This window comes from Paenibacillus sp. CR_12 (genome assembly GCF_041953985.1).
GTDB lineage: Bacteria > Bacillota > Bacilli > Paenibacillales > Paenibacillaceae > Paenibacillus_AQ > Paenibacillus_AQ lautus_A.
This window is the reverse complement of sequence record NZ_JAVFHO010000001.1, coordinates 576290-633960: the sequence shown is the minus strand read 5'-3', so window position 1 is coordinate 633960 and position 57671 is coordinate 576290. Positions and strand designations below refer to the sequence as shown.

Here is a 57671-nt window from a genome sequence, read left to right as displayed (position 1 = left end):
ACGGCCGCGTAAGGCACAGGATGCCGATGGATATCGTTAATGACGACGCCATGAACGGAGGTTCGCAGCATATGCGACACGATCTCCATGAGCTGTTGTCCCTGAAAATGGTGGATGAACTGGGATCCGGTCACGATATCAGCCGACGCATCGGGCAGTTCCTTAACGTCCGCGCGGCGTACATGAACCCTCGGTTCATGACGAAACAGCCGTCTCGCCTCTTCGCAGGCTTCTTCCGTCACATCGACTAAGGTAATGCTCAGCTCCACGCCCATTTGATCCGACCATTGCAGCAGCTTCCGGTTCACATCGCCGGAACCCGCGCCAACATCCATGATGCTAAGGGTATACGGACAGCCGATCGATTTCCAGAGCTTCACCACGCCGTCCAAGGTCGGGCCCGGTGCCGCGAATATGCGATTCAACCGCCTTAAATGCCGGAGCGCTTCGCTCAGCTCTTCTCCGCCCATGGTGAAGTCATCCATAAGCTCATCTTCTTGTGCCCGGATCGACAGCATTCTAAAGAAGGACATGGTCCTGCTCCTTTACCAATGGCGCATAAGCCTTCACATAGGTAAAACGCATAAGCTCCGCCGTCAAGCCAGGTCCGAAAGCCATGGCTACTCCTTCCGTCGAAGCTTCATTCCGTTCTTTCATCTTCTGGCGCATCGAGTTCAGCACGAACATAATCGTCACGGAAGAGAGATTGCCTGCCGTTCTTAGAATCTCCCGGCTGTAGTGGGTTTGCTCGTCGGTCAAGCGCATTACTTCCTGCACCGAATCTACGATGCCCCGGCCGCCCGGATGGATCGCCCATAATTCCGGAAGCTTGTCGCCTCCCAGCAGAACACGAAGCTCTTCCTCCAGATGAGTACCGAGCAATTTGGGAATACGCGGCGACAGGAAAAGATCAAAGCCCGTATTGCCTACCTCCCACGTCATATCCTCCGTTGAATCCGGGAGCAGGACGGAATATCCCGTGCCGAGCTCCACATAATGCCGATGCTCTGCTTCCGGCTGACCGATGACACAGGACGAGGCACCATCGCCGAAGAATGAGGCCGCAAACAATGCTTCCCTCTCCCGAACCGGTTGGAAGTGAAGCGTGCAAAGCTCGACGCACACGACCAGCACCTGCGAACCCGGCGCCCCGCTCACAACATCCCGCGCCATTTGGATCGCTTTAAGACCAGCGGCACAGCCTTGGAAGATTAACGGCAAACGATTGACCCGCGGAGAAAGCCCCAGCTTCCGGATCAACAGAACATCCATCCCCGGCTGGTATTGACCCGTGCAGCTGACCGTAATGAGATGCGTAATTCGATCCGGAGACATGCCGGCATCTTTCAATGCCTTCTCGGCAGCTTCCACGCCAAGCGGAAGGGCCTCTCTCTTATATGTATCCATACGCTCTTCGGTTGTCGGAATGACGGACGCGTCATGGGAGTTCAAATATCGGCACTTCTCCAAGGGATCCAGATAGTTGGATTCGCAAGTATAACGAGTTTCGACACCGCAGGATCGAAATACTCTTCGGGCAAAGCGGGCCAGATCGGGTCTGTCCTGCAGCGTGGATGCGATTAATTCTGCGATATCCGACTGAGCTACGGAATGCACCGGCAATGCCGTGCCCATCCCGAGAATCGCGACATCGGATCTACCGTTTGTTTGCTTCATGCTCAAACCTCCTGCAGTCTTGGAATTATACATGATTACCCACCCGGGGGCTTTTTGAACTCGTTTAACTTCTATTTGAGGTTAGGATAACCCGAACATGGCAAATCATATCCAATTCAAACCAAATCACTTGTAAAATCGCATCCGCAAACAAAAAAAACCACGATCACGTGGTTTTTCAGACTCGACGATCCTTGTCATCAAAGGAAAAGCAATGGCTGTTGATCCTGAACGGATGAACGCAATGGATCTACGGTTATATTACTTGCCGGGTTCAGCTTCGTCATCCTGACTTCCCAGAACTTCCGCATGGGCAAGAAGAACCCATTGGTTGGATTGGTCGTAACCGGATACCTCGGCAACCACACGATATCGAGGGTACATCCATTCGGGAGGGGTACCGGCTTCCAGAGCGGAGGTGTCCGTCAAACCGACCGCATGCGGCTCTAGCAAATGAATCAAAGTGCCTTGCGGAAAAAAGGCCTCGATCCAGCCTTCTACTCGTGCGCCGATAGGAAACATGCGCTGGATCCGCTGCCAGTCCTCCATCCAGACCAGAAGCTGCTTCTGCCAGAGCTCTTCGAATGCAGCTTGACTGATTTCTTCATAATAGGGTTCTTTCGGATCAAGCGGATGCTCCGCCAGCAAAAAATGACGGGAGTCATGCTTTCTGTTCGACGTGATCCAGCTGCCGTCCTCATCATGAACCATCTGCCTGTAAGCCGTTCCGTCGTGATCCACTTCAAAATACCAGGTCCCCATTCCCGGTTCCTGAACATCTTTCAGATATTTCAAAAATCGTCCTCCTATCAGCTGAACAACCGTTCAAGAAATTCGGCCAAGTTCCGTTAGCGGCTCTTGGCCGGCTGGTCGTATGCCATCGATGATCATCCGTGTTTCGGAGTGCCTCTTCCATTCCAAGTTCAGGTTTATGCACCGTAGATTGTTTTTTGATATGGCACCCGGTTTATTTTACCATATCCAGGTGCTTGGGCGCGGCGTCTTTTCTTTACTATATCAAACAAGCCTGATTGCGACTGCAATCAGGCTTCAAGATCTAAACATTAATTTCCGGACATCGTTCTGATCGGCTCGCTGAACTGCTGCGCAAACTCCTTTAGCTCGATGATCTTTCCATCCACTCTCGACTGCTCAGCCGCGAATGCCATAAGGTGGCTTTGAACGGAACGGCTTGCCGATGTAAGTCCTTGATTGTTTCCTCCCGTTTGCACCAATCTCAGAAAATCCTTGATCAGACCCATATCTCCGCCGCCGTGGCCGACATGGCCGCCCCGGTCCGCAAAAGAAATTCGCTCGACCTTCCCGCTGCCAAAGTGAATGATCTCTATTTCGTTCTTCTCCATGGCTCCGCGGATTTCCCCGCGGGTTCCCATCAGCTTGATCGTGCGGCTGACATCTCGCGTAAACGCACTCATCGTGAAGGCGACCGTCACGCTGTTAGCAAACTCCATATTGACGACCTGATGATCCACCACGTCATTGTCGCAATGGTATACGCATCTGCCGTACGGCCCCTCCAGCAGCGCTTGATATCGGGCATCATAACTCATATCGTCGCTGATCGCCGAGGTCGGCCAATTCGTGTCCTCGGTCAAATAATGATCAGGTGCATAATAGAGGCACTCATCCGAGACCGGACATCCGTCCAGGCAGCGCTTCGGTGCGCCTTCCGGTGCCTGTGCATCCGTAAAATGGCTCAAGGAGCCGAAGGAGGACACCCGGACGCAATCCGAATCGGCAAGCCAGAGCAGCATATCAAGATCATGGCAGGACTTGGCCAGTATCATTGGGCTGGAATCTTCCGTCCGCCGCCAATTCCCCCGCACAAAGCTGTGCGCTTGATGCCAATAACCCACGTTCTCGTTATGCTGAATCGACATCAATCGGCCGATCGCCTCACGCTCCAGCAGCTCCTTGATGGTGGAAAAAAACGGCGTGTACCGAAGCACATGACAGATCGAAAATACCAAACCGGCCTGCGAAGCCATTTCACCCATCCGGATGCACTCTTCGGGATCCGGAGACATCGGCTTTTCCAAAAGCACATGGTAGCCGGCCGCAAGCGCCCGCATTGTCGGCTCGAAATGCTGCTTATCCTGGGTACATATGAACACGGCGTCCGCGACCTTGGGCGCTGTAAAAAAATCATTCCAATTCTCGAAGCATGCCGCGTCTTCAAGCCCATGCCTTTCTTGAAACTGTTCCCTCCGCTGCCGATTCGGTTCTGCGACGGCGACTACCTCCATCTCATGGGGATGCTGCAGGGCATATTCCATATAATTGATGCCCCGCAGTCCGGCTCCGATCAGGGCGACCTTCACTTTATTCATCCGTTTCCTCTCCCTCCGTAGGTCTTATTCTTTCACGCTTCCGACCGTCATCCCTTTGACAAAATACTTCTGCAGGAACGGATACACGACCATGATCGGCAGTGCGCCCATGAAGATTTGGGCCGTTCGAAGCGTTTTTTCGCTCAAATTCTCCATCGCCTTGATCTGTTCAATCGAAATCGAGGTCATTTGGGAATTGATCGACATAATGAGGGTGGACAAATAGGTTTGCAGCGGGTATTTTTCCGGCGAATTCAAATACAGAATACCGTCAAACCAAGCATTCCAGTGCCCCACGATGGTGAACAGACCGATTGTCGCAATGGACGGCAGCGAAACCGGCAGGTAAATTCGCCATAATATTCTCCAGTGTCCCGCACCGTCAATCGTTGCCGCTTCTTCCAGCTCCTTCGGGATCGTCCTGAAGAAGTTCAGCATCAGAACCATGTTCCATACGTTAAGCGCTCCAGGCAGAATCAAAGCCCACACGGAGTCGATGAGTCCGGTATTCTTCACGACCATATACGTGGGAATCAATCCCCCGCCGAAAAACATCGTTATGGCAAAAAACCACACATACGGCGTACGGAACTTAAATTGATGATTCGATTTCGATAATGGATACGCCGTTATGAATACGAGAAGCATATTCACCGCCGTCCCCAACACGACTCGGGTAAGCGAGACGCGGAACGAACGGAAAAACTCTACCTTTTCGCCCAAGTACCGGTAAGCGTCCAGATTAAAGCCCACGGGCCAGAGTCTCACTTCTCCCGCCATTGCGGCCGTATTCGAGCTTAGCGAAATCGAGAGCAAATGAACGAACGGAATGATACCGAGCAAGGTGATGAGGGACAGCACCAGCGTATTCGTGATTACAAACAGCCGTCTGCTGATCGTTGGTTTATGCATCTTCCTACCTCCACTCCGGCCTAAAAGATCCGATAATTGTTATATTTGTAAGCCGCATAGTACGTCACGGCCACGAGCGCCAGAGAGATGACGGATTTAAAGAAACCGACGGCGGCGGCAGGACCGAACTGCTGGCTGAACATGCCCAGTCGATAAACGAAGGTATCAATGATATCCGCCCCTTCATAAACCGTCGGGTTGTACATGATCAAGATCTGCTCGAAGCCTGCGTTAAGAATGCCGCCTAGGCTTAACACGCCAAGCAAAATGAGAATCGGCGCCATGCCCGGCAGCGTGATGTGAATCATCTGCTTCCATCTTCCGGCTCCGTCTACTTCTGCTGCCTCATACAGCGTCGCATGGATTCCGGTGATGGCTGCAAGCATGACGATCATGTTGTAACCCATCCCTTTCCATACATCCGATCCGATGACGATCCCGCGGAACCAGTTATTATCCAGCATGAACATGATCGGTTCCATATGGAGCGCGCCCAGAAGGCCGTTCACCGGACCATTCAAGGAGAACAATTCGATGATGACGCCGCCGAGCACGGTCCAGGACAGAAAGAACGGCAGGAAGATGGCGGATTGGATAAAGCGCGAAAACCATCTTCGCGTGACTTCGTTGAGGAGCAGCGCCAATATCAGGGGCACCAGTAAAAACAAAACCATTTTAAATACGGAAATCACGATGGTATTCCACAGAACCTGCTTGAAATCGGGCAGTTCGAAGACATAGCGGAAATTATCGAAACCGACGAAATCCGAGCGGAAGAATCCTGCCAGCGGCTCGAATTGCTGAAAGGCCATCACAAGGCCGGCCATGGGCCCGTATGCGTAAATCAACGTGACAATGACTCCCGGCAGCAGCATCAAATGCAGCAAATATTCTTTTTTCAGCGTTCTCACAGATGAAACCTCCCCGTCCATTTCAAACGGGAGGAGTCTGCCGGCTTCCTCAAGGGCTTCTCCTCCCGCTTTATCAATCCAAGATTATTTGGCGCCCTGCTGGCCGTACCAATCATTGACTTCCTGGGTGATCTGATCCCCGCCCAGCGATTTCCAGCTCTGAACGAATTTATCGAATTCGTCCAGCGAGGCCCCCATGACGATCTTGGTGAAGGTTTCCTGCATCAGCTTATCAAGCTGGGAGCCCTTCTCGACTTGAGTTGCCGTTGGCAGTCCGTAGAACTCGTTATTTACGTAAGCTTGATTCTCTTTGATTTGCCGCGTCATGCCCCAGCCGCCGTCTTTCGCCGCCCGGCTGAAATATTGGCCCCAGTTTACGCCTTTCGAGGCATTCGCGGTATTGCCTGCAAGATAATCCTTTGCCGCCTTGAAGACGTCCGCCACATTTTTGTAGTTCTCGTCATCCAGCGTGATTTCCGTTTGGTTTGCATCGAGAGCCTTGTTTACTTCCGTATAGATCGTTTCGATTTGTGCCGGATTATAGATCCGTGGGTTGAACCAATTGTAGACGTATCCTTTTTCCGCTTTGTTCTGGTCCATGTATTTCTTGTTGCCCATCTCGATGTAGAAGTTGATCATTTTGATGGCGGCTTCCGGATTCTTCATTTTTTTGTTCACGACCACGAGTTTGTTGCTGCGGATTTTGGGTACCATGGACTTGCCCGGCCCGTCGAGTCCGGGAATCTGAAGGGCAATCCAGTCTGCCTTGGGATCCTTGTCAACATTCAGATTCAACGGCCAGTTCGGATACCACCATTCCCCGTAAGAAATGCCCACCTTGCCTGCCGTAATATCTTCAACGGACTTGTTCTCGTCCTTCAAGGCGAATTCTTTGTCCATAATTCCCTCCTTGTACCAGGACTGCAGCTTGCCCAGCGCGGTCTTGACTTCCGGTTGTATGAGCCCGGGGATCAGCTTGCCGCTGTCGTCCTTGATCCAGGCCGATTGATTGTCCCCGATGGAAGGGTAAGCGCCAAATCCATTGAAGAAGCCCCTCAGGTCAAAGCCCCAAAAGAACAGATTCTTTTGCATGGCGATACCGTAGGTATCGTTTTTGCCGTTTTGATCGGGATCCTGCTGCACAAAGGCTCTAGCAACCTGCTCCAGCTCATCCATCGTTTTCGGCGGCTGCAGCTTCAGGTTATCGAGCCAGTCCTTGCGAATCCAGAGCAGCTGGGTGGACAGGAACGGATCCTCGAAACCGGGAATCGCGAGCAGCTTTCCGTCTGAGGTAAACGTCTTCATCGCAAAGCCGCCGTCGGATTCCATGTATTTTTTCAGTGCCGGCGAAGCGAAGTCGTTATAAGCTTGGGTGAGATCGGCAAGCATGTCCTGCTTCTTCAGCTTCTCGAAGTTCTTCTGATCCAGCTCCATAATGTCCGGCAGGTCGGCCGAAGCCATGGCTAATGAAAACTTTTGCTCGAACTGGCTGGAAGGCACCGTCCATTTGTACTGGACTTCAATGTTCAGCATGTCTTTGAGGTCTTTGAAATAAGCATTCTGTTCGGGCGTGATCCCTTGCGGCGTCCGCGGGTCCTCGGGCGGATTGTAGCCAAGCACTTGCGTGACCGTTACCGTTTCAGGATATTTGCCGAGAGGATCCGGCGGCGTTGTATTGGAGTTCGCCTCCTCGGCAGAGGTTTTGTTCGGTGTCCCCTCCGATTCGTTCCCCTGATTCGAGCATGCCGCCATTACCGAAAGCGTCATCGTGCTAATCAACATCATTTTCGCTAGTTTGGTCCATTTCATGATGGCTATATCCCCCTTGATCTGGCATATTCTTGATATCCGTGCTGCTTAGATATCATTATAGATTCCGCACGAAAGCGCTATCAATTTTAAGTTTTTTACATCCCTTTCACTTTTTTTACTTATTGGGTATTTCGGTATTCCTGCGGGGTTACGCCCATCTTTTTCTTGAAAAACGTCGTGAAATACGACGGGGATTCGAACCCGAGCCGCACGGCGATCTCTTGTAATTTCATGTTCGTATGCTGCATCAGATGAAGCGCCCCCTCCAGCTTTTTCGCCTGAATATACTCCAGCAGGTTTTGACCCGTCAGCTGCTTGTAGTAGCGCGAAAGATAGGATGGGTTAAAATGTACTTCCTCCGCTATGGCGGTCAACGAGACGTCCCCGGATATATGCTCCAGTATGTACCTGTGAATCCTGTCGATCACATCGAATTTCATGTCATCCTGCCTCAACTGGCTGTTTCCATGTATCATCGCTTCGTGTTCCTTGGCCTTTTCGATATCGGCAACGACCATCTCTTGTCCCAGCGCCGCCCTGCTGAGCAGCATGGTCCGCAAAGCATGAAGCTGCTCTCCCGCCGTGTTCCATTGGTGCAGAAGATTGCCCGATATCCCGAAAGAAACCTGAACACCAAGCAGCTCTTCGCACTCATTTTGCACCTGCTCCAGGATGCCCCTCATATACGACATCATGCCCTGCCAATGAAGCAAGTCCTCCGGCTCAAACTTCCGATAACGGTCCAGAAGCTCCTCGTCCGGCTGCAGCAGCCATACCAGCAAGTCTTCATCCAGTACGGCATGCTCGCAGGCAAACGAGCTGGGCAGGTCGTTGATGAACATCATCAGAACGGCTTGCACCGCATTCTTCGTCTTGGCCTCCGGGGCGATTCCGACCCTTCCAACGAGAAGGAATGCCGGCCGATCTGCGTCGATGCCGAACCCAACCTCTTCATAACGGTGCTGAGACAGCAGGGAACCCAGGTCTTCCCCCTTCAATGCCTTTTGTATGAGTTCGCGCTTGAGCAGAGGCTCGGCCATTTGAAAATGCATCTTAGCCTTTTCTGCCTGGATTCTGCGTCGGTTCTCTTCATCCAGCCTGGAGGAAGCCTCTTGGACGGCTTGAAAGATCGGATCGATGCCTTCGGTTTTCAGGATGTAGTTATCCACGTTCTTGCGCAGGGCTTCGTGCACATAATCAAACTCGCTGTAACCGGTCAGAAAAATGATTCGGCAGTGCGGCCAATAGTACGTAATTTCGTCAATCAGCTGAAGCCCGTTTTTCTGGGGCATACGTATATCACTGACCAGAATGTCCACCTTCACTCTCATGGCGATCTCCACCGCTTCCTTGGCGGAATAGGCTTTCCATACATCCAGGTCGAATTGCGTTTGTTCCTGAAAAAGCTGAACCAAGCCGTTCACGATGACGGGCTCGTCGTCCACGATCAACAGTCTGTACATCACGATGCCTCCTCTGATTCATGAATCATAATGATCAAATCCACCTTCAAACCGCCATGGACGCTGCGCGAGACGGATAATCCGCTGCCGGACCCATACTTGAGCTGAAGCCGGTTGTTCACGTTGACCAATCCGGTCTGCTCCACATGCTTCGAATCCATGGCAAGCTTGCCGCGCAGACGCTGCAGCATCTCATTCGTAAGCAAATTCCCGTTGTCCTCCACCGTGATGCGCAGTCTGCCCTCCCGATAATCAGCGCTGATGTACAGCATGCCTTCCTCCATGCCATCCTCGAATGCATGCTCGAACGCATTCTCCACGATAGGCTGAACAATAAGTCTCGGTACGGTGATACCTTGGGGAATGTCCGTAATTTCCCTATGCTCATATGAAATCCGGTTCGAGAAGCGAATGCCCTGTATGTCGCAGTAATCCAGAGCATGCTTGTATTCCGTATAAAAAGGCACCTCGTCGGAGCCGCTTCTCGTGATGTACTGATAATAGCTGCCGAGCTTTTGCGAGAGCTCCGCCGCACTATCCGAATCTCCGACCTTGCACATCATATACACATTGAAAAAGCTGTTATATAAAAAATGCGGGTTAATCTGGGATTGCAGCTGCTTCAGCTGCGAGTGCTGCAGTGCTATTTTTTGCTCATAGTTTTCTTCGATCGACTGTTTAAGCTTCAAGGCCATCCTGTTGAAACCGTTAAACACGTAATGAAATTCATCTTTGGTTCTGGACTCGATCAAGATATTCAAATTATCGGTTTCGATCATATGAAAGGCTTTAACGAGCTTGGACAAAGGCCTGTGGATCATCAGATTGACCGAGAACGAATAGAGCACCATCACAATCACGGCAAGGATAAACAGCGTATAGAACCAGGTAATGAATTGGCTTATGGGGCGGGTGATTTCATTCTGATTCACGTACATGACCAAGGACAGATCCAGCGAGCCGACTTCATTCTGAATGATAAAATAGTCTACGCCTCCCAATTCCCCCGTCTCCGGCGCACTTTGATCCGGATCCGGCTTGTCCAGGATATGATTCAAGATCTCTGTTGACTCATCGGCCGCAGGCGCCGTCGTCAAGATGGTCTTGCCTTCTCTGCTCCCCAGAAGGACCTCGGATTCCGGATACAGCTTGGCGATTTCGCTTAAAGCCCCGAGCAGCTTGGGCCGGGAAATCTCGATGAATGACCAGACGGCCCCGTTGTTTTCGGTTTCGATCAGGAAAATCCGGTCGCCGCTCCTATAAAATGAAGGCTTGGGCATGACCGACATCATGGACGATATCAGCTCCATTTCCTTGTTCGGGGTATTGGTCACTCCCGTCGTGGTCGAGATCGTCTTCTCGACATCCTTCACGTACACGCCGGCACTCACGACGTATTCGCTGGAAACCATCAAGGTTGCCAGCCGATCCCTGACCTGGTCGATGAGCTCCACCTCTTCGTAATCCTCAAGCATGCTGCCTCGGAAACTAAGCTTCTGCAGATCCTTGTCATTTAACAGCTGCAGCTGCAGATTCCGGATAAAATACATTTCTTTATCGAGCTGCTTGGAATAGAAGGAGGCGCCCGCAGCCGCGGAATTCAAGATAGACTCCTTGGTGACGGACATCCCCTTATAATTCAACCATATATTCATTGAGATGAGAGGAAGTAACAATACGATAAATACGATGACGATTTTTTGATAAACAAACCATTTCGATGCTTTGCCCGCAGCCTGAAGTTTCATGCTTTTCCCCCAATCCGTTATCACTCGATCCATTATCATCTAGTATAGGGGGGCCGGCTGACATTACAACGAATTATTTTTACATATTAGGTGCAAACATGACAGTCATAAGTTCCAGGCATAAAAAAAAGCCCCGTAAAGGGCTTTTAAGCTGGTTTATCATTCAGCATAGGTATCGGTGCAGTTATGTGGTCATTTCGCACTGATGATTTCATACTTCGGCTTCACATTGTTAAAATCCGGGTTGGTTCCGCTGACCATTAAGCCCATGCCCCAATCGAAGTGAACATCCGCGGTCGGCACATCCGACGCATCGCGATATTGGAACAGGATGTTACGGCGCGTACGCTCGCTCCGGTTCACGTCCGACCCATGGATGGTCAGGTAATTGAAGAACAAGACATCGCCTGCCTTGGCCGGACATGGAGTCCCCGAAGATAAAGGATGCTCTTTATGGTTCAAATAGTAAGCGCCGACATGCGGCAATACGCCCTGTTTATGAGAGCCGGGAACGACGCAGAGGCAGCCGTTCTCCGTATCGGCGTCGTCGAGATGAACGCTGGCAGCAAGCATGGTGTGGTCCCGATGAGGGAAATACGGATAATCCTGATGCATGGGGAATGCGGCCCCGTTAGATGGGGGCTTAACCAGCATTTTGGAGTGATGCAGCTGCACGTTCGGTCCGATGATCCCGTTCAGCACTTCGGTCATTCGAGGATGGATCGCGGCACGCATGAAAGCGGCATCATGATATTGCACGTCGTGAAATCCTTTCAGAACCAGCTTCTTAAGCTGTTCAGGCGGCAGGAAATCGCCCTGCCAGGCATGGTTTTGATCCGATTTGGCGCGTGCCGCCCTTTGGATGATCCCTTCAACAGCCGTTCGCATATCTTCGACTTCCTGTTGATTAAAAACGCCTCGGACCAGCAGATACCCATTTTCTTTGTAAAATTGCACATCCTTCTCGTTAATCATCGCCATGCACCCTCTCGATATTTTATGGAATATCTAGTTTAATTATAGTGAGGGCAAGCGGGATCGTATTTGCACGGGAAAGACGACGTTTTGCAAAATTACGCCAGAAGGGAGCTGTTATTGCCTTGTACCATTGGAGCAAAAGCGAGGAACGGCTTAATCGTTATGCAGGCCGGTTAGACGGCGAGAGCCTCTCGTTCCTTGTCCATTACTGGGGGACCGTCCGGCATTTGACGGCCAATTCCTTGCATCGGCATTCTTTCGTTGAAATTTGTTATGTAAACGGCGGAACCGGGGTGTATCTCGAAGGCGACAGGACCTATCCCTTATATCCTGGGGTCGCTTTCTGTACACGTCCAGGTCAGCTCCATCAGATCAAGGACGTTCACGATCTGAATCTGTTGTTCGTGGCATATGACGCGAGGGAGAAACCTTCAGCCTCGGATGTAACGGCGGCATACTTGGAGGCGCTTCGTCGATGTGACGTTTGGACCGAGTTTGCCAGCGAATCGCCAGCCATCCAATTATGGAAATCCATGCTGGTTCGTTCGGAAGCCGATGATTCGCTGCCTGCTTCGCTTCTGCCCAAACTTGCGCATGCGCTGCTCGAATCCTTCCCTGCCCTGTTCGGGGCTGCCCGCAACCTCGATGCGGCTCCGAGCTACTCAACCACGGTGCAGCTTGTCCAAAGGGCAAAACTGTACATTCGAGACAATCTGAGCGGACCGTTATCCTTGCCGGAAGTGGCGACATACCTCAACGTGTCGGAGCGGCAGTTGTCCCGCTTGCTTGCGGGCAGCATCCATGAATCCTTTTCTTCCATGGTTCGCACCGAGCGGATCCGGGCAGCCGAGCTTCTGCTGCAGCAAACCCATGATCCCATCAAGCTGATTGCGGAACGAACCGGATTCTCTTCCGTTCATTACTTCACAAGGCTGTTCACCCAATTCAAAGGCATCTCTCCTGCGGCTTATCGTGCCAAATGGTTCTTAGGGGCGGATCATTGATCCTAACCTGGATATTCGTCACTGTCGCATCTCAAGTATATTCCAAGCAAACGACGGCCTTGCCCAGCTCCCTCGAATAGAACAAGTACAGCGCGTCTGCTCCGTACGCCTGAAAGTAATAACCCGTCAATCGGCCGACATAGGTAAAAGTCTCTCCTTCCGGCGTACGCGGCACATGCAGCAGATTGGTCTGCTCGAAGCGCAGCCAGTCCTCAAGAGATTCCCCCTCTTCCTGCAGATCCCGCTGTGCCTCTTCCGACATAAAGCCAATGTCATCCAGCAGTCCATGGATCTCCGGGAAGCTTAATCCCCAGCCCTACTCCTGCTTTTCCTGATAATCTTGAATCAGCGCGTCCGCCGATTCGGCAGCACGACCAAAAGACGAGTAAGGGAAGATATGCCCCTTCTCTTCATAGAACCGCTTGCGGGCCATAAAGTCCCGCTCATTGTCGGCGTACGCTTCTATAAGCGTCTCATGCTCCGGTTCCTGCTCAAGCAAAAAGTAGTTCCAGTCCGCTTCGAAGCGGTATTTTCCGTTCACTACATCAAATCCGAGCATATCCTCTTTGGTATACGGCCGGTGTTCGGACACGGTTTCTTCGCCGACGCTGCCATCGTAGATTTCTTTGACGGACACAAAGTGCAGCCACTGATCCTCGCCGGGAAACAGGCATTGCAGATTCAAGGAAAGAATCGGAAGAAAATGCTGCCGGTACCGCTCAACATCGCCTTCGAATACATCCTCGTAAGCCGGAAAAGGACGAATATGGGATTTCGATATATTCATAGCTTGCTCACTCCTTCAAATCAGGGGAATTCGCGTCATTGACGTATCGCTTCATTCTCTGTTCGAATACCGCATGATACCGGAAGGTCCGTGGATATCGATCTTCACGAAGCTTCTCGGACAATACCGACTGACCTTCCTGATAACGGACCGCGAATTCACATTCATCATAGAATTTACGGGAAAGCCGGCGAAGCTCGTGATCTTCGCCCTGGCTTCGCCATCCCATCTGGATCATATCCAGCTGGTCCAACGGATCGCGATACGTGTCCAGCACGATGCAAGAAGTCGGGCCCTCCATCTCCTGGAATACCAGAACATGGCCAGAGTTCACCGGACTATCGAAATACCGTTCATAGATTTCCTCTACGGGAACCGCTATGCCAAGCCGATCCATCACGGCCTTAAAGTTAGGGTGTACCCTATACTCGTCAGACAGCTCATCCGGATACCATACGAGCTCGGAGATCGAAGCCGTTATATTGAATTCATATTGCATCTCTTGCCGCCTCCTTGCTTGCTGCTGAATCAACGTTTTTTTCGCATTCGTGATAACATCTTCCGTCGGTTAATCCATTTTCTCTCCATAGGGGGTATTCTACCATATATCAAATCAGAGATAGATTTTCCCGAGCTTAACCGCGTTGACTCGGCGTGTTATAATTCGGTTAATATGCTGGAAGGGATGAAATGAATGCTGGAACTGGAAGCGGCTTTAACTAGATTCATAGAACAACAAGACTTGTATAATCGGGATTTCGGGCTCTTCACCGATCATGAAATACGGCAACGGTCCGAGGTACAGCTGCCGCCCGTGGATGACCGTATCACGCTGTCCCCTGAACTGGCTTATCTATATAGCCATTACGAGATGATTGACGCTAAGGCGGAAGGAACCCATAAAATGAAAAACGCAGCGGTTGAAATCGGCGAATCGGCTGTCATCTACTTTGTTTCTCCCGAGCATCTGGTCCGGCAGCAAATGGGCTATCGCTGGATTAGCGATAAGGGGGAAACCGTAGAATCGAGCAATTGGCCATCTCATCACGTTGTCATTGCCAATGTGAACGATGATCCGCTCATTGTAGATGTCCAAGCCAGTGGTTCACCCGTATATGCCGCTTTCGAAGGTGGCGAGCCTAAGCTGATCGCGAATTCGCTTGCGGACTGCTTTCACGCGCTGTCCGTCCTCATTGAAGGCGCTCTGCTTTTTCAAGGTGAAACCTGCGACGAAGAAACTTATGAGACGAAGCCGGATTTTCTCGCCCATGTGATGCCGTCACTGTCGGATCTTTTGGGAAGCGAGCAAATGGATGCCCTGCTGGAATACTTATCTCTTCGATAAACGAAGAAGTGCAAATTTGGCATTCTATAATAATCGAAATCATTATAGACAAGGAGAATCACATGCCGGGGACGATCACATTAATCCGTTATAACGGAACCGAAAAACACGTGCTAGCAGAATCCAACGCTTTCGCTACGCGAACCGAAGTCAACGGAAAGCCGCAAATCATGCTGTGGTTTGAAACGGAAACGGAGACCGAACCGCTTCAGGCTTTCCCGGATTCGGATGAGCTGCTGAGCAATCCGGACGCGGAACTTACGATTTACCTGGATACGCTAAAACTGAATGAGTTTGCACCGCTGGAATTTACGCTTGCCCGGGGCTATAACGAGAACTCCAGAAGCCTGGATGCAAGACTCTATTATTTTGAACACCAAGAGGTAAATGATAACCGGGGACGCATTGAGTATAGGGGAAATGGCGTATTTAACGTATATTGGACTGGAACGACGATGGACGTCAATTATTATGATGGCAGTAAGCCGGATACCCGACTGGAATTGGAAGGCGAGTTTACGATGGAGAAATACAAGGAATGGTTATAGAGAAGAATACATAATCTGCAGCAAGACCCTTCAACCTCGTAGAGCCAACCTTCGTAGTCATGGCTCTACGGGGTTACATCCGTATCCACATAGCATAGGTTTATTGAGCCTTAAACGCCAAACTGTTTCAAGTGATGGTCCAGATGCTTGTATAATCCCCTCCCCCATTGCTCCGGGGTCAGTTTACCGAAGAATGGATGAGGATGCGTTGTACATTTCTCAGGACCGTTCTTTTGGAATGCCATCAATTTTTCTTTCAATTGTTCTCTTTCCGTTTCAAATTCTCTTGGATCCGCAATCAAAATATCCGGAATCGTCGACATGTTGCGAGGTAACGGTTTTTCATTATAAAACAGGGGCTTCGCGAAATTCCCTACCAACCTACCTAACCAGCCTCTTGGCGGGTTTGTGATGCCCATGGCGATGTCTTGGAACGCGGAGCAGTGAGACAGCATTTGGGCAGCATCCATTTTTCCCCATAACGGCTGTGATTGAGGGCTTAATGCGTCGATTCGGTTTAATATTTGGGTCATATCGAAATGATGGAACATATTATTCATGTTTGTCTCTCCCCATATTGAAATCCATGTTGAAACACCTGATTATATGATAGCTGACCCATCTACGGGACATTTCTTTTGGATTGCTTTCTTGTGAACTCAGACTCCCCTACAACCATCTCATAAAAAAACCTTTGGTAATTTTCACATGACTTGCTTGTGCCCATAGTTCAAGCTGCTCGATCCCTTCAGTCTGATCCTCCACGAACTGAAAACATAGCTTCAAAGGCACGATTCTACGCCCTTTCGGCTTGATTCCGATCACCGGTTTTCTGTCCTGGTTGATCAGTAAACATGCCACGGAATCTGCGTTCATTTCTTTTCCGTTTATCATGATTCCTTCTTGATGCATTTTCATCACGCCTGGTTTCATCAGGCAGGTTCTGTAGAAGGAGATGATGAATACGATGGAACAAAAAACTAACCACGCAATGCAGGCATAATAAAAGAAGTCCCTTTCTCCCTGTTCCAACATGATATTTCCAAGAAGAATAACGATTAAGAGCAGCATGGAAACCATTAATTTAATGCCAGACGGGGCTGAAACGCTAAACATCCTGTTATTGTTCATGTGATCTCCTATCATCGAATAAGGTTGGTTCTGTAATCACCTTAATGCATATGTTCATTATACCTGGACTCACAAAATGTGGTAACCTGATGTGCAATAACCCAATAAAAAAAGCCCCGATTTTAGCGGCAGCTCATATCAGTGCTATGTATCCACATCATTTTATTATAAAGCATCTAGAAACTACATGATCAACACCTCATATTCTAAAAAATAATAAAAAACTTACTTACCGTTCTAATCTCCTGCAGCCAAATGATTCGCTTCCATCGGTTTGCTCAGCCAATGCTCGTCGGTTTGAACATGATTCTTGCGGACGTACTTGGCAGCGCTATGCTTAAAATCGTCATATGCAAATGCGGAAGCCAGCCTGACCACATAACCTTCCTGTTCACCGCCGCAGCAAGATCGCTTCGTATAACAAGCCTTGGCAGCATCCTCGTCCCAGATGCCCCGGTACAAGACAGGAACCGTAACCAGCCCCAGACGATCCGCCCATTCCTCCGTATCATCCCATGACAGGCACACATTCAACTGATTCCACACGGAGAACAGCATGAAGTAGGACGGCAGCGCCGAATACGAAAGCGAATGTTTGGCATAGACGTTTTCCCCGCAGAGACGATATCCCTCCGGAATCAAATACTTGATGCCCCCATGCAGCGTCTTGACATAATGACGGGAAGGATGATCCTTGCTGTCCAGGGATCTGGCGTGGATGAAATCGGGGTACATGGTGGTGTTCTCCCCATCCATTTTCTCGGTAATGACGACCTCCTGCCCCTTAAAATGGTCGGTATTCCGCAAAATCTTATCGTCGTCGGTGTAACCTCTGGACCAGGGCAGATGCATCGTTCTGGGATATTTCATTTTCATCGTTGTTCACCTCTCTTACTTGCCGAACGTATCGGCCTCTGCGAAGAAATACAGCTGAGCCAGCAAATCCTCGCCTAACAAATGATAAATCTTGGATGCGCCGGCATCGCCTCCGTGCAATATTTCCATATGGAAACTGACAAGTTGGACGACATGAAGCACAAATTCATCCTCATACCCAAGGTCTTTCAAGGCATGACATGCCATGATGGCCGATACATGCTCATGCCCATAATAGGAATAGTATCCTCGAGCCTGCTTCCATACTTTGCAAAACGGTTTGCCCGCGTCATGGAACAGAGCCGCTAATTGCATAGCCAGCAGATGATCGCCTTCGCCTTCATAGCAATTTTGGATGTATTCCAGCACGGCAAACGTATGCTCCGACAACGTTCTCGAATGGAACGGATTCTCTTGATCAAATCCCAGCATCGTTTGAAAATAGGGGGATTGCGATAAGTAACCGAACAACTCATCGTGATCCGGCCTGCGCGTTAGCAGCTGTTCCAAATCCTCTCTTGCCAGCTGAGTTTCACCCGCCTCATGAACGAGATGCAGATCGACAAACCCTTCCCCCATGACCGGGAATTCAAGATTCTTGGCATACTTGGTCATGATCTTCTCATCAAGCCGGCGTTTTCGTCTCATGACCCTATCCAGGGCCACTTCATAAGGAGTCGTGCAGATATGGCACTCCACCCGTCGATCGCCAAACCGTTTCAGAAATTTCTGTCTTCGTTCCCGGCTGACATTCGTTGCGTCGAATACGACGTTTCGATCCGACTTCAGCGCCTGTTCGATTTCGGCGAAAGCCTCGTCAAATACCATATACGTATTTTTCTGTTTGGATTCGCTGCCAAACAATTTTTCGCGTATCGCGTCCGTCGCAACCAGCACGGCCCGCTCGCTTTTGCACAATTGTTTGGCATAATAGCTTTTTCCGCTGCCGGGTATCCCGACCAGCATATGAATCGTACTCATGAAATTCACCTCCTTTCGCGACTAGCTTAGCATGGTGTCAGTGTCATGGTTTACCTGTTCGGAGGGGCTGAGCGTTATATTCTTTCGAATCATTCTCTTTGATGGACATCGCCATTCGAATTTCTTCCCTCCAAATAATGTACCACGCTTGCACTTTGCTTGAGTAAGCAAAGAATATGTATATTCAACTTTTACATACCGAACAAAAAAGCCGATTGCCCGCAGAAAAAGCATCCGCAGACAATCGGCCTTTATGTCGTATCTACTTGCCCGATCTCGCTTTCGGAGCAGGAGCGGTCGTGTCCCGCTCCACCAGCTTGACGGGAATCAGCGCCCTGCCCGGTGTCGGTTTCCCTCTCTCCAGCCAGTTTACGACATGCTCGGCCGCTTGGCGGCCGATCTCGTAAAAGTTCTGCTCGACGGTAGTGAGAGGGATCATCACATGCTCCGTGACCGGATTATTATCAAAGCCAATGATCGAGATATCGTCCGGAATGCGGATCCCCCTCTCCAAACAGAGGTTTAGCAGGTTGGCGGCGATCAGATCATTTTCCGTCTGAACGGCCGTCACCCCCTCCGTCTTGTACGAGTCCAGCAGCTCGTTATAAAATTGCTCCACGCCGACCTTCTCCCGGTAACCCTTCATGTTCAGCCTGATATAACGGCTGTCGAGGGGAAGCCCGTGGTCCTTCAGCGCTTGGCAGTATCCGAAATACCGGTCGCGCACCGACGAAGTGGATTCAATGCTGACCGCGGTCAAAAACGCAATTTTTCTGTGTCCAAGCTCAATCAATCGGGATACGGCTTGATAAGAGCCGCTCCAATTATCCGAAACGACCGCCCCGAGCGGGAGGCTGTCAAAGTATTTATCGATGGTCACGATCGGATAATCTTCAAGGCACAGCCGATGCAGGATATCGTAGTTCGTATGATCGTTCCGAGGGTACAATATAATGGCCGCAATGCCCTTTCGGGTCAGCATCTCCAGCAGATCGCGCTCCTTCTGGGAGTCATAATCGCTTTGATGAATGCTTAAATAGTAGCCGTTCGCGTTCAGCCAGTCCGAAGCGCCGCGAATATACCCCATCGTGCCGCGGTCGTCTTCGGAAGGCAGGATCAGCGATATCATTTTTTCCGTTCCAACCGATCGCTGCTCCTGACCCCGCTGCCGGGGTTTGACAAAGCTTCCGCTTCCTTTGACGCGGTAGATGAACCCGTCCCGCTCCAGCTCCTCGAGCGCTCTTCTTGTTGTAATGCGGCTCACGCCGAAGGCCGTACTCAGCTCGGCCTCGGTAGGAAGCTGGGCCTCGGAAGGGTACAGGCCGGATGAAATTTTCGATTTTAGCTCGTCCATCATCACGCGGTACAGCGGTTTATTGTCTTTGGTCAACTTGGTTCTCATCCCATCTTTATCTATTTTCCGGTTTGATCTAGTCCAACTAAAATTATAGCGTTTGCATCATTGGCATGTAAACCGCCCCGATCGATCAGCCTGCATCCCGTCATGGTTACTTCACATTCGTATAGCGTTCATACTGCGCCCTCTTGATTTCCAGGTAACGCTGGGCCCCCATTTTGTCCAAGGTCTTAACGTAGTTATCCCAATCCGTGTCCAGACTCGCTTTACCCGTAACAAATTTGACCCGCATCTCCTCCATATATTTATTGATGTCGGTCAGAATCGCGCTGGTTTGGTTGGCTTCGTCATCCGTGGGAACAAAATCCGGCCAAAGCTCTTTGGGCGCCAGCTCATCCAGCTCGGCAGGATCCGCTTTGATCTCGTCAGCGACCGTCGTCCCGCGAGCCGCCATCCGCAGATCGTCGTCAGGCTCAACATAAGGATAATAAGCGCCATACACATTATCAACATATTGGAAGGCACCCAGCTGCACGCCACCCTTGTAATTCAATATTTCGTCCTTGTATTTCGGTTTGCCGTCCACCAGTTCGTAAGTTTCTCCTTCCAATCCAAAGGTAGCGAAGTTAATCCCTTCTTCACCGTAGAAATAATCGATCCACTTGATGGTTTCGACCGGATACTTGTTTTTGTTGGTAATCACGAAACCGAAGATCCCTTTGGCCGGCGGTCCCAGCACCCCCGCGACTCTATCGCCGTTCGGACCTTCCAGGGCATGGATGCCCACATAATTTTCGGCCGCGTCCTTTCCGATATATCCCGGCCCTTCCCATACAAACGAGCCGATCAAATTGTTGGAGCCGTCCGTAGACCATTTGGCATAATCGTAGCCGGTCGTGAAATTCTGCTGAGCCAACGAGCCGTCCTTGTACAGATCGCTCATATAACGCAAGAGCTCCCTGTATTTCGGATCGTTGAACGTCGTCTTGACTTGTCCGTCAGCGTCCTTATAGAGATACTGCCCGAAAGCCTTGGCGCCGCCTTCGCCCATGCCGAAGCTGCCGGCCAGAAAGCTCTCCAGGAAGGTCCAGTACTGCGATTCAAGCACCCAGCCGAGGCGGGAACTGTCCTTCTCCCGAACCTTCATGAGCGCTAGGCGGAACTCCTCGGTCGTCTTGGGCACTTCAAGCCCCGCTTCATCCAGCCAATCCTTATTGATATACAGGCGAACGGAATTGAACGCTTTCGAAAAATCAACGTATGGAAGAGCGTATATATGTCCGTCCGACATCGTAATCGCGCCTCTGATATCCGGGTTGTCCTTGAGCAGCTTATTTAAATTCGGCGCATGCTGTTCAATCAAGTCCTCGAGCGGAACAAACAAGCCCTGCTTGCCGTATTTCATCAGCTCGTCGGTGCCGAAGGCAATACGGTAGAACGCATCCGGCAGGTCGTTGGAGCCGAGCATGACATTTTTCCTCTCGGTTACGGCGGAACCGGCCAGCTCCTCAAACTCAACCTCGATTCCGGACATCTCCTCGTATTTTTGCCACATCCATAATTGATCGGCTGGTGGATGCACATCGGTATATCCGCGTTTGACGATCCTTAGCTTGATGTTCCCGGGGTCTCCGTCCGTTCCGGCTGGTTCCGGCTCCGCCTTTCCCCCTGATCCGCCGCAGGCGGAAAGCGTCAACGAGCATGTCAACATGAAAGCAAGCAGAAGATTCATTCCTTTTCTCATAAATCCATATCCCCTCTTTTCATGATTATGAGTTCCGAGCGGTAATTGACCGCTCCTATATCGGCTTACCCTTTGATAGCTCCCACCATGATGCCTTTCTCAAAGAATCGCGACAGCAGCGGATACAATAGCAGCAGCGGCAGCGCGGATAATACGACGATTGCATATTTCAGGCCTTCCTTAACCATCATCTGATCCGCGTATTCGGCGCCGACCGAAATTCCGGCCATTTCCTTAAAGTCGTTCTGTACCAGGATTTCTCTTAATATCAGCTGCAGCGGGAATTTCTCCCGGTCCGTCAAATAAATCATGGCGTCAAAATACGAGTTCCAGTGGCCCACTCCATAGAACAGAATCATCACGGCAATGATCGGCATGGACAAAGGCAGCACGATTCGGAACAGCATATGGTAATCGTTGCAGCCGTCGACGTATGCGCTCTCTTCAAGCTCTACCGGAATTCGGGTCTGAAAATAGGTTCTCATAATAATCATGTTGTAGGCGCTGATCGCACCGGGCAGCACCAATGCCCACATCGTATTCAGTAATCCAAGCTCCTTGTTCACCAAGTACAGCGGAATCAGCCCGCCGCTGAAGAACATCGTAAAAGCAAACAGCAGCGTGAATAGTCCCTTGCCATAAAAGCGTTTTCTGGATAACGGGTACGCACCGAATACCGTCATCATGATATTGATCGCGGTACCCACGAAAGCATAAAGCAGCGTATTGGCATACCCGCTCCATATTTCGCTGTTCTCGAATACTTTGGCATAGCTGTCCAGGTTGAAGCCTGCCGGAAAGAGCAGCAGCGGCTTGTCCCATATTTGGCGCGGATCGGAGAATGACGCAAACAAAACAAAAATGAGCGGGTACAAAATGACGATGGTCACGAGAATCGCCAGCACTAATATTATGATATCGGCCAGTTTTTCTCCTGGCGTTCGCTTAATGTTCAGCAGCACTTCTTAGGTTCCCTCCCTGTTCCTGCATCGACGGCCTTTACCATAGGCTGGTCTCCCCCGCCTTGCGCGCAACCGCATTAACGATGATCAGGATGATAAAATTGATCACATTGTTGAACAGGCCGACTGCCGCCGAAAAGCTGTACTGAGTGTTAAGGAGTCCGCTCTTGTACATGTAAGTGGAGATTACCTCGGAGGTTTCCAGGTTCATCGCGTTTTGCATCAATAGGATTTTCTCGAAGCCGACACTCATGATGCCGCCGGCACTCAAGATAGACAGGATGACGATCGTCGGGACGATGCCGGGAATCGTAATATGCCAAATTCGGCGAAATTTGCTGGCCCCGTCCATATATGCCGCCTCGTACAGGTCCGGCGAGATGCCCGAGATGGCTGCGCTGTAGATGAGCGAAGACCAGCCAACTCCCTGCCATACGCCCGACCAGACATAGAGATGCCAGAATTTAGACGGCTCTGCCAAATAATCGACCGGTTCCTTCCCCAAGGAGACTAGGATGGAGTTAAAGACGCCATTCGTAGGCGAGATGAAAAAAAACAGGATACCGACTGCAACGACGACCGAAATAAAGTGAGGAGCATAAGAAATGCTTTGAGCGAATGAGCGGAATTTGCGATTCCGAATCTCGTTGAACAATAGCGCCAGCAGGATCGGTGCGGGAATGCCGACCAGCAGTCCGTATAAGCTGATCCCGATCGTATTTTTCAGAATCGTCCAAAAATAATAGGCGTCAAACAGCCGCTCGAAATGTTCGAACCCGACCCAAGGACTGTTCCAGATGCCAAGCCCGGGCATAAAATCCTTGAAAGCGATTTGTACGCCGTACATCGGCCAATAATGCCAGATCAAAAAGTAAAGCACAGCCGGGGAAATGATGATATACAGCCCGATATTTCGCTTTAGCTGCCTCTTAACATGCGTCCACCTGGTGGGTTTGGGAGCGGGCTGTGGGGATGCCGGGTTTAATCGGGCGTCCATGCTTAATCATGACCTCCTTTATCTAATCGAATAGCGTGTAGCAGAAGTCTGAGCTGTGCGAGATCATCAGCAATATCTGCTTGGTACAGTAATATGACACCTCCCTTCTATTTACTTGTACTAACATTTGTTATGTAATTCATAATTTGTTATAACACATTTTAGTGAGGTTTTATTTTCCAGTCAATATGACATCGAATAATTGCTACTTTAGTTGTATATACGCGGAATTGTTATGACAAATTTCGACGGTTGCAGCCTTATTAACATCTTCTTGTGTACCGTAGATTGTCGAACGATCCTCGCAAGGGAGGGCCGATATCATTCCAGAAAAAAGAAACAGCTGCGTGGTTTACGCGGCTGTTTCTATTAAATAAACGAGCGTTTAGAAACGCATAGTCGATATTCATTACCTTGCTCTAAGTCTGCTTATAGATATGCTGCCAGCTTTGCAAGCACATCCGCCTGTTCATCCGTCAATTTATTGCCGGATTGCGCCCTGACCTGATTGGTAAAAGCGTTCAGCTTGCCTTGCTTAGCGGAGTCGTTGCCTCGATCCTCCGCCTCTTTGGCGCCTTGCAGCTTCGTAGACAGCGATTGTGCGAATCCCTGATCGCTTCCTGCGAAACGCTCTACCAGCCCAATAATGCTGTCATAGGTCACGGCTACCTCAAAACGAAAGACGGATTCCGTTTTATTTCCGGCCAAATCGACTGCCGTTACGGATATTTCATGGGAGCCCGGTTCGAAGGAATAGGCAGGACGTTCGAGCAGCGGAAGAGAACAAGGATTGTCAGCTAACCCTGACAGACTGTCGACGGCACTGCACGAAACGTATACGGAGTCGGTTACCGTGTACGTACGCTCACCGGTGAATTCAACGACAGGAGCTGTCTTGTCGATCTGCACGTTCAGCGTTCCAGGAGCCTCAGATACGCCTGAGAAGTTGGTGGCGGAATAGGTAACCGTCGTGACGCCTTCCTCAGTGATTTGAAGCTGAGCCGTACTCCCTTTTACCGTGGTCTTCTCTATCGGCTGCGCGCCTTCCGCAGCATATGCAATAGAGTACGCACGATCGGAAGAGATGGACAAGGACACATCGGCATTCACCCAGCCGTTCTCGTTGGGAGAAGGCGATAAGCTAACCGTCGAGACGGGCGGAACGCTGTCTTTTACGGTTACAAAGAAATCGTCATAATAGGCCGTTGCCACATTGTATCTGGAAGTTACCGCAATCAGTTTCGCATAAGCTGCATTAGCCGGAGCCTTCCCTCTGAGCGTCACTTTCTGCCATTGGGCCAATCGCGATTCATCCAAATGGGTTTCCAGTGTGGAAATCGTGGCGTTATTGCTGTCAAAGAATCGGAACATAAAGCCCGGCTGGCCCGATTCAATATAGAGATTCACGCCTGCCGTATATTCCTCTCCCGGGACGACGGGAATCGCATCACTTTGGACGGCAACGGATGCCGTTCTCAGCGTGTCCGTAATCTTCAGACTGTGCATTCCCGTGAAACTGCGTTCCGTGCTGAGATCATAGCGATAACCGTTGCCTGGAGCGAATAATTGACTCCATCCCTTCATTTCCTCTTCGAAACCAGGATTGGTGACGGGAACAGCCGTATGCGGCGGTTCTTCCACGACTTCTCCGTCAACCTCCATCCGATACAGAATCGTATTGGTCTGCATGTCTGTGAAATAGAGATTCCCATCCACATGTAAATCGAATCTGGAGGTGTCGGCCAATGTCCGATGCTCCAGCGTTTCAGGGTCAATGACCGTCAATTTGTTGTTGAACAGCACGTAAAGCAGACCATCCTCCGACCAGCGGAGCGGGTGATGCGCCCATTGGCTGAAATTCAAGCTTGGATACACTTTTTTGCTCTTCACGACTTCATACGTATCGGGGTCGATCGCAAAAATATACTCATAGGATGCTCCCCAGATCAATCCGTCCGGACCGGCCGAAAGATCTCCGATGAATATCGGTTTATCCAGCCCCGGAACCCGGAGCGGAAACTCGGTGATTTTTTGCTGCGTCTCTTCATCCCAAACAAAAATCTTCGCTTCCGCTTCCGTCGGCTCGGAGCCCAGTCCGCCCCGAATCGTGGTGGAACCGAACACCTTGCCGTCATGAACCGTCGTGCTGAGCACGCTCTGATTCTGGACGACGTTGCGATGAACGTTGATTTCTCCAGTGGCGGTATCATAAACGGTCAACGAGCCGCCCAAAGTGCCGTAACCGGAAATCGTCGAAATGTAGAGCTTGCCTTTGGAACTGGAGATATCAACCAGCCTCTCCTGATCGTTGCCCAGAACGGCCAGTCTCTTCGGATTGTTCAATCCAGGCTCTGTCGATAAATCGAACTCGTACAGTCCGCCTTCCGGGTACACGCCCATATAGACTTTATTGCCTACGGCATGAACGCTATCCGCTTGGCCGATGCTGAACGGCGTCGCGGTGTTATTGGTCAGATCGACGAGCGAGGAACGGGCCTGCGAGCCGGTGGTGATCAATTGAGTGTCCGATACGCTTTTCAACCGGTTGACAACGCCGGGCAGACCCGGGATGACCGGCGGCATCAGGTGCACCTGCTTGGTTTCGATGTTCATGATCGTAACACCGCCGTCATAACGGACGGTCACCAGATTTTTGCCCGGGTATTCCGGATTATTGGGAAATTCCACCCAATCTACTCCCCGAAATCCGCTGTTGTACTCCATGCCGGTCAATTCGACCTCATGCGTGGCAAGATTAAACGTTTTCAACTTCTTGTCGGACATGTAATACAGTTTTCCGTCAAGCGAGTCCGTCGCGTGCAGCCCCGTTACGTTCTCCAGCACAACATCCAGCCAGCTTTCCGTCTGTGTATCGTAGATAAACGCCTCTCCAGGAATGCCGCTTCCGTCCGTATATCGGGCAAACAAATAACGGTTATCAATCGTGCTCAGGTCATACACGGTGTCTTCCTTAACCGGCAGGGAAGCCGCGATATTTGTTTTCTCACCGGTCGCTAAATTCACGCGCACGATCTGCTTATGCGCGGTGCCGGCATATATATTGCCGCCCTGGTAAGCAATGGAGCGCACATATTCCTGGTCGAGCACGCCGATGACGCGGCCGTAATCTTTGGTTTGCTTCGTAGCCGGGTCGTATTGATACACTTTGCCGCCGGGATAGGTTCCGACATACACGCGCCCATGTTCATCCGTGGTAATGCTGTTCGGCACCGACTGACCGTCGAATTGGGCTACCTGCTCTGGCACGTGAGTAACGGGAGAGTAGCTCCACAGCCTGGCTCCGCCGCCGTCGGCCGCAAGGAACAAGGTCCCGTCCGGTGCCGTGGTATGTGCCCAGGAGCTTTCGGAGGGGCCGATCGGAATGCTGCGAAGCAGTTTATAATCCTCCAGATCGATCACGTTAAGATGCCCCGGCTTTCCTTTACTGGTCGCATAAAGAACGTTGCGGCCTTCTTCCTTCCCTGCCGTACCGTTGAATACAGCAACCGTATAGTTGTTTGGAACGAGAATTTCCTCCGGTGTTCCGTATGTTTTCTGAGCAAGCCTGCTCTCCCCAGAAGCAGCGGCGAGACCGCCACCCGAACAAACCAATAACAGACACAATGCCAGCATAAAGACCTGGTACTTGCCGCTTTTTGCAAATCTCATAAATGACCTCCTTAGATTTCGGTGTTGACTATCCCGAAAGACCGCTCCAATAGCTATGAACGAATCCGGCAGGCATTCAGCCTCTGTTTTTTAGTAATCCGAACCTCCTTTGGTCATGATTAGACGCAACCCGCTCTGGTGGAATATGGAAGACTAGCGGAACCGTCTGGCCGTATATTAGGCAAATACCGGGATGGTGTCAATCCATAACGATCATGCCATATTCCTCTTGTCCCTTTATTCGACAATGTGGATATTTCAAAAGAAGCAGAAGCATCACAGCAGAAAAGTTGTTATTTCTAGCAGTTAACCAAGCTCGATTCTGTCACAAAGTTAAGATTAAACGACTAAAAAGCCGCATCGTAAGCGGCCCCGCATAGGCAGCAAGGTACCGTCATACGGATGGTATCTTGCTCAATTTTATCAAGCTCTTTATGAAATTCTACAATTGGGATCATAGCGAAATGGCTGAGGAACCGATGATATCTCAAATGCGGGAATAGAAAAATAAAAGACTGCCCTTCAGCAGTCCTTCCTGTTCTTTCGTATGTTACTCTGATATGGCTGCACCGTCTTCATTCAGGCATCGAATGTAAACCCGGCATTTCATGGATGCCTACATGCCTGGCGGTACTGCCTCGGCGAAACCCCGAACTGCTTGCGAAACTGATCGGCAAAATGATTGTAACTGTTAAACCCTACGTCATGAGCAGCTTCATTCGCCGTACGTCCCGAATGGCTCATCAATAAAGCGGCATGTCGAACCCTCATCTGGTTCAGATGCTCCAAAATCGTGGATCCCGTTTGCTGTTTGAACAAGTGCGCCAGCCTGGATCCCGAAATTCCGATCTCTCGGGATAAGGCATCAATTTTGACGTTTTCTTTTAACGAACGGGATAACAACCCAAGCGTTTGCTCGACTCTGGGATCTAGCCTCTTGTTCGTCCGCTGTGCAAGCAGAAGCAAAATCTCTCGCAGGGCGTTCTCGCACAGAGCTTCCCACAGTTCTAACCGGTCCAGCGAATCTTGCAGCACCTTACGAAAGGCCAGCTCGACACGGCCTCGGACACGTTCATCGGGCAAGGTTTCGACCAGAAACTCCTCGTTCGGCAGCATCCCGTTTTCCGGAAGCCCGGGATAATGGATCCAAAGAAAGTTCCAATGCGTCCCCTGCACGGTCCCGTATTCATGGGCGATGTTGGCGCGCAGCAGGCCGAGCTGCCCGGATCCGCAGCGTTTCTCCCCGGCAGGCGTGCGGAAATAGCCCTCACCCTGCAGCGTGTAAACAATCAGCCAGTCCTGCATTCCGTTAAGACGGCGCAGGCGATAAGAATCGTCTTGCTCGAAATGATCGCCGAATATGGTTCCGGTGCTTTCTAAGGATATGGCATGCCTATCAGCCGGCGTTCTCAAGCGACCTCTCCTCCTCTGTACCCCGAATAGCAGGATTCCGGTAATATTAAGCAGAAATCATACTTCCTCTCAAGTTAAGCAGACCTTATTCTATTGTCAACAGGAAAACCATTAATTTGCGGGAGGAATTGCAATGAGAGAGAAGTTTCACGTATTGACGGAAGAACAGCTGCACCAATTCGAAACGGAGGGATATTTGATTGTAAAAGGTCTCTTCCGCGAGGAGGAGCTGTCGGAGATCGAAGCAACGTTTGAGGAGATCAGCCACAAGACCGTACCCGGCCACTTTGAGCCTGTGCTGGACGATGAAACCGTTGAACCGCTCAAACGTTATCCCCGCGTTATGCATCCGCACCGCTTTCATGCAACCGCGAAGAAATACATGCTGCATAAACCGGTCATGCAGGTATTGGCCGATTTGTACGGGGAACCGGCGCTCGCCGCCCAAAGCATGTTCTATTTCAAACCTCCAGGCTCCCGCGGCCAAGCGCTGCATCAGGACAACTTCTACCTGCAGGTGGAGCCAGGCAATTGCATTGCCGCATGGACCGCAATCGACGCGGCCGATGAAGAGAACGGCGGTTTGCTCGTCGTTCCGAAAACAAGTGATTATGACCTGGTATGCCCGGAGGAAGCCGATTCGAACGAGTCGTTTACCACTCATTTCGTGAAGCCGCCCAAGGATAGAAAGGTCCTCCCCGCGATCATGGACAAAGGGGACGTCCTGTTCTTTAACGGCAACCTGATCCACGGCTCCTACCGCAACAAATCCAACCGGTTCCGCCGCGCTTTCATCTGCCATTACGCCAACGCGTCGGCAACCAAAATCGGTGCATTTTATAGGCCTTTGTTCCGGGAAGACGGCACGGAGATCAACCTTGACGTCAATCCGAATGGCGGTCCGTGCGGCATCGAATTCGATACGGCTTATCCCCATTGATATAAAGGCGGCCAGCGTACATCTTAGAGATGCTGGCCGCACTGGTTTCCTCGAATAGAAGACCTCTTCTCATAGCAATGACCTATTTACTGTAGTACAGTCCAAGTACACCGTTGCTATAGGTTTTACTGCTGGTAAGGTTCATAGTGAATCGTTTATTTGCAAGCGCAAACAACCGTTCCCCCTGTGAAACGATTACCGGATGTATAAATAACCACAGATCATCAAATAAATCATGTTGGATAAATAATTGCCACGTTCTTACTCCACTCTCTACAGAGATATTCCCTTCTCTATTTTTGAGCATTTCGATTTGATGAGCCATGGAATTTTCACCGTTTACTAGAATTTGCTGAGAGTTTTTCCAAGTTAGATCCATTTTCGTGCTGGAAATCACAAATTTGGGGATGGCGTTTATGCGCATGGCTATAGCTCGTTCAAGGTCGTCGTTAGATGAATTCTCTGCATTTTGCCAATGCTGTGCTAATGATGAATACGAATTGCTTCCTATAATAATCGTGTTTATAGTATTATAGTACTCTAAATAATCTTCAAAGATTTCCTCATTTAATGTCATCCATTGATCTTCATCTGATACAATGCCGTCCATCGTAGTCTGCATAGTCAGAATGATTCTACCCATCATTAAGTCCTCCTCGATTCACATATTGAGCATGCACACTGATTTTATCGTACTCAACTATCCATGATTTCTTCTTAATTGCTGATTTCCACATCATTAAAAACAAATAAAACAATAACGCGATAGTCGCGGTTTCTAGTGTGTATATGTTTTTGTCTCTGGCTGTCACGGTATCTGCTTCAACCGTCATTTCAAGCAATGGATCGGCGTTGCTCCCTTTATCGGTTATCACCGGAGCTTTTCCGGTGTTTTCGCGCGTTCTGATATCGTGTTAATAACGTGTTGACAACGTGTATATATTATGTGTACAATAGATTCACTACGTTAAGGAGGTTTTGCCCATGGATACCAATCTGCACATCCGTCTATCCAAAGACCTCAAGGAGAGCTTTCAAGAGATTGCGAAGGAGAATAACACAGACCCTTCAACTCTTGTTCGCGACTGGATCGGCAATTATGTAGCTGAGCATCGAGGAACAGATGAAGATACAGCTGCCGAGTTATACTTGGCAGGTTACCAATTACAGCAAGCGCTTGGAGGAAGAGAACATGTCAGCAAGGAATTCGCCAAACAATTGCAGGAGTATTCCTTGACGAACCAGAAGGAGTTCACTCAATTGATCTTGACTACCTATATGGATCTGGATCTTACGATTCCTTCGTGTTTATCCAAGACTTATAAAGGTTACGCTTATTCTCAAATGTTTTTGTTGGGTTTAATCGGTGATAAGCCTAAGGATTTAGCATAAAGCGTTCTTTTATGAAGTCTGAGTGGCTTCATATATTAGTGCGCAAGAGAAAATCTACCCTTTCCTGCCGGTTCAACATAAAAAACCGTCTACAAGTAGACGGATCGCGCAAGCCAAACTATTTCCATTACAATCAGGTTTACAATGGATTATCAAACAAACCACTTTGTCCTCCAACCGTTCAAGCGGATTTCGAGGACTTTTTATTTTTTTTGAACAGCCATTTCCGGAGTCCATGCATGACAAACAATAGCAGTGGGAATATAAACCCGATGGTGATCGTATATGGAATCCAGGTCTTTGAGTCCCATTCCAACTTGAATGGAACATTGGGATATATGAAGACGGAAACTGCCGCAAGTATCCAGCCTAACGGCACGACCAGCGGCTGATAATTTTTGATTTTAAATATCTGACTGACGCCGATCGCAATGGCGTAAAAGTACAAAGAGATTCGGAAAAATAAAGTGATAAACCACATCACCGCCATGACTGCTTCAATACGCTGAAGAAAATTACCGATATTGATTTTTTTGGCCAACATATAACTGGGGTACATATTTCGTGCCGTAATGTCCGGGCCCAAGACCAAAATCGCTAATCCAATAATCGTAAAAAGCACCCCCGCACCGATTAGGCTACCGATATATACGGCTTTGTATGCCTCCGCCGGGCGGTTAACGGCCCCCGGGTAGATGATCATCAACACGACGTGCGGCAAAAACGCAGTACTAACGAAAGAGATTGCGGCAGGGAAGATAGGCTTGGCACCCGATTCGAAAATGGGAAGTGCATTCTCCCATTTAATCTCCGACAATAATAAAATGCTCATGGACAGAAACAGAAGAAGAAACCATGGAAACAGTATCTCCGCTGATCTGGCCAGCACTTCGAGCCCCAAACGCACTCCCAGGACAACAAGGGCCCCGAAGAGGAAAATGATCGCCTGAATCGGGGTTTCGGGCAGCATTTGTATGGTCATGAAGTCGCTAATTTCGTGTAACACCCAAGCGGGACCACTTAGGAGCAATGTAGTTAATAACAGAAAGTTTACCGTTTTGCCGATCCATTTCCCTAAAAGTTTCTCGGATAATTGCATCAAATTCGTTTCCGGATACTTTTTGGACAATTGCAACTGCAGCGCCAAGATCATGAATCCTAGACCGATCCCGACCAAAGCGGCAATCCATGCATCTTGCTTAGCAATGTTAGCCGTACCCGAAGGAACGATAAGGATAGCGCTCCCGATCGTATACATGGCAGTTAAAATGCTGACCTGGCGCAATGATATTTTGACAACGGGCATCTTTCCTGCTCCTTTTCTTATTGGATCAAACCGATAGCAGAGAGCCAATCACTGAACGGCTTGAATACGATCGTTAACATAACCATAGGAGTTGGAATATCGTTCATGACCGTTTGGACCACGCTTATTCCAATGCCTATAATCATAAATGCCGTGAACCCCCAAATTTCCCTTTGTTCTTTTTCCCGGAGCATCCTCGGCAGCTCAAGCCAGGTTAGGATGGTGGCTGAAATTGCAATCATCGCGATATTCAGCATCAATTCGCCTCATTCCTTTAGATCATTTAGAAAAGAATCATTGGTTGTTCCGGTTCGCCGGATTTTGTAATCCACATGAATATGGGTCTCGAGGTTTGGAAAATACCGGTCGTTCCACTCTTCCTCCATTGCCTTCCACGCTTTCGGATGCGAACGGCGAAAAGCCTCCCCGAAGCCGAATATGTCCACTTTAAACTCATCCTGCACTTTATTGATAACGGACTCCAAGCTTTGGGTTATGTTTTCTTCCATTTCGACTTCGAGATCCCTCACGGTTGCTGGCTGCGTCAGATCCAATCCGCTGCACTCCACAGCACCAATATTTCCCTCCAAACGAATCATGATATCCATTTCTGGACGGGATTCGACGAATCTTCCTTTTATCTTGGAATCGGTTCTCAGCGTCTCCACGACAACCTTTCCATCGTTCCGGCAGGGAATAAACGCTACGGAGCTTTTCACGTGCCCCCTTATGAGTCGATACCCCCTGCTATCCTTCTCGTTTAACCATCCGATCAGCTTGTCAAATTTGAAAACGGCAAGCCCCGAATATTTCAATTGGCTCGGTGTATCGATATTTTCTACGTTTTTCCTCGTTTTTCCAAAATCCCGATTCCCTGTTATCACCAGTCCTGTAAGCACGGGGTGTTTTCCGCTGCTGGTAATATCACTTATCAATTGATCCAGTGTCACAGCCATACTGGGTGACCAAACCTTCTCCGAGATTTGCAGGGAATCGTAAAGTTTATTGGCAGGAATCGTTTCCATGGACGTCATGATTTTCAAGGTTTCCTCCACTGTTGCTCCTTTGGTAACAACCAGGTAGAAATCGGGTCTGAATTCGTGATCCCTCGATAACAAGTCAAGTACTTTGGCTATCCCTTCCCTTGCCATCGCCTCATCCATCAGAAACATCCGTAAATGGGAAAAATATAATTTTCGCGGGCTGATCTGAGTAATCCTTCGCGCCGCTTCAAATATGGTGTCGCCTTCAGCCGTGAACAGCGTAGCAGGCGCTTGGGGACTTCCGCTCCTTTTGGCTGTGATCTGCCCGGGAATAGCGACTTGGACCGATAAACGGTAGCGGCCGTCTACCCAGTCAACCCCTGCGGCCACCGCTACGGCCAGCTCGTTCAATTCCCTCCGGTTCCAGCAACCGCTCAGAAGAAGCGTGATGACGATATGTAGGATAAGCAAGGCCAATATCCGTTTCATTCAATTCACTCGCTTTCCCGCTTGTATGAAAATTAGCTATTCCCGCGATTTCTGGGGAGGTTTGCTGTTGCTGCGCTTTACGTTATACTGATTTATCAAACGGGGGCGAGTCGACATCATCCAATGTGGCAGCCGTAAGAGCGTGTCTTTTTGCCCATCCGGAATTAGCGGCGCTAAAGGCGACATATACGGAACTCCAAACGAGCGGAGGCTGCACAAATGCAGAATTAGGGCGATGATCCCGACTAATATGCCGAACAGGCCAAAAGATCCGGCAAGCGCCATCAACGGAAATCGGAGCATCCGAAAAGCAATGGACATGTTGAATGATGGAACGACAAAGCTGGAAATGGCCGTTATCGCAACCACGATGACCATGGCCGGTGAGATGATCCCCGCTTCGACGGCGGCTTGACCTATGACCAACGTTCCTACGATGGAAATCGCCGACCCGATATTTTTGGGCAGCCGCACGCCAGCCTCCCGCAGAATCTCGAAAGTGACCTCCATGAGGACGGCCTCAACGAAGGCGGGAAACGGGATCTGCTCACGTTGTCCAGCCAGCCCGAACAGGAGCCGGGTCGGCAGCATTTCGTGATGAAAGGTGGTTATGGCTACATAGAGGGAAGGCCCAAGCAGCGAAATGAATATGCTCAGGTAGCGAAGCACCCGCAGGAATGAACTGATATCCGCGCGCTGATAGTAATCTTCCGCAGCATGCAAGAAGGAAACAAATAGGGCCGGAACGATCAGCACAAATGGAGTGCCATCCACGATAATAGCGACTTTGCCTTCAAGCAGCTCGGCTGCGATCACATCGGGACGTTCGGTATTATATACGGTGGGAAAAGGAGTTAAGGTCTTATCCTGGACCAGTTCCTCGATATATCCGCTCTCCAAAATGCTGTCTACATCGATTCGTCCAAGCCGGGTGCGGACTTCTCCGACGATTTTCTCATTAGCAATGCCTTTGATGTACATCATCGCGACATCGGTTTGCGTTACTCGGCCGATCTGCTTCGTTTCCATCCAAAGATTCGGATCCTTGATCTTTCGGCGAATCAAGGCCGTATTCGTACGCAGTGCCTCCGAAAAGGACTCGCGCGGGCCGCGGACGACATTTTCCGCCGACGTTTCCATGACCCCGCGGTCCTTCCATCCCCGTGTGCCTGCTGCGATACCTCGATCCAATCCATCTACCAGAAAAATGGTGTCTCCCGACAATAAGGAATGGAACAACTTTTTATAATCGGTTATAGACTGAATCTCGTTATTGACGAGGGAAATTTGTTCTAATATCTTTTGCCCGTCGAATACCTCAAAATGATCCGAATCATCCCTAACCCGGGATTTTGCAATATCAGCTACGACCATCATGATGGATTCCAAAATGATCTTCTGGTCGGACAAACCATCGGTATAGAGGATAGCGATATAATGTATCTCCTTCTCATCCAGCGGAATTTCCCTGATCACGATATCGGTACTGTTTCCGAGGGCTGCTCTGATATGGTTTAGATTGCTTTTTATATCCGGGCTTAAAGCATCGGGATCTTTAGTCGATGTGTTAGCCGGTCGGGTATCTTTGGTGTTGTTTTTGATGTGATGGCCGCTTCTTCTTCGATACCGCATAGGAACATCCTTCCTCTCACAGATGCTATTCCCACATTATTACCGAAGAAAACAAGCTGTAAACTTTCAAACGAATATTGCTGTGTACCCGTACAGGCCAAGAGAATTTTCGATAACCTCCACTCCCGCAGGAAAACGCAGCTAACCGAAAAATCGATTAATTTTGTTATTTAGGCAAAAAAAAGATGACATCCAGAAAGTCGATGGACTGGGATATCATCCTTTTCTTCGTCGCGCTATTTCATCATACGCTTCAGCTCTTTATACAACTTGTGATCAATATATTGAATCAGTTTAGTCAATCCATAGAAAATGATGACTATCATGGCGGTGACAACAGTCATTAGAACACTTGCACGAACGGATAAAGTTCTTCTGAAGAGCCCGATCATCATGAATATGAGATACGTCAAGATGACAAGGCATGTGCTGATCTTGATAAGACGTTTAATAACCATCTCTCACCCTTCATTTAGCGATGGAATCCAACCCGAATCGTTCTAAACATCACAACAGGTTCGACAATCACCCGACAGACTCCTAGATTATACCAGAAAACGTTGTGGCATACTTGGCTAAAAAAAAGAAGATAAACCTGTTGAATCCCGGATTATCTTCACAGCACAGACTTCGAATAGCTATGCGGAATAATTTTTGTTCTCAATAACAATAACAGACTCCGTTCCGGACCTCGCGGCAGCGGTTTGTTTTGTATGTAGAACTAGTTCACGGATATTGGCGCAGCATTGCTTCGAACCCGCGACCAATAAAGGATCGCCGACAAAACCTAATTTTAATCCTCTGGACAAAAATCCCCCGATCGTCATGATCAATGGAACGGTAGGTGAAGTGTTGGAAAACACAATAGGCTCCGCGTTCTGATATTTGTCTTGAAGGATCAGACTCAAATTTTCTAGAGCTTGAATGACAACCTTGGATGAGCCCCTTCCAAGGGTGTACACCGGATTCCCGTTTTCATCCAACCCGTGAAATATGAGTTTGCCCATGTCGGACCTATTTAGTTTATTGAAATAGTCCACCGCCAGAATTTCTTCGGTTGTGAGCTGCCGATTCGTAGGTAGTTTATTTAGATGATACGCGGCGGCCAGTGAGGTTGTGTGGGTTCCACCGTAATCATTATAAATAAATATCATTTCATGTACCCTGCCTTCATTATGTAATGAGCTTATTATTCCCGTTAATCTATATCTCATTCCTCCAAAATTACATATCCAGTTTGCTAGATTCAGCATGTTTCGAAAATAATAAAAAAAGCCCTGATCATTCAGGGCTCCTTCATTATTGATCATAATATGAAAGTATCTTAGTCCAGATAAACGGCCTTGCCGATTTTTGCGGATTCGTATAGAGCTTCCAAGATTCGAGATACAACATAAGCTTGTTCCGGGGTTACCACAGGATCTTTATCCTGGTCGATAGCCTCGATCCATCTTCTCATCTCAACATCCGGAGCTTGCTCCTTCTTGCCGTCGTAGAATGCAACCCCGCCGGAGTTCAATTCGATTTCGTTTGTATACAGGCGGCTGAATTTCTCGCCGTTGATGCGAAGACCGTTCTTCATATCGGCTCCGCCTTCCGAACCGCTCAGCGAGCATTTGGCTTCATCGACTTCAAGCGTATTGAGCGCCCAGCTGGATTCCAGCATAATGGTTGCGCCGTTCTCCATCACAATCATGCCGAAGGCGGAATCTTCCACCGTGAATTTTTCGGGATCCCAAGGTCCCCAGGCATTGGCCGCATTCTCCTTGCGGGACAGTTCATGGTATGTGGTGCCGAGTACAATCTTCGGCTTGTAATTATCCATCATCCAGAGCGTCAGATCAAGCGCGTGCGTGCCGATGTCGATAAGCGGCCCGCCGCCTTGTTTTTCCTCATCCAAAAAGACGCCCCAAGTCGGCACGGCTCTTCTTCGTACGGCATGCGCTTTGGCAAAATAAATATTTCCGAGTTCGCCGGCTTCGCATACTTGTTTCAGGTAAAGACTGTCTTCACGGAATCGGTTATTGTATCCGATCGTCAATTTCTTGCCTGTGCGCTTCGCGGTTTCCATCATAAGCTTGGCATCGGCGGCCGTTTTGGCCATCGGCTTCTCACACATCACATGTTTTCCCGCTTCAAGCGAAGCAATGGAAATCTCGGCATGAGAATCATTAGGGGTCAAGACATGGATAATATCGATGCTTTGATCCTGCAGCAGCTCTTTATAATCGCTGTACACTTTAGCTTCCTCAATACCGTACTTGCTAGCCGCTGCTTCTGCCCGATCGATTACGATATCGCAGAATGCCACGAGCTCCACGTTGTTTAATCTGCTTAAGCTCGGAAGATGCTTCCCGTTTGCGATTCCGCCGCAGCCGATAATTCCAATACGATAAACTTTAGACATGGATCATCACCATCACTTTTCGTCATATTTTAAAATTTCATAATTTCTGCTTATTCGAAACGCCTTATAAAACAAGCAGATCGTTGTATGTAATTCTGTCACAACACCTCTACGAATCTCTGAAAGGCACATCACGCTCAACAAAGAGCGGCCGCCAGTCGGCATGTGGATAACCTTCCTCCATCCGAAGGGTTGGTGTACGAACCACGTTTAGGGAAGTGGTCCTATGACTGCTCTATCCCTATGGCGTCTTAGAAAAAAAGTAACAATGAGGGAAATCACTCCTTCCGGCAGCCCGTCATTTATTTTCCGAACATCCACATATAAGGTATCACATCTTGCACATTTTTTTAGTCCAACTATGCGACAAAACATATATAAAATTACGACATCCTCATGACAACAACGTCATCTCGCAAATGCTCTCTTCCCATTCATTGTCGGTAGTTTACATAATATATTTTATGGAAAAATTGAATTTTACCATGTAGCATGAGGGTGCCTGTGTATAGTTTCAACCATATGGGTATCAACTTGCAAACCTAAATTCCGAAGCGCCATAAGCACAGCGCCGGCAGCGGCCGATAATTGGGGGCTCCGATATTCGTATTGTTTGTTTATGCCCGATTGCAAACTGTTCATCAGCTTTGATTTCATATAAGCGCAGTTTACAACACTCCCGATCCCCGTTACCGGTACATGATCCGAGTGAAAGAATGAACCTAGAATCTCTACGCCTACCATGATTTGTCTTATGGCTTCATCGCATACGCCCCGAGCTAATCGGCTTCCGGCTTCAGCCGCTGTCGTGACAAGAGGAGCCATCTCCCCGAACTTCTTGTCCCGCTCTTGGCGATCTTTTATAAAGCCCGTCGACGCCAACATTCGAAGCTGATCCATATTTTCAACTCCCCAATAGGATTCAATTTGGCGGACCAACGATTTATCGGATGAATGGATATTCCCGGCCAACATTTGATACACGGTATCATAAGATAGAAATCTCGCAGCGCTGGCGGCATAATGATGGAAATCCACATTTTTGATAGGAATCTCTTGTTCTGTTATTCCCAAAATCATAGATCCCGTCCCCGACACAACAACGATTCCTGGATTCGCCATGAATGCACCTGCGTGCGCGACAATAGAATCGTTTACGTACCATTTCGGGCAATCGAACCCTTCGATCGCGGTCAAACGAGTTACCCACTCCATATCTTGATTCGACTCGTAACCCGCAATTCCCGCATATAGACCCTTGACTTGATCCAAGTCGCAGCCCGCCGTGGTAAGTGCCGATCGTATGGTTTGCTGAACATTCTCATGCGCATTCCTGTCTTTATGGATCGAGGAGGCTCCGCCAACGGCATAGGAGAGAATATTTCCATTCAAATCGCTGACCATGACGCGCGTTTGCGATCCGCCTCCATCGATTCCAATCACGACCTCATGCTTCACATCCAGGACCTCCCGCGTTTATAATTGCTAACGGCTTACAAAGCCGGAGCTGAACCCCCGTCAATATTGATGGAAGTTCCTGTAACATAGGAAGCAGCATCGGAAGCCAAAAATACGATGACTTTTGCCGCTTCCTCCGTATCGCCGATACGCCCGAGCGGGATGTTATGTCGCGGATCCCGGGCGTACTGGTCCCAGGTGAGTTCAGGTGATTCACGTTTCCAACGCGCCTCAAGCTGTGCACTCCGTATCGTTCCGATACATACGGTGTTTACCCGGACATGGTCTTTCGCCAAATCGTGACTCATCGCTTTGGTCATGGCTTGTCCCGCCGCGCGGCTGACGCTGCTTGGCATGGATGAAGCCGGCGGCGTTTTGGCCCAGGATGTCGTCACATTAATAATCGCGCCGCCGCCGGAATTCCGCAGATGAGGGACGGCCGCACGCGAAAAACGAATCGCGCCGAACAGCTTGAGATCCAGATCGGATGCCCATGATTCGTCGTCGATCTGCTCAAACGGCTTCGCTGCGGCTGTTCCGGCATTGTTCACCAGGATATCGAGCCGTCCGTAGCGGCTGACGGTTTCGTTTACGGCTCGCATGCAATCCTCAGGTTTCGTAACATCCGCTGCGATGGTTAACGCTTCGAATTTCGATAGATGCCTGATATGATCCGCGGCAGCCCTTAACTGCTCCTCATCTCGTGCACATATGGCAACTTTAGCCCCTTCCAACGCAAACGTAACGGCGGTTTCAAGGCCAATCCCCCTGCTCCCCCCGGTAATCAACGCAACCTTTCCATGGAGTCCCAAATCCATGATCCATCAGCTCCTTTAACTGGATTGCTTGAATCTTTGCCTCTAAGTACAGCTTCAACATCAACCAGGAGTTTTCCTCTTTATTTCATCTATTACGCTGCTGATCTGCATGGCCATTGCGAATGAGCGACATGGGAAGCCAATAAAAAAAGCCGCGATACACTCGCGGCTAACTTCACTTCTATTTGTCTCCAAAATCATGATTGGATTCCCTTCTTGCAAAATCCACAAACTGAAATTTATCCAATCGATGTCTGGATTCCGTGTACTGGAAAAGCGTGGTATCTTCCAAGTGGACGTAACCTCGGACGACGACGACATGGGTATCGCTTCCAAGATCCATATAGGACTGGTCCATCGTCGTAGCTCGTTCCACGGAGATGATTTTTTTCGAGTAACTGATCTTTAGATGGAGCTCCTGCTCCAAGTATTGATAGATGGAATCGCCCGTAATTTCTCTCGTTAAACCCGTCACGATGTCGGCAAGCAAATAATCCACATCGAGGATGATGCGCTCCCCTTCAATTTCCCTGGATCGGATCACCTTCCACACGAGCATGTCCGGGCGGGTGTGCAGCTCCTTGGCGATGGCTTCCCCGGCCGGAACGCACTCCGTTTCATGCACAATCGTACGGCTTTTCCGGCCAATCCGCTCCGCCATTTCCTTATAACTGACAAGCCCCGTAACCGGGAAATTCATTCTTCCGGTATCCAGCACAAACGAACCTTTGCCTTTCACCTTATGAATATAGCCGTTTTGGGCGAGTAAATTCAATCCCTTGCGGACCGTTTCCCTTGTAATTTGATAGGTTGCCGCCAGCTCGTTCTCCGAGGGCAGCTTGCTGCCGGGCTGCAAAGCGCCGGTTTCGATTTGGTCGGCATAGTCTTTATACAGCATCCAATAAATGTTGTTCGTCATCCTTTATCACCATCAGCTATTGTACCATTTTCGGAGCAGCGATTACATGTTGCAAAGGAACCCGTCAGTGTCCATTACCGAGAGTCACTTGAAGCACTCGCGTTTCGCCAGGAAGCGCCTCGCCTTCAAACTCCGTAACGTTCTGAATGTGATCTTGGCCATCCGGAATAATGACCGGCGTAATGACCGGCAATCCGGCTTGCTGAATACGATCGATATCGAATTCAAGCAGCAGCTGCCCTTTCCTTATCTCCGCACCTGTTTCCACATGTGCCGTGAATCCTTCGCCTTTTAACGAAACGGTGTTGATTCCGACGTGAATCAGGATCTGGATTCCGTTCGTATCCGTCAAAATCATCGCATGTTTGCTCTTCTTGATGAGATGGGCGACTTGTCCGTTAAACGGAGCATACACTTTGCCTTCGGACGGGATGATGGCAATCCCCTGGCCCATTTGTTTATCGGCGAAAGCAGGGTCCGGTACCTCTGACAGGGGAACCACTTTCCCTTTGATCGGTGCCTGGACCTCTACAGCGCCTTGTTGCTCCGCTTCCACGGTTGAAGGGTTTGCCGTTTCCGTCGATGCGAACGACCCGGATTGAAGACTGCCGTTCGATTCCGTATTCACAGCTTGCGCTCTTCCATCTATGCCGGCAGCATTCCCATCCGCTGCAGCTGCATATCGAGACTGTTTGGACAACTGGTAACGCCCGAACAGCAATGTCCCCGTGAACGGAACGACCAGAACAATCGCCATGCCAATGAAGAAGACGCCCCACTGGTTAGGGAAGATGGACAGGAATCCCGGAATCCCGCCAACGCCGATCGATGAAGCCAGAACGTTGTTCACGGCCAGCAGCACGCCCGCAATCCCGGAACCGATCATACCGAAGATAAACGGATATTTATGACGAACGTTGACCCCGAAGATGGCGGGTTCCGTCACCCCCAGGAAGGCGGAGATGGAAGATGTGACGGCAAGTCCTTTCGCCTTCTGTTCCTTCATGATAAACATCATGGCCAGCGCTGCGGCACCTTGAGCAATATTAGACAGCGCCAGCATCGGCCACAAGAACGTTCCGCCTTCGCTGCCGATGAGCTGAATGTCCACCGCAAGGAAGGTATGATGCATCCCCGTAATTACAAGGAGTGCATACAGTCCGCCATAGATCAGGCCGCCCAGAGCGGCAAAGGAATCAAAAATGCTGACCAGGCCTGAAGTAAGGGCGTTGCCGATGGCAAACGTGATCGGCCCCACCAGAACGAACGCGAGGAACCCGGTCACCAACAGGGCAACGGGTGCCACGACAAGCAGCTTGATGGAATCGTGGACGCGTCTGTTCAGGAACTTCTCGATTTTGGCCAAAATATATGCCGAGACAAGGACCGGCAGCACCTGGCCTTGATAACCGATTTTCTCCACTTCAAAGCCGAACAGGTTCCAAACCGGAACCGTGCCTTCAAGTTTGGCATCGGCATACTGGTAGGCGCTGAGCAGATCCGGGTTTACCAGGATCAGGCCCAGCACGATTCCAAGCAGCGGATTGCCTCCGAACTGACGTACCGCCGACCAGCCGATCAGGACAGGCAGGAAGGTAAAGGCGGTGCTTGCAATCAGATTGATGATCGAGGCTACGTCCGCCCATTCGGGATGGACTTGAATCAACGATTGTCCTTCATAGAATATGCCCGGTCCCGTAAGCAGATTGTTAATCCCTAACAATAAACCTGCCATGACGATCGCCGGCAGAATCGGTATGAATATATCCGCAAGCGTTTTAATTGCACGCTGAAGCGGATTTTGCTTCTTGCTCGCAATGTTCTTCACTTCATCCTTCGATACTCTCGCACCGCCGGTGATAACCATCATTTCGTTGTAAACCTGGTCTACTAGACCCGGTCCGATCACGACCTGAAATTGTCCCTGGGAAGAGAACTGCCCCTTCACCAGGTCGTTCTCGTCAAGTGCCCGGGAATCCACCTTGCTGTCGTCCACGAGGGCGAATCTTAATCGGGTCACGCAATGCGTAGCGGCTTCGATATTGTCTTTTCCGCCGACTGCTTCGACAATGCGTTCCACGTTTTTGCGATCAATAGCCATAGCTCTACGCTCCTGACATTATGAATTTAGTTGTTGTGAATAAGCCACATATAGGAAGCATACGGTCGTAGGGCAACTGTTGGCATGAGCTTGGGTTCTTCCGTTGTGTTGCCGATTAACAGTTGAACCGATCGACTTTCGGTTAGATGATCATGCATCTCCTCGGGAAGCTCGAACGATACGCCCCGGTCGCTGAAATTCGAAATGACAACAAGCGTCTGCTCCTTGTTCGTTCTTGCGTACGCATATATTTCGGGATGCCCTTCATCCAAGCGAACATATTCACCGTCCGTCATCACCGGAAGGTTCTTACGCATTTCAATCAGTTTCCGGTAATGATGATAGATCGATTGCGGATTATCCACTTCGGATTGCGCATTGATCAGCGGATACCGCTCATCGAGCTTGATCCAAGGCGTCCCCGTCGTAAATCCCGCTTGATCGCCGTCATGCCAAGGCATGGGTAATCTGGAGTTGTCGCGCGAGCGCACCCTGACGATATGCGCAGCCTCCTCCGGCGTCTTCCCTTTCTCTTGGAGAATGGTGTACATGTTTAGCGATTCAACATCCCTAAACTCGGATATGTCATTCCATTTCGGATCGGGCATGCCGATCTCTTCACCCTGATACACATATGGCGTGCCCTGCAATCCGTGAAGCGTCGTAGCCAGCATTTTTGCGCTTTCCGAGCGGTAGTCGCCATCATTGGTGAATCGGGTCAGCGCCCGCGGCTGATCATGGTTATTCCAGAAGAGGGCATTCCAGCCTCCGCCCTTCTGCATGCCGATCTGCCAATCGGAAAGCACCCGCTTCAATTCTTCGAAATCGTAAGGCTTGAGCTCCCACTTATGCCCGTTGGGGTAGTCCACCTTCAAGTGGTGGAAGTTGAACGTCATGGAGAATTCGTTCTCCTTCGGGTTCGAGTAACGAATGCAATGCTCCAAGGTTGTGGAGGACATTTCTCCTACCGTGACGAGATTGTAAGGCTTGAATACTTTTTCGTTCAATTCCTTAATGTATTCATGCACGCGGGGGCCGTCCGTATAAAACCTGCGCCCGTCGCCCGGCGCCACGGAACCGTCATCATCGGGATAAGCGGGATCCTTCGATATGAGATTGATGACATCCATCCGGAATCCGCTGACGCCTTTGTCCGCCCAGAACGTGAGAATGTCCACGACCTCCGCCCGGACCTTCTCGTTCTCCCAATTCAGATCGGCCTGCGTCTTGTCAAACAATGTCAAGTAATATTGCCCTGTCCCCTCGTCATACTGCCACGCCGGGCCTCCAAACTTGGATTGCCAGTTATTCGGCGGGCCGCCGTCTTCCGCGGGATCCCGCCAGATGTAATAGTCGCGATACGGGTTATCGCGCGAGGAAATGGCTTCTTTAAACCATCGATGCTCGGTCGAAGAATGATTCACGACGATGTCGATCATCAAATGCATGTCTCTCTTTTTTAATTCGGCGACAAGTTCATCGAAATCGTCCATCGTCCCGTAAGCGGGATCGATGCTGCAATAATCCGCGACGTCGTAACCGTTATCATTTTGCGGAGAAACATACACCGGCTGGAGCCAAACTATATCGATGCCAAGTCCCTTTATATAATCAAGCTTTTCCATGAGCCCGCGTATATCGCCGGTTCCCCGGCCGGTTGTATCGTTGAAGCTCTTCGGGTATACCTGATAAACCGTCGAAGTTCTCCACCAATCTTGAGATTGGGTTCCTGGGTTCTGCATGTAACTGGGTCCTCCTCGTCATCTTGTATATACAGGTTGCATATAGGAAAATCATATACATGTATATACAGGTTGTCAACCGTTTAACAATTAATACCCACTTCCAGGACGTTTCTACTACAAAAATAATAATTTAATTGGAATTTTCTTCTGAGTTCACGTAAAAAAGACTCCTTGAAGGAGTCTTTTTTTAACATAGTATAATGTATGGATACCATCGAAAAGGTCTCCCTTATGCCGATCAAGCTCCGGGCTCCCCTGCGTGATCCGTGACCAGTCGATAGGTTAAGCCCTGTTCTGTTTCAAATGAAACTACGCCTTTGGCGGGGGCCTGTACGGGAATGCTGGCATCGCCTTGGTAAACCGCAATCCCATTTCCAAGTCCATTACTTATGCTTACGCTGCATACATTCCCCAAACGAGACATGATCTCTGCCTCCGTCAGTCTTCCATTCTTCCAGCGAATACCGACTTCAAAGCCGCCTCGTGCCCGCAATCCACGTACCTCGCCTTCCGGCCATTCATCCGGCAGAGCCGGCAGCAGCACGAGTAAGGAGCGATGCGACTGCAGCAGCATTTCCGCAATTCCCGCTGTAGCTGCGAAGTTGCCGTCGATCTGAAAAGGAGGATGCGCTCCTAATAAACTCGCATACACACCTCCATGATCGTAACGTTCCGAGTCCCCGTCCCGCACCAATCTCAGCATATTGGTTAACAGCCGGAGCGCACGGTTGCCGTCACCGAACCGGCTCCATAGCGCCACCCGCCAGCCCAGGCTCCAGCCCGTGCTTTCCTCCCCGCGACGCTCCAAAGAGGTTTGGGCAGCTGCAAACAGTTCCGGGCTTTCTTCCGCAGATAGCTGCCGTCCAGGATAAACCCCGACCAGGTGGGACGTGTGCCGATGAAATACGTCCTCATCCTCGGAGTCATGGGACCATTCCTGCAGCTGGCCGTATCGGCCGACCTGCAGAGGCAGCAAACGTTCGCGTTTGCTGCTCCATTCCTCCCGGAATTCCTCATCCACGCCGAGAATGCCGGCGGCTTCCATGCAATTGGTGAACAGCTCCCATATGAGGGAAATATCCATGGTCGCCCCTTCGCTGATGGCCGCCATCCCTTCAGACGTGCGGAATTTATGCTCAGGCGAGGTCGACGGCGAGGTCACGAGATGGCCTGCGTCGTTTTCTATAAGCCAGTCCAAAGCAAATAAAGAGGCTTCTTTCATCAGGGGATAAGCGAACGATCGTAAATAAGCTTCATCGCCGCTGTATGCGTAATGCTCCCATAAGTGCTGCGTCAACCAGATTCCTCCCATTTGCCAAAGCGCCCAGGAAGGATCGCCGTCCCCGTAATTGCCGACCGGTGCGGTATGGGCCCAGATATCCGTATTGTGATGAACGGTCCAGCCCCGGGTGCCGTAATGGACGGCGGCGGTTTCCGCACCGTTTACCGACAGGCTTCTGATCAGCTCCAGCAGAGGCTGATGGCATTCCGCCAAATTGCATACCTCCGCGGGCCAATAGTTCATTTGCGCATTGATGTTTAAGGTCCAATTGCTGCTCCACGGCGGCCGGGTTGAGGCATTCCATATCCCCTGAAGATTGGCTGCTTGCGTTCCGGGCCTGGAGCTTGAAATCAGGAGATAGCGGCCATAGTGGAACAGCAGCTGGACCAAGCCTGGATCCCGGGCACCGAATCGCTCGATTCTCTCCTCCGTGTCCATATCTTCTGCAGCCAGCGCCTCGCCTAATCGGAGGCTGACGCGGTCAAACAGGCTGCGATAATCGTTGATGTGCCGATCGCGCAGCTCTGTCCAAGACTGGCTGCATGCGGCTTTCATGGTCCCCGCAGCTACAGCCGAGGCGACAGCCTCCGGGTGATCTCCGCCATCGCGGTGACCTGGAATTTGGTCAAATCCGTTGAAGCTGGTGGCCGCGGTGAAGTAAATGACCGCTTCGCTCGCATCCAGTACATGAATGCCAGCTGCATCCACGGTAACGCGGCCATCCGTTTCGGCCACCGCCAGCCGACCGTTGAAGGCCATTGCAGCGGTATGTTCAGGATCGCCGTAACGGATTGGACGATCAGAGAAAACGTAGCTGGGCTCGACGCGTTCCGGCGCAAATCCCGACATGGCGTACATATCTTCTTCGGTCTTTACGGTATAACGCAGCGGACTTTCCAGATAGGCATGAAAGTTCAGGGCGCAAGCAGCGCTCGAGGTTAACCGCAAGGCAATCATCTGGTCCGGGCTGGACGCAAAGCATTCCCTTGTGTAGGTCACCTCGCCGATGCGGTATTCCGTTCGTTGAACGGCATTGGCGATATCCAGCGTTCTTCGGTAAGAATGAAACACGCCTCCATGATCAAACCTGAGGCATAAGTCTCCTAACGGCAGGTAAGATTCCGTATAGGGCCCCATCATCTTGCGCCCTAGCTGATCTGCCTCCATATAACGCCCCTGGCTTGCCAGCTCCCGGATCTCCGGCAGCGCTTCCCGTGCAGACGGGTTGTTCCAATCCCTGGGATAACCGGACCAGAGCGTATCCTCGTTCAAGCTGATCGTTTCACGCTCCACGCCGCCGTAAACCATGCCTCCAAGACGTCCGTTGCCGATCGGCAGCGCCTCGGTCCAGACCGTCGCCGGTTTCACATACTGCAATTTCATGTTTGCTCCCACTCGCCTTGCCTCCTTTATTTCAATTCGTCATGCTCCAAGTCATTACAGGAAATATCCGTTCCCGTGCAGGCTTCCAAAAGGACGCGTTCGTCCGTACGGGTATTCCCTGCAAGGGCGTGTTTTTCCTGCATCCGAATCACGTTATTTTGGAATATCAGTCCCTCCGTGCTTCTTGCCATTAACCAAGCTTCCCCGGTCGTTTCAAAGCGGTTGCACGCGATCCGAATGTTGCGGTGAACGGCTGCATGATATTGTTTATTCTCCGGCGCAATCCGTATCACGGCATGTCCGGGACCGCCGCAATTCACAAACCGGTTATCCACGATGCTCATATCCGTTACGGCGCCCGATTCGTACCAGGAAGATGCATCCGCTGCGACCAGTATCGCGCTCATCTGAATGTTCAAGAAGGTGTTATCCCGAATCACGATCCGCCGCGGCGTCGTGGCCAGAATTCCGCGCGTGGGAATCCGGGCGAATGTATTGCCGACAATTTCGACCTCCGGCGTCCAAGTCATATTTTCAAGGACGTCCCCTTCTCCGATGTCAGCGGGAACCGCGTTTTCCAACGTGAGCAGCCATTCGCGCGGCGACTTCATGGCGACAGCGGCGACTCGTCCGAAAGCGTAAGGGTTCAGCGTATCCGCGTTTACGAACGCAACCTCATCTTCCGGCAGAAAAGCAGAAAATCCGTAAGTCTGCGGATGCATAAACCTGACAAGCAATTGATTGGAGTCTGGTCTACCAACGATCCGAAGATAGGTGCCGTGGACATTGATCCCATCATCATGCGCCCCTGCAAACCGACTATTCCGAATCGAGACCTTCCCCCTGCAGCCCGACAGGTGGATGAAATCCGCAAATCCCGCCACCGTGCGGCCGGTTTCCGGACTCGGCGTCAGATCCAAGCGTTCAAAGGTCAGATTGGCGCTGAACTGTCCAACCACGCCCAGTCCATGCATGAAATGCAGACCCACGTCGCTGAACGTCACCCCGGAGCTTTGGGTGATCAACATGCCAACCTGGTCCCGAATGCCGTCGCGCATTTGCACGATCGTACCGGGAGCCATGTGCGGAGGGGGTTGATTTCCAAAATGAAACCGAAGCCGACGCGGCGACAGCTCCTCGGTAAACACCACCCGCTCCAGCCAATTGTCCACGCGCCAGGCAGCACCCAAATCCGCACTGCATAACTGCATCGGTCCTTCGCGAAAACGCCAGCCTTCGCCCACCCATTCGAATATGCCGTCAGCGCAATCATAGCGTGAATCCGGGTGAACGGTTGCCTCAAGATAAGCATCGACGCACCGATCCACCGTCATTTCGGTCACGGTCGGGGCGGCGTAATCCCAGTGCAGGTTGCGAATTTCAATATCCGTGCAGCCATCGAGCACAAGCATCGTCTGCTTTCCGTGGAAAACAAACAAAGCGCCGTTCCCCTCGAGCGTCACGTTGTGCAGATCCTTAAGCCAAATCCCGATCGTTTTGGTCACATCCGGATTCTCTTCCTCGCTGGTTGTATTCGTGATATAATACGCTTCCCGATCGGCCGATTGAGGATAAAAATGATAGCAGCCCGGCGGTATGTCCAGAATGACCGAGCCTTCCATTGCCCTGGCGGCTTCTATCGCGCGTTTCATGGCAGGCTGCGCATCCGGGTTATTCGAGTCCTCGTAATCCCGCAAGGATAGGATAATCGGTGCTGTAGTGTTTTGATTTCCAGGCATCTGCAGTGACAACACCTCCCCATTACTAGTAACAGCCCTTTGCAGGCTTGGTGTGACCCATCGCGAAAAATCCGCGATGTTCGCCTAATTCGCTAGCAGCTTCAGCACGCGCATGCCCGTACCCTGGCTTCGCTTATCCTTGAGTCCTGTATTGCGAACCATGACCGAAATCGACCCGCGCGCTTGAAATCTCGGAAAGTGTACGCTGACTGGCCGATAAGCGTTCAAGCACCACTCGTCGAAGGGATTGACCCGTACGATGGACCCGCCGTTGATCGAGTATTCAAAGATTCCGGTGTCGGGTCCGCATAACAGCAGCAGTCCGCTGCTTTGTCCCACCACGGTGAACGTAAACGAAGCGTCCGGATGATCGGAGTACCGGTGATCTGTCGCGTAACGCCAATTCATGAGCTTTGAACCTGACGGCAGCTCCCGGAATTGAAAATCCCCGGTATAATCGGCTAGCTCATATGGGAGCATTTCGGCATATTCGTAGTTCCCCGCCAGCATCGGTTCTACGGGCAAATGTCCGCAATGATTGAGCATCAAGGAGTCACCCTCTGTCGACAGCAGCTCCTTCAAATATCCCTGCAAAAAACCGGCGTATATCTCATGCCCCTCGTCGTTCGCATGGTATCCATCAGGTGCAAGCGATGACCAAGCGACCTCACCGTTAGTCAGCATGCCATAAATGCCGGCGGCAAAATCGACGGAAGGAATGCCGTAATGCTCGGCCACTTCTTCGTGAACGGCAATGGGATACGGCCGGATACGGGCCAGGTTTCGCTCCGACCCGGTATAAATGAAACATAGATCCGTTCCGGGTGACAGACGACGGCATTGGCGTACAATTCCCTCCATTCCTCTTATGGATTCTTCCCGGTCGCTCCCGTCATTTACGCTGAATTCCACGAATAGCAAATCGATGTTCCCGACGCTCAGCACGTGCTCTCGAAGACGGTGAGCTCCCAGCGAAGAATCCGTCCCCCCGACACCTGCGTTAATGGAGCGAATCCGCGAACTTCCGAAACGTTCTCTTAAATAATGAGCCGTTAAAGCACGCCAGCTGGTCTTATCGGCCGCTGAAGCGCCGGCTCCCTCCGTGATGGATCCGCCCAGAAAGGCAACCGTCACCTGTTCTTTCCCTGCAAGTTTGGCTTTAACATGAGGCAGCCCTTCGCGATGAACGATGAATGCGGTACGGTCCCTGCCTTTGTTATAATCCGACACATGATCACCTTCCCTCGTTTCATTCCTGTGTCTTCTCCATAGATACCCTTGAAACAGAGAAAATGCGGAGTGGCCGATCGGTTTAGACCGGCACCCGCATATGGATGTTGGAATGACTTCATGACAGCCGCAGTTGCTTAGCAATCCTTCGATTATTTGGCGGATTGATCGTAAGCCGTCTGCAAAATTTCGAGATAACGATCCAGTTTCAGATCCTTCAATCCTTTGACGTAAGCGTCCCAATCCTTGTTCAGATCCTTGTTGCCCGTAATGAATTGCAGCTGGTTTTGCTCAATATAGTTTTTAAGGTTGGTCTGAAGCATGCTGGCTTCATCGATGACGCTCGGATCGATCCAGATCGACCAGATCGGAAAGATCTCCTTCGGCTCATGTCCTTGATACAGCAGCGAAGCATTATACAATCTGCGCTCATAGCCGTCGGATGCATAAATATCGGTTCCCTGCACCCACGTATCGCGATACTCCTTCGGCATATAGAAATGGCCCATTCCGCTCCAACCCGCATTATGCGGCGTTTCGCCTTCCTTCGTCGGAATGGTCTTGACCATCGGCGTCACGCCCTCGCCGAGCGCTTGATCGCCGGGCTCGGGGTCTGTCCAATCGATCCCTTTCATGCCGGTTGCGGCATTGGTTTGGCCTTCCGGCGTAAACATGTAGTCCACCATCTTGATCAATGCTACCCGGGCTTCTTCACTGGCTTTGTTCGTGATCACGAATTTTGCGCCCGGTGATACGCCGCCCGCATCATGGGTTGCGTATGAAATTCCGTTCGGTCCGCTTAGCGGCGGAAGCGGATTGTAATGCGCCGAACGGGTGTTGCCCGGATCGATGTTCACGAAGATGGCCGGGTGCATGCCGGCACCGGCGCCGAGAATTTCAGCGTCCGCATTCTCGCCGATTTTCTTGAATGCCTCCGCATTTTGGGTGAATGCGCCCGGATCGATCAATCCCTCGTCATACAACGATTTGATATAGGTGAGCCCTTCCTTCCATTCCGGCGTGATCGCCGCGGACTCGACCTTGCCGCCATTCATCGTCAAGTAGTTGCGGTCGTCGTCGTAAACGAAGCTGTTCATCAGATAAGGGATAATTCGAACGCCGAAATCCTCCGTTGAACCGCTGAGGGGCACTTCATCCGCCTTCCCGTTGCCGTTCGGATCCTGCGTTTTGAATGCCTGCAGCATGCTTCTGAATTCCTCGGTCGTTTTCGGTTCCTTGAGATTCAGCTTCTTCAGCCATTCGGTATTGATCCACATTTTGTTGGGATAGGAGCAGTGGAAGCATTCCGTGTATGCGCCTAGTCCGTAGATATTCCCATCCGGGGCCGTAACAAGCGCCTTCATTTCCGGCGTAGCTTCCATGGCCGCTTTAATGTTCGGCCCATGCTGTTCAATCAGATCGTTCAGGGGAACGAGCACTCCCTGCTGACCGTATTTGAGCACATCCGCTTGGGAGAATTCATCGATATAGTGCGTCAGCAGATATGCATCCGGATAATCGCCGCTGGCCAGAGAAATTTGGCGTTTCTCCTTGGCGCCGTCCGAGGGATTGATCTGCCAATTGAATTTAATGTTAAACTGTTCCTCGATATGCTTGGTGAATTTGTTCACCGGAATATCGATGCCTGATTCCTGTACGGCAAAAACGCTGATTTCCACGGGTTTCGAGCTGTCCGAACTGCCGGACGCGCTTCCGCCCTGCGGGCTGCTCGGGCTTTCTGTATTTTTGCCTGAGCAACCTGCCATCACGATGCTGCTCACCAATAACAGCATGAGCATGCTGAATAGGCCTTTTTTCAAATGGAATCGCTCCCTTTTTCATTAGAGTCAACACGCAAACGACTAGCTTTACACGATACGGAGCCTCACCTCCCTTCCAACATAAGCAAGCTCAAGTTCCCTTGGCCTGATTCGGCCGTTCCCCTCAAATAGCGATCAGCCTTTCACGGAACCTACGAGCATCCCCTGCACAAAATAGCGCTGCACAAACGGATAAATGACCAGCACAGGCAAGGTGGCAACCACGATCAGCGCATATTTCAGGAGTTCGGCAAGCTGCTGCCTCTCAACCATGGCTAAAGCATCCATCGTTCCCGAACTGTTATTCTGAATGATGATGCTTCGAAGAATCAGCTGAAGCGGAAACAAGTCGGCGCTTTTCAAGTAAATCAACGCATCGAAGTACGCATTCCATTGGCCGACCGCATACATAAGCACGAGCACGGCCATAATCGGCTTCGACAACGGGAGGACGATGCTCCAGATAAAACGGATGTCGCTGCAGCCGTCCATCTCGCTGGCCTCCTGCAATTCGTCCGGAATGGAAGACTGAAAGAAAGATCGGGCGATAATCACCTGCCACACCCAAATGGCATTGGGAATGAGCAGCGCCCAGCGTGTGTCGATCAGATGAAGCTCCCGCACGACCATGTAGGTCGGTATCAGCCCCCCGCTGAATATCATCGTAAACGTAATGATCATCATCAACGCGTTGCGTCCGAAAAACGATCTGCGCGACAGCGGGTAGGCAATCATGATGGTCAACACGACACTGATGATCGTGCCAGCCGTCGTGTAGAAAATGGAATTGGCGTATCCGGTCATAATCTCGGGCGTTTTAAAAAGGACCCGAAAGCCTTCGAACGAAATATCGACCGGCCACAACCATACCCGACCCGAAGTAACTGCTGCCGGGCTGCTGATGGAGCTACTGATGATATAAATCAACGGAAACAATACCGCAATAACGACCAGAAAGAGAACGATGTATACCGTCGTCAGGAAGATGCGGTCGCCTGCGGACTCCTTGATTTTTCTTGTGCCTGCTTGTTGAACTGCCATGCGATAGCTCCTCCTTACCAAATGCTGTTATGGGTCATTCGTTTAGCCAATCCGTTCACGGTCAGCAGCAGAATGAGGTTGATCACGGAATTGAAGAGTCCGACTGCGGTTGCAAAGCTGTAGTTGGCATTCAGCAGCCCAATCCGATACACATAGGTTGCAATGATTTCGGAGTTCACCTGATTCAGCGGATTTTGCAGCAGATAGACCTTCTCGAATCCAAGCGCCATCACGTTGCCGACATTCAGAATCAAAATGATGACGATGGTCGGCACAATGCCCGGCAGATCCACATGGCGGATCTTTTGGAAGCGCGAGGCGCCGTCCACCTTCGCCGCTTCATACAGGGTCGGATCAATGCCGGCCAATGCCGCCAAATAGATCACCGCGCTGTAACCTGCCGTCTGCCAAATATCGGACCATACGTAGATGGAACGAAACATCCCGGGATCGCCGAGAAAGTTCACGGACTCCAGACCGAAAAAATTCAGAGCCACGTTGGCAAAGCCCAGCCGCGGGGCCAGAAACAGCATGATGATCGACACCATGACCACCGTTGAAATAAAATACGGCGCAAAGGATACCAGTTGGACGAACTTTTTGAATCTGCCGCCCCGGATCTCGTTAATCATTAACGCCAGCACGATCGGAATCGGAAACCCGGCTAAGATGAGATAACCGCTGAGAATGATCGTGTTTTTGACGAGCGTCCAGAATAACGGATTCTCGAAGAACAGCTCGAAGTGCTTGAAGCCTACCCAGGGACTGCCCCATATTCCCTTGATGACGTTGTAGTCCTTGAAGGCAAGAACGGCATTCAGCATCGGATAGTACTTAAATATCAGGAAAAACAGCAGCGGCGGAATCACGAGCAGGTACAGCTGCCAATGCTTCCTCAAACTCTTTCGTGCAACATGCCAATAGCCGGTGCTGGTGTTGGTATGGATAACAGGCTCCGACTCGATTACCAATGGCTTCTCCAGAATAATCCCCCCTAATGAAATGACAGATGCTGTGTCGGCATTGATTTGATAGCGTTTTCTTTATGTGTCGATCATAGGCGAGAAATCCGGCCTTTGAACAGGTACACTTCGGTCGTTTGGCGTACAAATAACCGTTTTTCCATAGGCCATCCTGTCTCGTCAGGGGCCAAATCCCGGGTATTCGCGTTTTCTTTAGCCCAAACAGCCGCATCGTCCAAAACGACAATGCGGCTTGCGAGGATCAACCCTTTACACGACCTCATGAGACTGACGGTAAGCGCTCGGGGAAATGCCGATGAGCCGCTTGAATGCCCTGCGAAACGAATGGGAGCTGTTATAGCCCACCTGAGCCGCTATTTCATCGACCGTGAGGTTCGTCTCGGCAAGCAGAATGGCCGCCCGATCCATCCGCACCTTGATCAGATGATCGGAATAATTGACTCCGGTTACTTCCTTGAACAATTGGGAGATGTATTTCTCCGGCCGCTCCACGTGCTCAGCCACGCGGTATAAGGTGAGATCCGGATGTGCGTACGTCGCTTCGGTATATTCATAAATCTGCCTGATCAGTTTGGCATGGGAGTCCTTCTTTTTATTGGAAATATATCGGCACAGCTCTCCCATGATCGCGCGGATTTCGTTATGGATCGACTCCAGCGGCTCGGTAAAGCCGATATCGATGATGCGCCTTTTTATGCTTTCAAACCATTCCGACTCCGCAAAAATTTTCTGATCCATTAACTTAAGGAACGTTCCTTTGATTTCACCTACCAGCTGGTGCTTCATCTCGACGGATAACTCCCGCTGATGGAGATTTTGATCCATGATCAGATTGACGATCTTCTCGGCTTCTTCCAGCTCTCCTGCCCGTATCGTGCTGATCAAGCGCTGCTCGGTGTCCAGCGGGTAGTAATACGTTGTATTGACGATTCGGGCTTCGCGGTACCACACCGTCTCTTTTTGATTCATGTAGACGGCATATTCAAGAGCCTGCTTGGCCTGGTCAAATGACTGCCCCGCCTCTGAGACCGAATCGAACGGATCGCCGAAACCGGCTTGGAGGAACATTTTATATTCATGCAGCACCTGCTTCGTCAGCGTTTCGATCAACCCCGTAATTCGAAGCTCTTCATCCGGTCCAGGCTCTCGTTCTTGGTCGGCAAAGAACAAAACCACCATTTTGTCCGAGCCCAGATCCGTCATGGGCAGCGTCCCGGCGATTTCGGAAAAGGCCTGCTTCATGAGAAGCCGGGCGGCGTTAAGCTCGTTAAGGATCTCCACGCTGTCCATGCCGGCATATCCTTTGATCTGCAGGATGCCGACATAGCCTTTTCCGTTATGCAAGGCAATATCAGCCTGCTGGGCAGCGGAAGCAATTTCGTCCCTCGATTCAAACTCGCCGGCAATCAGCCGTCTCAGGAAAGCATCCCGGACAAACGGCAGCTGACGCGTCAGCTCGTTTTCCAGCTGTTTGTTTTTGCTGATCATATTGGAAATATTCCCGCTCAAAAAGTCGAATTCATTGCGCTCCGTCACCTCATCCCTGCCGAACTGCTCTTTCATGATGCTAATCATTCGATGGATCGGCACGCTGTTCCGATGAGCCAAATACAACCCGAACAGCAGCCCGACGATCATGGCGCCTCCGGTAATGAACCAGGACGCTTGTTTAATTTGATCGGCATTCTCCATTAGGGCGCTGCGGGGGATGCCGGCCTGATAGACCCAACCGCTCTTATCGGAGCGCGTGGTGATCACAAGGTCATTCTTGTAGAACTGGCTGGTTTTGTTCTGATCGAATGCCGGATCGTTCATGATTTGGCTTACATCGGATTCCATGTTTCCTTGAAGAGCAAGCGTATTCCCGTTCCCGTCGTGGATGTGCACCCAGCCGCCGTAGTTGTCGGTTAACCCCGAGAATAATCCGGCAATCGTCCGTGCATCGATCACGACCACAACATTGGCCGGGGAGGAATCGTTAAAGCTGTCCAGCGGGAGCGATTGCATGTACGTGATGACCGAGGTTTCGTTGTCCCTTTCCGAAAAGGAAGAGAGCGGTTTGATTTCACTGCGATGGGCTTTCTCCAGGATCTGTTGTTTCCATTCCTCAAAACTGAGATCGTCATAATGAAAAAACTCATAATAATGCTCCGGCCGATAAGAAGAGCCCGACGTTACGATCAAGTCGTAGTTCGCCAAATAGATGTAGTAATGCTGAAGAAAATCGTTGGTTTGACCGAAAGTCAGCACATTGCGCATCGTTCTCCATATGCCGTAAACATCCCTTTGGGCAAGATGATCGTTGAGAAGCACGTTAAGGTCTTGATTGATCGCCAGCTGCCGCGTCATCCCTTCCACTTCCGCCATCCTGTGTTCCAGCAGCTCCTGGCTTTTCTCGAGCTGAACGATGCTGTTCTCTATCGAAATGGATTGCGTTACGGAGATGGAGGTTAAGTAGGATATGTATCCTCCGATGGTGGGAATGAGCAGAATGGCAATATAGGAGATGAGAAAGCTGCGAAAAACCTTCGATTGCTTAAGAATAGATATCCCCCCTTATGTGATAGCGTTTTCAAAAAATAACGACTCAAGTTCTCCCGCCAGCTATAAATTTGATCATAATGGATATTTGCGGCGCAAGGGTAGGTACTTCTGCGTATGGCAGGGTACATTTTTCCATACCAGGCCTGCATGCGGCTAAATGACGGAAAGTAACTCCATATTAGGGGAATCGGCAAGCTGGGTAAATATCCGATTGTTAAGGTTCATGATGCTTTATGACAATAACGGAAAATAACCATGCCTTTGGATATTTTGACCATTGTCCACATAAAAAAAAGCCGCGTTTTCACGCGGCAGCTGACGTTTAATCCCACCAAAAATACCAGATATCGTGCTTCATTAAATAGTCCGCATAATGTCCAAGCGTCGGAAACCCGTCCATGATATATTGGCAGAAAATAAAATGCTCCTTGGCGAGCCGTAATGCTTCTTCAAACGTATGGGGTCGTTTTCCGGCCTGAAGAATCCAAGTATCTTCCGAAACGGCCACGATTTTAATCTGATACTTCTGCTGAAAATGCTTAAAAATCACCGACTGATGCTCGGGCAGCGGACATTCGTTATAACCTCCCATCGGAACCCACAGCGGTGCTTCATATCCGGCTTCGGCCGGCAGCGTCAGCAGGATCACCTGCTCGTCCTCTTCCACCTTTCCCTGCACCCATGACGTATTCCAGTCAAAGGGCTCGGCATCCGATTCGCCAAACTCTTCGTTGAGCATTTCGCTGCCTTCCCATAATAATGAATAAGAACGATATAATTCCTCAAAGCTCTT

47 protein-coding genes and 1 pseudogene (2 of these 48 running past the window's edge) are annotated in these 57671 nt (G+C 50.4%); 5 read left to right on the top strand and 43 right to left on the bottom strand.

All coding sequences use genetic code 11. The features are described from left to right. From RB297_RS02875 to RB297_RS02830, 10 genes are all read right to left on the bottom strand, one after another. A protein-coding gene (locus tag RB297_RS02875) for a methyltransferase domain-containing protein (RefSeq protein WP_375119668.1) crosses the window boundary here: on the bottom strand, positions 1-533 show its 5' portion. Its footprint begins 190 nt before the window's first position; the window shows 533 of its 723 coding nt (coding positions 1-533); it begins with the start codon at positions 531-533; the stop codon falls past the left edge of the window. Further along, complete coding sequence (locus RB297_RS02870) at positions 520-1677, bottom strand: type III polyketide synthase (protein ID WP_375119667.1); 1158 nt, start codon at positions 1675-1677, stop codon at positions 520-522. The genes RB297_RS02875 and RB297_RS02870 overlap by 14 nt, the downstream gene beginning before the upstream one ends. Positions 1678-1938: 261 nt before the next feature. Then, positions 1939-2472, bottom strand: coding sequence for a hypothetical protein (locus RB297_RS02865; RefSeq protein ID WP_036663307.1), 534 nt, complete (start codon positions 2470-2472; stop codon positions 1939-1941). Between the two features lie 269 nt (positions 2473-2741). Continuing rightward, on the bottom strand, positions 2742-4028 hold the full coding sequence (locus tag RB297_RS02860) for a Gfo/Idh/MocA family protein (protein WP_375119666.1): 1287 nt from the start codon (positions 4026-4028) through the stop codon (positions 2742-2744). A gap of 24 nt (positions 4029-4052) precedes the next feature. After that, entirely contained in the window at positions 4053-4940 is an 888-nt protein-coding gene (locus RB297_RS02855; protein ID WP_015735007.1) for a carbohydrate ABC transporter permease, read from the bottom strand. A 20-nt stretch (positions 4941-4960) separates the two neighbouring features. Beyond that, entirely contained in the window at positions 4961-5851 is an 891-nt protein-coding gene (locus RB297_RS02850; protein WP_009595306.1) for an ABC transporter permease, read from the bottom strand. Positions 5852-5935: 84 nt separating this feature from the next. Then, positions 5936-7660 (bottom strand): extracellular solute-binding protein, encoded by a 1725-nt coding sequence (locus RB297_RS02845; protein WP_375119665.1) that lies wholly within the window; start codon positions 7658-7660, stop codon positions 5936-5938. 122 nt (positions 7661-7782) lie between these two features. Beyond that, entirely contained in the window at positions 7783-9126 is a 1344-nt protein-coding gene (locus tag RB297_RS02840) for a response regulator (RefSeq protein ID WP_375119664.1), read from the bottom strand. Continuing rightward, entirely contained in the window at positions 9126-10874 is a 1749-nt protein-coding gene (locus tag RB297_RS02835; RefSeq protein WP_375119663.1) for a histidine kinase, read from the bottom strand. Before RB297_RS02835 ends, RB297_RS02840 begins: the two co-directional genes overlap by 1 nt. 192 nt (positions 10875-11066) lie before the next feature. Then, positions 11067-11849: a phytanoyl-CoA dioxygenase family protein gene (locus RB297_RS02830; RefSeq protein WP_375119662.1), complete on the bottom strand. Its 783-nt coding sequence runs from the start codon at positions 11847-11849 to the stop codon at positions 11067-11069. Positions 11850-11974: 125 nt separating this feature from the next. On the opposite strand from RB297_RS02830, the gene RB297_RS02825 reads away from it, so the two are divergent. After that, complete coding sequence (locus RB297_RS02825) at positions 11975-12856, top strand: AraC family transcriptional regulator (protein WP_096775606.1); 882 nt, start codon at positions 11975-11977, stop codon at positions 12854-12856. A 31-nt stretch (positions 12857-12887) separates the two neighbouring features. On the opposite strand, the pseudogene RB297_RS02820 reads toward RB297_RS02825, so the two are convergent. Next, positions 12888-13643 (bottom strand): annotated as a pseudogene (locus tag RB297_RS02820) (siderophore biosynthesis protein). Between the two features lie 7 nt (positions 13644-13650). Beyond that, positions 13651-14142 (bottom strand): hypothetical protein, encoded by a 492-nt coding sequence (locus RB297_RS02815; protein ID WP_213578318.1) that lies wholly within the window; start codon positions 14140-14142, stop codon positions 13651-13653. Positions 14143-14337: 195 nt separating this feature from the next. On the opposite strand from RB297_RS02815, the gene RB297_RS02810 reads away from it, so the two are divergent. Both RB297_RS02810 and RB297_RS02805 read left to right on the top strand, forming a co-directional pair. Continuing rightward, the gene (locus RB297_RS02810; RefSeq protein ID WP_192572113.1) at positions 14338-14988 is read left to right on the top strand and encodes a hypothetical protein; all 651 of its coding nucleotides are present in this window, start codon (positions 14338-14340) and stop codon (positions 14986-14988) included. A gap of 62 nt (positions 14989-15050) precedes the next feature. Beyond that, positions 15051-15536 carry a hypothetical protein gene (locus RB297_RS02805; protein ID WP_192572114.1) on the top strand — a complete coding sequence of 162 codons (486 nt, stop codon included), beginning with the start codon at positions 15051-15053 and terminating at the stop codon, positions 15534-15536. Positions 15537-15646: 110 nt separating this feature from the next. Here RB297_RS02805 and RB297_RS02800 read toward each other — a convergent pair whose 3' ends face one another. The 10 genes from RB297_RS02800 to RB297_RS02755 form a co-directional block, all read right to left on the bottom strand. Further along, entirely contained in the window at positions 15647-16096 is a 450-nt protein-coding gene (locus RB297_RS02800) for a DUF1569 domain-containing protein (RefSeq protein WP_192572115.1), read from the bottom strand. A 109-nt stretch (positions 16097-16205) separates the two neighbouring features. Then, positions 16206-16667, bottom strand: a complete 462-nt coding sequence (locus RB297_RS02795) for a hypothetical protein (RefSeq protein WP_192572116.1) — start codon at positions 16665-16667, stop codon at positions 16206-16208. Positions 16668-16904: 237 nt separating this feature from the next. Further along, positions 16905-17543: an RNA ligase family protein gene (locus tag RB297_RS02790; protein ID WP_192572117.1), complete on the bottom strand. Its 639-nt coding sequence runs from the start codon at positions 17541-17543 to the stop codon at positions 16905-16907. 15 nt (positions 17544-17558) lie between these two features. After that, entirely contained in the window at positions 17559-18524 is a 966-nt protein-coding gene (locus RB297_RS02785; protein ID WP_192572118.1) for an AAA family ATPase, read from the bottom strand. A gap of 262 nt (positions 18525-18786) precedes the next feature. Beyond that, positions 18787-19914, bottom strand: a complete 1128-nt coding sequence (locus RB297_RS02780) for a GntR family transcriptional regulator (RefSeq protein ID WP_009590558.1) — start codon at positions 19912-19914, stop codon at positions 18787-18789. Positions 19915-20032: 118 nt separating this feature from the next. Then, positions 20033-21625, bottom strand: coding sequence for an ABC transporter substrate-binding protein (locus RB297_RS02775; RefSeq protein WP_192572119.1), 1593 nt, complete (start codon positions 21623-21625; stop codon positions 20033-20035). Between the two features lie 65 nt (positions 21626-21690). Then, on the bottom strand, positions 21691-22587 hold the full coding sequence (locus tag RB297_RS02770; RefSeq protein WP_192572120.1) for a carbohydrate ABC transporter permease: 897 nt from the start codon (positions 22585-22587) through the stop codon (positions 21691-21693). Positions 22588-22624: 37 nt separating this feature from the next. Next, positions 22625-23584, bottom strand: coding sequence for an ABC transporter permease (locus tag RB297_RS02765; RefSeq protein WP_192572121.1), 960 nt, complete (start codon positions 23582-23584; stop codon positions 22625-22627). A gap of 429 nt (positions 23585-24013) precedes the next feature. Beyond that, positions 24014-27253, bottom strand: a complete 3240-nt coding sequence (locus tag RB297_RS02760) for a hypothetical protein (protein WP_375119661.1) — start codon at positions 27251-27253, stop codon at positions 24014-24016. A gap of 606 nt (positions 27254-27859) precedes the next feature. After that, positions 27860-28666: a helix-turn-helix domain-containing protein gene (locus tag RB297_RS02755; RefSeq protein ID WP_375119660.1), complete on the bottom strand. Its 807-nt coding sequence runs from the start codon at positions 28664-28666 to the stop codon at positions 27860-27862. Positions 28667-28799: 133 nt separating this feature from the next. Between RB297_RS02755 and RB297_RS02750 the strand changes: the two genes are divergently transcribed. Further along, on the top strand, positions 28800-29606 hold the full coding sequence (locus RB297_RS02750; RefSeq protein WP_375119659.1) for a phytanoyl-CoA dioxygenase family protein: 807 nt from the start codon (positions 28800-28802) through the stop codon (positions 29604-29606). Between the two features lie 82 nt (positions 29607-29688). Here the strand turns inward: RB297_RS02750 and RB297_RS02745 are convergent, their stop codons facing one another. Beyond that, complete coding sequence (locus RB297_RS02745) at positions 29689-30252, bottom strand: dihydrofolate reductase family protein (RefSeq protein ID WP_375119658.1); 564 nt, start codon at positions 30250-30252, stop codon at positions 29689-29691. Continuing rightward, entirely contained in the window at positions 30242-30481 is a 240-nt protein-coding gene (locus tag RB297_RS02740) for a hypothetical protein (RefSeq protein WP_375119657.1), read from the bottom strand. Before RB297_RS02740 ends, RB297_RS02745 begins: the two co-directional genes overlap by 11 nt. 109 nt (positions 30482-30590) lie before the next feature. Here RB297_RS02740 and RB297_RS02735 point away from each other — a divergent pair, with 109 nt between their 5' ends. Beyond that, positions 30591-30998 (top strand): hypothetical protein, encoded by a 408-nt coding sequence (locus RB297_RS02735; protein ID WP_096775588.1) that lies wholly within the window; start codon positions 30591-30593, stop codon positions 30996-30998. 181 nt (positions 30999-31179) lie between these two features. Here the strand turns inward: RB297_RS02735 and RB297_RS02730 are convergent, their stop codons facing one another. The 19 genes from RB297_RS02730 to RB297_RS02640 form a co-directional block, all read right to left on the bottom strand. Next, positions 31180-32304, bottom strand: coding sequence for a GerAB/ArcD/ProY family transporter (locus RB297_RS02730; RefSeq protein ID WP_213578297.1), 1125 nt, complete (start codon positions 32302-32304; stop codon positions 31180-31182). Between the two features lie 17 nt (positions 32305-32321). Then, on the bottom strand, positions 32322-32561 hold the full coding sequence (locus tag RB297_RS02725; RefSeq protein ID WP_375119656.1) for a hypothetical protein: 240 nt from the start codon (positions 32559-32561) through the stop codon (positions 32322-32324). A gap of 9 nt (positions 32562-32570) precedes the next feature. Beyond that, positions 32571-33776, bottom strand: a complete 1206-nt coding sequence (locus RB297_RS02720) for a Ger(x)C family spore germination protein (protein WP_375119655.1) — start codon at positions 33774-33776, stop codon at positions 32571-32573. A 36-nt stretch (positions 33777-33812) separates the two neighbouring features. Then, on the bottom strand, positions 33813-35408 hold the full coding sequence (locus RB297_RS02715; protein ID WP_375119654.1) for a spore germination protein: 1596 nt from the start codon (positions 35406-35408) through the stop codon (positions 33813-33815). A 638-nt stretch (positions 35409-36046) separates the two neighbouring features. Continuing rightward, positions 36047-36562, bottom strand: a complete 516-nt coding sequence (locus RB297_RS02710) for a DUF3189 family protein (RefSeq protein ID WP_375119786.1) — start codon at positions 36560-36562, stop codon at positions 36047-36049. A gap of 170 nt (positions 36563-36732) precedes the next feature. Continuing rightward, positions 36733-37815: a Gfo/Idh/MocA family protein gene (locus RB297_RS02705; protein WP_096775583.1), complete on the bottom strand. Its 1083-nt coding sequence runs from the start codon at positions 37813-37815 to the stop codon at positions 36733-36735. Positions 37816-38295: 480 nt separating this feature from the next. Then, positions 38296-39273 (bottom strand): N-acetylglucosamine kinase, encoded by a 978-nt coding sequence (locus RB297_RS02700; protein WP_375119653.1) that lies wholly within the window; start codon positions 39271-39273, stop codon positions 38296-38298. Positions 39274-39308: 35 nt separating this feature from the next. Continuing rightward, the gene (locus tag RB297_RS02695) at positions 39309-40091 is read right to left on the bottom strand and encodes an SDR family NAD(P)-dependent oxidoreductase (RefSeq protein WP_096775582.1); all 783 of its coding nucleotides are present in this window, start codon (positions 40089-40091) and stop codon (positions 39309-39311) included. A 181-nt stretch (positions 40092-40272) separates the two neighbouring features. Beyond that, positions 40273-41010 (bottom strand): trehalose operon repressor, encoded by a 738-nt coding sequence (treR, locus tag RB297_RS02690; RefSeq protein WP_192572130.1) that lies wholly within the window; start codon positions 41008-41010, stop codon positions 40273-40275. A gap of 64 nt (positions 41011-41074) precedes the next feature. Beyond that, positions 41075-43111 (bottom strand): PTS system trehalose-specific EIIBC component, encoded by a 2037-nt coding sequence (gene treP, locus RB297_RS02685; RefSeq protein ID WP_375119652.1) that lies wholly within the window; start codon positions 43109-43111, stop codon positions 41075-41077. Positions 43112-43137: 26 nt separating this feature from the next. Continuing rightward, entirely contained in the window at positions 43138-44853 is a 1716-nt protein-coding gene (gene treC / locus RB297_RS02680; protein ID WP_375119651.1) for an alpha,alpha-phosphotrehalase, read from the bottom strand. Positions 44854-45094: 241 nt separating this feature from the next. After that, the gene (locus RB297_RS02675; protein WP_375119785.1) at positions 45095-47521 is read right to left on the bottom strand and encodes a glycoside hydrolase family 95 protein; all 2427 of its coding nucleotides are present in this window, start codon (positions 47519-47521) and stop codon (positions 45095-45097) included. Positions 47522-47547: 26 nt separating this feature from the next. Then, a complete protein-coding gene (locus tag RB297_RS02670; protein WP_375119650.1) occupies positions 47548-49260 on the bottom strand; it encodes a right-handed parallel beta-helix repeat-containing protein in 1713 nt (570 codons plus the stop codon). 84 nt (positions 49261-49344) lie between these two features. Further along, the gene (locus tag RB297_RS02665) at positions 49345-50490 is read right to left on the bottom strand and encodes an SGNH/GDSL hydrolase family protein (RefSeq protein WP_375119649.1); all 1146 of its coding nucleotides are present in this window, start codon (positions 50488-50490) and stop codon (positions 49345-49347) included. A gap of 152 nt (positions 50491-50642) precedes the next feature. Further along, the gene (locus RB297_RS02660; RefSeq protein WP_375119648.1) at positions 50643-52310 is read right to left on the bottom strand and encodes an extracellular solute-binding protein; all 1668 of its coding nucleotides are present in this window, start codon (positions 52308-52310) and stop codon (positions 50643-50645) included. 135 nt (positions 52311-52445) lie between these two features. Continuing rightward, on the bottom strand, positions 52446-53351 hold the full coding sequence (locus RB297_RS02655) for a carbohydrate ABC transporter permease (RefSeq protein WP_375119647.1): 906 nt from the start codon (positions 53349-53351) through the stop codon (positions 52446-52448). A gap of 14 nt (positions 53352-53365) precedes the next feature. Next, on the bottom strand, positions 53366-54322 hold the full coding sequence (locus RB297_RS02650) for an ABC transporter permease (RefSeq protein ID WP_374705854.1): 957 nt from the start codon (positions 54320-54322) through the stop codon (positions 53366-53368). A 261-nt stretch (positions 54323-54583) separates the two neighbouring features. After that, positions 54584-56701 (bottom strand): helix-turn-helix domain-containing protein, encoded by a 2118-nt coding sequence (locus RB297_RS02645; RefSeq protein WP_375119646.1) that lies wholly within the window; start codon positions 56699-56701, stop codon positions 54584-54586. Positions 56702-57200: 499 nt separating this feature from the next. After that, positions 57201-57671, bottom strand: partial view of a DUF4253 domain-containing protein gene (locus RB297_RS02640; RefSeq protein WP_375119645.1) — the 3' portion only. Its footprint extends 291 nt past the window's final position; only the last 471 of its 762 coding nucleotides appear in the window; its start codon lies off the right edge, out of view — the gene reads right to left on this strand; its stop codon occupies positions 57201-57203.

What these genes read in the sequence shown, in the direction of transcription:
- RB297_RS02790 (WP_192572117.1), bottom strand. Translation starts at nt 17,543, where the DNA reads ATGAAAATGAAATATCCCAGAACGATGCATCTGCCCTGGTCCAGAGGT.
- RB297_RS02695 (WP_096775582.1), bottom strand. Translation starts at nt 40,091, where the DNA reads ATGGATTTGGGACTCCATGGAAAGGTTGCGTTGATTACCGGGGGGAGC.
- RB297_RS02735 (WP_096775588.1), top strand. Translation starts at nt 30,591, where the DNA reads ATGGATACCAATCTGCACATCCGTCTATCCAAAGACCTCAAGGAGAGC.
- RB297_RS02810 (WP_192572113.1), top strand. Translation starts at nt 14,338, where the DNA reads ATGCTGGAACTGGAAGCGGCTTTAACTAGATTCATAGAACAACAAGAC.
- RB297_RS02710 (WP_375119786.1), bottom strand. Translation starts at nt 36,562, where the DNA reads ATGATATTTATTTATAATGATTACGGTGGAACCCACACAACCTCACTG.
- treR (WP_192572130.1), bottom strand. Translation starts at nt 41,010, where the DNA reads ATGACGAACAACATTTATTGGATGCTGTATAAAGACTATGCCGACCAA.
- RB297_RS02725 (WP_375119656.1), bottom strand. Translation starts at nt 32,561, where the DNA reads ATGCTGAATATCGCGATGATTGCAATTTCAGCCACCATCCTAACCTGG.
- RB297_RS02775 (WP_192572119.1), bottom strand. Translation starts at nt 21,625, where the DNA reads ATGAGAAAAGGAATGAATCTTCTGCTTGCTTTCATGTTGACATGCTCG.
- treC (WP_375119651.1), bottom strand. Translation starts at nt 44,853, where the DNA reads ATGCAGAACCCAGGAACCCAATCTCAAGATTGGTGGAGAACTTCGACG.
- RB297_RS02795 (WP_192572116.1), bottom strand. Translation starts at nt 16,667, where the DNA reads ATGAACAATAACAGGATGTTTAGCGTTTCAGCCCCGTCTGGCATTAAA.
- RB297_RS02760 (WP_375119661.1), bottom strand. Translation starts at nt 27,253, where the DNA reads ATGAGATTTGCAAAAAGCGGCAAGTACCAGGTCTTTATGCTGGCATTG.
- RB297_RS02655 (WP_375119647.1), bottom strand. Translation starts at nt 53,351, where the DNA reads ATGGCAGTTCAACAAGCAGGCACAAGAAAAATCAAGGAGTCCGCAGGC.
- RB297_RS02645 (WP_375119646.1), bottom strand. Translation starts at nt 56,701, where the DNA reads ATGGCGGAAGTGGAAGGGATGACGCGGCAGCTGGCGATCAATCAAGAC.
- RB297_RS02730 (WP_213578297.1), bottom strand. Translation starts at nt 32,304, where the DNA reads ATGCCCGTTGTCAAAATATCATTGCGCCAGGTCAGCATTTTAACTGCC.
- RB297_RS02720 (WP_375119655.1), bottom strand. Translation starts at nt 33,776, where the DNA reads ATGAAACGGATATTGGCCTTGCTTATCCTACATATCGTCATCACGCTT.
- RB297_RS02815 (WP_213578318.1), bottom strand. Translation starts at nt 14,142, where the DNA reads ATGCAATATGAATTCAATATAACGGCTTCGATCTCCGAGCTCGTATGG.
- RB297_RS02830 (WP_375119662.1), bottom strand. Translation starts at nt 11,849, where the DNA reads ATGATTAACGAGAAGGATGTGCAATTTTACAAAGAAAATGGGTATCTG.
- RB297_RS02860 (WP_375119666.1), bottom strand. Translation starts at nt 4,028, where the DNA reads ATGAATAAAGTGAAGGTCGCCCTGATCGGAGCCGGACTGCGGGGCATC.
- RB297_RS02670 (WP_375119650.1), bottom strand. Translation starts at nt 49,260, where the DNA reads ATGCCTGGAAATCAAAACACTACAGCACCGATTATCCTATCCTTGCGG.
- RB297_RS02750 (WP_375119659.1), top strand. Translation starts at nt 28,800, where the DNA reads ATGAGAGAGAAGTTTCACGTATTGACGGAAGAACAGCTGCACCAATTC.
- RB297_RS02765 (WP_192572121.1), bottom strand. Translation starts at nt 23,584, where the DNA reads ATGGACGCCCGATTAAACCCGGCATCCCCACAGCCCGCTCCCAAACCC.
- RB297_RS02835 (WP_375119663.1), bottom strand. Translation starts at nt 10,874, where the DNA reads ATGAAACTTCAGGCTGCGGGCAAAGCATCGAAATGGTTTGTTTATCAA.
- RB297_RS02800 (WP_192572115.1), bottom strand. Translation starts at nt 16,096, where the DNA reads ATGAATAATATGTTCCATCATTTCGATATGACCCAAATATTAAACCGA.
- RB297_RS02745 (WP_375119658.1), bottom strand. Translation starts at nt 30,252, where the DNA reads ATGATGGGTAGAATCATTCTGACTATGCAGACTACGATGGACGGCATT.
- treP (WP_375119652.1), bottom strand. Translation starts at nt 43,111, where the DNA reads ATGGCTATTGATCGCAAAAACGTGGAACGCATTGTCGAAGCAGTCGGC.
- RB297_RS02805 (WP_192572114.1), top strand. Translation starts at nt 15,051, where the DNA reads ATGCCGGGGACGATCACATTAATCCGTTATAACGGAACCGAAAAACAC.
- RB297_RS02855 (WP_015735007.1), bottom strand. Translation starts at nt 4,940, where the DNA reads ATGCATAAACCAACGATCAGCAGACGGCTGTTTGTAATCACGAATACG.
- RB297_RS02705 (WP_096775583.1), bottom strand. Translation starts at nt 37,815, where the DNA reads ATGTCTAAAGTTTATCGTATTGGAATTATCGGCTGCGGCGGAATCGCA.
- RB297_RS02715 (WP_375119654.1), bottom strand. Translation starts at nt 35,408, where the DNA reads ATGCGGTATCGAAGAAGAAGCGGCCATCACATCAAAAACAACACCAAA.
- RB297_RS02840 (WP_375119664.1), bottom strand. Translation starts at nt 9,126, where the DNA reads ATGTACAGACTGTTGATCGTGGACGACGAGCCCGTCATCGTGAACGGC.
- RB297_RS02675 (WP_375119785.1), bottom strand. Translation starts at nt 47,521, where the DNA reads ATGAAATTGCAGTATGTGAAACCGGCGACGGTCTGGACCGAGGCGCTG.
- RB297_RS02870 (WP_375119667.1), bottom strand. Translation starts at nt 1,677, where the DNA reads ATGAAGCAAACAAACGGTAGATCCGATGTCGCGATTCTCGGGATGGGC.
- RB297_RS02845 (WP_375119665.1), bottom strand. Translation starts at nt 7,660, where the DNA reads ATGAAATGGACCAAACTAGCGAAAATGATGTTGATTAGCACGATGACG.
- RB297_RS02785 (WP_192572118.1), bottom strand. Translation starts at nt 18,524, where the DNA reads ATGAGTACGATTCATATGCTGGTCGGGATACCCGGCAGCGGAAAAAGC.